We start from the raw sequence: 56101 nt of genomic DNA, 5'->3' as shown, positions 1-56101 counted from the left end.
CCCACACGTTTGCTTGCCTGATTGTTAAAGAGCGTTGGAAGCCTTGCTTCCCGACGACTTCCTGGCGTTGCCTCGTTTGGCGTGGCGCCGTGTCCGCCGTCGTTGTGGGGGCGCATTCTAGGGATTTCCGTCAGGGCGTCAACACCTTTTTCATCTCTTTTTTATCAAACGGTCACCTTTTAAGCGAACACCCTCTGAAACGTCTATTTTTTACTCCATGGCGCTGGTTTTTCAACCATTTTCGCCCTCCCGATCCCATCCGGGAAAAAGAAGGGGCGCCAATGGCGCCCCCTCGGAAATCCGGATTCGAGCCCGATCAGCTGTCCGATCGCTTGCGCAGTTGCCAGAGATTGAGCAACAGCCCCACCACCACATAGATCACCGCCACACTCAACAACACCAGCGGCGGATCCAGGAAAACGATGGCGAACGCGACGATGACCCCGAGCAGAACCTTGAACGGCACTCTCCCGATATGAAATTCCTTGAAAGAGTGATAGCGCACCGAAGACACCATCAGCAAGCCCGCCCCCGCAACCACCAGGGCCACGATCCAGGAGATGTCATTACCGTCCATGCCACGGCTCGCCCCCAGCCAGACCAGGGTCGCCACCAACCCGGCCCCGGTGGGGCTGGGCAGCCCGATGAAGAAACGCTTGTCCGTGCTTTCCGCCTGCACATTGAAGCGTGCCAGACGCAGCGCCGCACAGGCCACGTAGATGAACGCGGCCATCCAGCCGAACTTGCCCAGCTCCGACAACCCCCAGGAATAGGCCACCAGCCCCGGCGCCACGCCAAAGGCCACACAGTCGGACAGAGAGTCATATTCCGCCCCGAATTTGCTCTGGGTATTGGTCAGCCGCGCCACGCCGCCATCCATGCCATCCAGGATACCGGCGACGATAATGCCGACGGCGGCGTTCTCGAACAGGCCATTCATGGCGGCGACGATGGCGTAGAAGCCGGCGAACAGGGCCCCGGTGGTGAACAGGTTGGGGAGCAGATACACCCCCTTGTAGCGCGCCCCGGTGCGCTGTTCCGCTTCCACCACCTCGAAGGTTTCCGGCGTCCCGCTCTGCGGGGCGTCCTCTTGCTGCTTGGTCATGATGTTTCGCCGACTGAAAAGGTCCGCCTAGTCTAACGCAGCCGCCCCCAACAAAAAATTTCCTGGCGCCACCTCGCTCCGGCGCCCGGGACGCCAGGGTGCCCGCCACGAATCGCGGCCATAAAAAAACGCGCCCGAAGGCGCGTTTTCGTCAATCATGGACACAGAGCCGCTATCAGTTCTTGCTCTTGTCGACGATCTGGTTGGCCTGGATCCAGGGCATCATGCTACGCAGCTTCTCGCCCACCTGCTCGATCGGGTGCTCCGCATTCAGGCGACGCCGGGCGGTCATGCTTGGATAGTTCAGATCGCCTTCAGAAATGAACATTTTCGCATATTCGCCATTCTGGATGCGCTTCAGGGCATTGCGCATGGCTTCACGGGACTGGTCGTTGATCACTTCCTGACCGGTGGTGTATTCGCCAAACTCCGCGTTGTTGGAAATGGAGTAGTTCATGTTGGCGATGCCGCCTTCGTACATCAGGTCGACGATCAGCTTGAGCTCGTGCAGACACTCGAAGTAAGCCATCTCCGGCGCGTATCCGGCTTCCACCAGCGTTTCGAAGCCCGCTTTCACCAACTCCACGCAGCCACCGCAGAGTACCGCCTGCTCACCGAACAAGTCGGTTTCGGTCTCGTCCTTGAAGGTGGTCTCGATGATACCGGTGCGGCCACCGCCGATACCGCAAGCGTAGGACAGTGCCAGATCCTTGGCCTGACCGGACGCGTCCTGGAAGATCGCGATCAGATCCGGGATACCACCGCCCTTGGTGAACTCAGTGCGCACCGTGTGGCCCGGGGCCTTCGGCGCGATCATGATCACGTCCAGGTCCTTGCGCGGCACGATCTGGTTGTAATGGATGCAGAAACCGTGAGCGAATGCCAGGGTCGCGCCCTGCTTCAGGTTCGGCTCGATCTCGTTCTGATAGATAGCGGCCTGGTATTCATCCGGAGCCAGCACCATGACCACGTCAGCCTGCTTGACCGCTTCCGGAACGCTGGTGACCTTGAGGCCGGCGGCTTCCGCTTTGGCGGCGGAGGCGGAGCCCGGACGCAGCGCCACGGTTACGTCCACACCGGAATCCTTCAGGTTGTTGGCATGGGCATGGCCCTGGGAGCCGTAACCAACGATGGCCACTTTCTTGCCCTGGACCAGAGAGAGGTCACAGTCTTTGTCGTAATAGACTTGCATGGTCGTAATCCTGTTGTGCAATGAATGTGTGGAGTGAATGCGAAGCGGCCCGGCAGGCCAGCACTGGCTGGTCACGATAGGCTATCCGGGGCATTGCGTAAAATGATATATTTGCAACGCTGCATGCCGAATTTGGCAATACAAATCACCCCCATGGACCGCCGATGGATATCCGCGCTCTGGAATACTTCCTGACCCTGGCAGAGACTCTGCACTTCGGGCGAACCAGCCGTCTGTGCCACATCAGCCCTTCCGCTCTGAGCCGCGGCATCCGGCAACTGGAGCAGGAAGTAGGCACCACTCTGTTGTACCGGGACAATCGCCGGGTCAGCCTGACCCGCGAGGGGGAACGCTTCCGCGACTATGCCCGCCAAGCGGTGAGCGACTGGAACACGGTACGCCTGGCGCTGCAGGATGACCAGCGGGTGCTCCGTGGTGAGCTGAGCCTGTACTGTTCGGTCACCGCCAGCTACAGCTTTCTCCACGACATGCTCAGCAGCTTCCGCGCCAACTTTCCCCGCATCGAAATCAAATTGCACACTGGCGACCCGGCTCAGGCCGAGGAACGGGTCCTGGCCGGCACCGAGGACATCGCCGTCGGCGCCCGTCCGGTGCAGATGCCCAACGGCATCGCCTTTCACCCGGTAACCCGCTCCGCCTTGCTCTTCATCGCCCCCGCCAGCCAGCCGCAGTTGGCCGAGCGGCTGTCCGGCAAGGCCAGCGGTAACGCCTGGAGCGATGTGCCGATGATTCTGTCCGAGGAGGGCCTGGCCCGGGAGCGCACCGACCGCTGGTTTCGCGATCTGGGGCTACGCCCGCAGATCTATGCTCAGGTCAGCGGCAATGAAGCCATCGTCAGCATGGTCAGTCTGGGGTTCGGCATCGGCGTGGTGCCGCAGATCGTGCTCGACAACAGCCCCCTCGCCAACCGCATCCGTATTCTCGACGTGCAGCCACGGCTGGAAGCTTACGAAGTGGGCTTGTTCGCTCTGGAGAAGCGACTGGGAGAGCCGCTGATCGACGCTTTCTGGAATCAGCAGAATCCAGGCTGACGGCTCCCCCGCTTCCAATCACATACCGTAACGGGCCGGATCGACTTTCGAGAACACCTCGCGCCAATACAGCCGCGCCAACTGCTCCGGACTCTCAACACCGTCCACCAGGTCCTGCCAGCGCTGTAACAAAGGCCGGAAAGCATCAATCAGCTCAGCGGCATTCTCCACGCCATAGCGCTTGCGGTAGTTTTCCGCGATGGTTTCCACATCCTTATCGATGAAGGCCAGGGTAGCGGCCCGGAAGGCGTCACCGGCCTGATGCACAGTGATGCCGTTTTCCTTCGCGGCGGCCAGGTTCCGCGCACCCAGTTCGTCGTATCCCCAGGAGGCTTCCGCGGAAAATACCGCCGAGGCTTTCAATACCGCACGACGCTCGGCGTCACTCAGCCCCCGCCAGGTATCGCGGTTCATATTGTTGACACCGGAACCGCCGAACACGCCGCCCGGGACGCCCAGAGTGATATCCGTCACCACTTCGTCCAGTTTGAAGATCGACAGCTCCGTGGTGGTCTGCACGGTGCAATCCACCACTCCCTGGTTCAGCCCTTCGTAGATTTCATTCACCGACATGGTAATCGGCGTGGCCCCCATTTTTTCCACCCAGCGGGCCCATTGGGCACCGGAAGTTCGTACCCGTTTACCCGCCAGTTCCTTTGCTTCCCGGATCGGCGTGGTACACAGCAAGGGCAGCGTTGGAGTGGACCCGGATCCGAGAAAGACCTGATTCTGCGCGGCCAGTTCCTTTTGACAACCCGGGCAGGACTGGAACAGAAACTCGGAGAAGGCACCGGTGAATATCAGCCCCGCATGGGCGGGATCTTCACCACCGGCGTTGAGCAACATGGAGATCTCCGCCAGCATATTGATGCGCGGATATTCCCCCGGGAAATACGGGAACAGCACCACGGCCGCGTCCGCCATACCGTCACGCACACCAGCGGAGCTCTCCAGCAAATTAAGCAGCGTCAGCGAAAAAACCCGGGCGGTAAGCGCGCCGTCCGTCTCATCCTTCAAGACCTGCGTGTACTTCTGAGCGGCCTGTTCCGCCACCGAGTTAGGCGGGTAACCGGAAGCGAAACGCAGGGACTCGGCGTACCCCGGTCCCGACATGAAAGCGGCGGTGAGCGCCAACAGCGCCAGGTATCCTCTTGGTTTCATCATTATTCTCCTGATCAGGATCAGGCGACGTCATCACAAGGAAAAAGACGCCGTCTCATCATAGAGTTCTTTTTTGGACAGCTTGCCCACCGGCGTCTTCGGCAGTTCATCACGCAATTCCAAGGCACGTACCATCTCGTGCCTGCCAAGACGATTGGCGAGAAACGCCTGCAGTGTGTCCAGCGTCAAGGGCGCGGCGGATTGGCGCAGGCGAACAAACGCCATGGGAGACTGTCCCCGATAGCTGTCCTTTACGCCGATCACCGACACCTCTTCCACGTCCGGGTGCTCATAGATGGCTTCCTCGATCACTCGCGGATAGACGTTGTAGCCACTGCACAGAATCATGTCCTTGGTGCGATCGACGATATACACATAGCCGTGCTCGTCCAGGTAGCCCACATCGCCGGTGCGGAAGTAACCGTCCCCGGTGAACGAGGCCGCGGTGGCATCAGGGTTGTTCCAGTAGCGCGGCATGACATTAGGACCGGTGACGCAAATCTCGCCGCGCTCGCCCGGGGCCAGGGAGCCTTCCGCGTCCATGGGCGCGATCTTCATCGCCACACCGGGCACCAGGCAGCCGCAGGAACCTTGCGGTGGTCGCTTTCCGGTGAGCGGCGTGTAGGTGCCCACGGCGGTGGTCTCGGTCATCCCCCAGCCTTCACCGAGACGGCACCCGGTGAGTTCCTGGAAGCGCTGCCGCACCTCCACCGGCAAAGGAGCGCCGCCCGAGTTACACAATCGCAAGGAAGTAAGATCGTACTCCGCCACCTTCGGATGATGGATCAGCGCGATGAACATGGTCGGCACCGCCGGCAATACCGACAGGCGATGCTCATGCACCGCGTTGAGTACCGCATCGGGATCAAAGCGGCTATGCAAATAGAGCTCCGCCGCCAGACGGATACCAAACAGCAGGTTCACCGTCATCGAATAGATATGGAACGGGGGCAGCACCGCCAGCACTTTTTCCTCGCCCGGGCTCAGATCACCGGCCAGCGCCAACATCAACTGCTGACAACCACGGGTAAGATTACCGTGAGTCAGCTCCGCTCCTTTGGGAACCCCGGTGGTGCCACCGGTGTACTGAAGCACCGCCAGAGTGTTCTCCGGGTCCGCCACCGGATAGGGATGGAAGTCCCCCTCATTGTCGAGCAAGCCGGCGAAGCTGAGGACGGCCGCCTCTGGCTCGGCGCCGGTGGCGCCCTCCCCGGCGAAGTCCATGGTCGTACCCACCACCAGAGTCCGCAGACGGGAGGTCTCCAGAAAACCCCGGATCCGCGGCAGCAGCTCCGGCACATCCAGCGTCACCATGATGTCGCTATGGCTGTCTTCAATCTTGTGCGCCAGGGTACGTTCCGCATCCAGAGGGGAATAATTGACGACGGTACCACCGGCTCTCAACACACCAAGAAAAGCGATGGCGTAGTGAGGCGTATTGCCGAGAAACAGACCGACATGAACGCCGGGTTTCACACCCAGGTCCTGAAAGCCTCTGGCTGCCCGGTTTACCAAACGATGAAAATCGGCGTAGGAAAGCCGCACGCTTTCAAAATACAGAGCGGGATGTTGCGGAAAGCGGGCCGCGGTTTCTTCCAGTGCCTGATACACCGGCTCCGCCGCGAACACCGCCGCGTCCCTGACCTGGCCCGAGGCCTGGCTTGCAGTCATGGCAGCTCCTTGTTGTTGTCATGGGCTGAACGAATCGACCCTAGCCTAGGTGGGGCTGGCCCGACATGACCAATGAATGGTTTTCATGGAGCGCTATAAACAGGGAGAGGGGAGGCGCCAGGACGGCCATGGTGGAGAATGGATGGTTTTCAGTGTCCCCGCGGGGTAAGCACATCGACAGGATCGAGAAAGAACATCTTCTTCCAGCCCTGCGTCTCCGTTGTTATCCGCCACGGCAGCGGAATCAAGGACAGTACCGAATAATGCAAATGAGGAGGCTTCCCCCTGGCATTGCCGGAATCTCCGACCCCGCCTATCTGGCGCCCTTTCGCCACCCATAGTGGCACCGGAGTGGCCGGCTCATTCAGATGCGCGTAGTAGTGAAGGCGCCATTTCGGCCCCAGTACGATCACCACTTTCCCGCCCAGGCTGAGTTCCCCCTGATACAATCGGATACCAGGAACGGCGGAAACCACCGGCGTCCCCCGGACGGCAAAGATATCGATGCCTTTATGCACGCCGGAAGCGCCCCAGGGTTCAAACCAGAAGGATTTCGGGTGCCAATCACTGGCCGTGGCGCCTTGCACTGGAATGCGAGCATGTTCCGGGAGCAGTAAACCGGCCGCCACAACAACAAGCAAAGCCCATAGCCCCCTTTTGAGGCGAAATCCTTTCACCATGCCCTCTCGCACCTCCGCAGTATCGCCCTGGCACTCTACCTATCGGCAACCACCCGCTTCAACGTCCACTGATCGCCAGCTGCACGCCCAAACCGGCAAAGGCGGCGGCGAACCCTCTGCGCAAACCGTTCCGCACTCGCGGCGACGCCATGATCACCCGCCGGAAACCATGGGCCAGTTGCCCATAGCAGACAAACACGGCGAACGTCATCGCCATCAAAACACCGCTTAACAATAACAGCTGCGCAAAGGGAGACGGGCTGCCCGGCGGAATAAACTGAGGCAGGAACGCCAGGAAGAACAGACTGAGTTTCGGGTTAAGAACATTGACCAGAAAGGCACGGCCGATAACCACCAGAGGACGAATTCCGGCGGCGTCTCCGGACACCTGGAGCTGTAGCCCGTTTTTCCAGGTCATCCAGGCCAGATAGAGCAGATAAGCCACCCCGGCGAACTTCACCAGTTGAAACACCACCGCACTGGTGTGCATGATCGCCGCCAGCCCCAGCACTGTCGCCAGCAGATGAGGAATAATACCCAACGTGCAACCCAGCGCGGCGTAAAAGCCGGCCGCTCGGCCCTGGGCGAGCGCCGCCGCCACCGTGCACAGCACCCCAGCCCCGGGCATCAGCACCACGATCAGCGTGGTCAGCAAGAATTCGACGGTGATCATCAGGGTTACCTTTCTCGGGTTGCACTCAGACAGGTTCGTATTCCGCTGTTTACCACAGGGACGTTCCTTTTACCCGGAACTTGATACACCGTTCCAGGGTCCCGCGCAAAAACAACAAACCCCGCACCAGGCGGGGTTCGTTGTTTCCGGTCGAAAGCGCGAACCGTCACAGGCTCAACACTTTCTCCCCACGGGCAATGCCGGACACGCCGGAGCGCACCACTTCCAGCACCTGGGTTTCACCGATGGCGTTGATGAACGCCTCCAGCTTATCGGTGGTCCCGGTGAGCTGAACGGTGTAAACGGTAGCGGTCACATCCACGATCTGGCCACGGAAGATGTCCACGGTGCGCTTCACTTCCGCGCGCTGGGCACCGGTGGCCTTGATCTTCATGAGCATGATCTCACGTTCGATGTGAGCCCCTTCGGTGAGATCCACCAGCTTGACCACCTCGATCAGCTTGTTGAGGTGCTTGGTGATCTGCTCGATCTTGTATTCGTCACCGGTGGTGGTCATGGTCAGGCGCGACAGAGTCGGATCTTCCGTGGGCGCCACGGTGAGCGTCTCGATGTTGTAGCCTCGCTGGGAGAACAGAGCCACCACCCGGGACAGGGCGCCGGGTTCGTTTTCCATCAGAATCGAAATGATACGTCTCATCAGGTGCGCTCCGTCTTGCTCAGCCACATATCACGCATGGCGCCATCGGCGATGTGCATCGGGTACACGTGCTCGGTGGGATCCACGTAGATGTCCATGAAGACCAGCCGGTCCTTGAGCGCGAACGCTTCGTTCATGGCGCCCTCCAGGTCCTCGAATTTCTCCACCTTGATGCCCACATGACCGTAAGACTCGGCCAGTTTGACGAAGTCCGGCAGGGATTCCATATAGGACTGGCTGTGACGACCGCCATACTGCATGTCCTGCCACTGGCGCACCATGCCGAGGGCCTGGTTGTTGATGTTGATGATCTTCACCGGCAGACCATACTGCAGACAGGTGGACAGCTCCTGGATGTTCATCTGGATCGAGCCTTCACCAGTGACACAGGCAACCACCGCGTCCGGGAAGGCGAACTGCACGCCCATGGCCGCTGGCAGTCCGAAGCCCATGGTGCCGAGGCCGCCGGAGTTGATCCATTGGCGCGGGCTGTCGAACTTGTAGAACTGGGCGGCGAACATCTGATGTTGCCCCACGTCGGAGGTGACATAGGCCTTGCCTTCAGTCGCCTTGTACAGTGCCTCGACCACCTGCTGCGGCTTCATCGGGCCGCTTTCATTGGTCTCGTAGCGCAGGCCGTGGAACTCCCGCCAGCCGTCGATTTCCTGCCACCAGCGCTCCAGCGCCTTGTGGTCCGGCTCGTTGTCCTGCTCATCGAGCATGGACAGCATTTCATCCAGTACCTGCTGTACCGGACCGACGATGGGAATGTGCGCCGCCACGTTCTTGGAGATGCTGGCCGGATCGATATCGATGTGAATCAGCTTGGCCCCGGGGCAGAACTTCTTGGTGTTGTTGGTGACCCGGTCATCCAGCCGCGCACCGGCGGCCAGGATCACGTCGGCGCTGTGCATCGCCATGTTGGCTTCGTAGGTCCCGTGCATGCCGAGCATGCCGAGGAACTGACGATCGGTCCCCGGATAAGCACCCAACCCCATCAAAGTGTTGGTCACCGGGAAGTTGAGCTTACGGGCCAGTTTGGTCAGCGCTTCGCTGGCCTCGCCCTGAACCACGCCGCCACCGGAATAGATAACCGGGCGCTTGGCCTTGAGCAGTTCTTCCACCGCTTTGCGGATCTGACCGGAGTGTCCCCGGGTCACCGGCGCGTAGGAGCGCAACTTGACCTTCTTCGGGTATTCGTACGGGAAGGTCTTGTTGGGGGCGGTGTGATCCTTGGGAATATCGATCAGTACCGGGCCGGGACGGCCGGTGGTGGCGATGTAGAACGCCTTTTTAAAGATCTCCGGGATATCCTTGGGATCGCGAACCATGAAGCTGTGCTTCACCACCGGGCGGGAGACGCCGATCATGTCGGTCTCCTGGAAGGCGTCATCACCGATCCAGTCGGAGCGAACCTGGCCGGACAACACGATCATCGGAATCGAATCCATGAAGGCGGTGGCCAGGCCGGTAATGGCATTGGTGGCGCCGGGGCCGGAAGTCACCATCACCACGCCGGGCTTGCCGGTGGCGCGAGCGTAGCCGTCAGCGGCGTGAGTCGCCGCCTGCTCATGGCGCACCAGAATATGACTGACTTTGTCCTGCTTGAATAACGCGTCGTAGATGTGCAGAACGGACCCTCCGGGATACCCGAAGATGTACTCCACACCCTCTTCTTGCAGTGCGCGGACAACCATATCCGCGCCGGATAACATTTCCACGGTTGCTACCTCTAGTTCAGAACAATAGCGATCACCCCGCTGGAAGCGGAGGACAACGTTTACCTGTGGAATAGGGCGCCATACTTGAGCACCCCGAGGTCGGTCGCAGCGGTTGGCCGGCAACAGACACAGGCAGAGGGACCTGGAGGAATCGTGCCCGCGACGGGGTGAGAAACCTCCGGAGGTTCCCACAGCGGGACGAGAATGCAGTCATACTGCTGACACCGGACGCCGCGGTAACGACGCCCCGAATCCCGGCCACACAGCCACCGGTAAGTGGTTGCGGGTCCCGAACTCCGGAAAGGTCTTAATATTGTCAGAAATGCGGGCGATTTCAAAGCCCTAATGACCACGGTGTCTTGCCTGGCCGGCGGGTTCGTTGGCATGCTTGGGCGGCTAATACTTTTTTCGGAGGGAATCCCGGATCACGTTTCCGGGCCGGATCACTATGAAACCATTACTCATTGTCGCCCTACTCATCGCCAGCTCGTATGTTCCGGCCGCCACCTACTACAAATGGGTGGACGACCAGGGTGTCACCCACTATGACGCGCAACCCCCGGAGGGCCAGGAAGCCCAATCCGTGCGCACCCGCCGCTCCGCCAGCTCGGACCAGGCCGACGCCCTGGAAAGGCTGGAACAGGACCGCGCCCGGCGCGCCCGCCCAGGCGAGCAAAAAAGCACCACCGCAGCGGACGGCGCCGTAAGCGAGGAAACCCGGGCCGCCTGCGACCAGCACCGGCGGAATCTGGCGGCCCTGACGGAAAAACCACTGGTGCGCCGCGAGAACCCGGAGACTGGCGAAATGGAGGTTCTGGACCAGGAAAAGCGGGCCGGGATTCTGAAACAGACCCGCGCCGCGGTATCATTCTGCGATAGCCGGGGGGCCTGACGTGGTTTGTTACCATTGGAAGCGGGTTCCCTCACCCGCTTTCAGGCTTAAAATACTTCCCGTCCCCGTTACTGAACTCCCTATATTGACATAGGGGCTCCGGCGCTGCGGATGCTATCATCCCTATCACGCCGCCGGCCCGGTGCTCACCCAAGGACAGCCCAACATGACGGATTATTTGAGAGAACGCTTCGAAGACGTGGACCTGACACCCGGTCAGGGCAAGATCAGCGCCACCATCGCCGTCGGCCTCGGCCTGCTTTCCCTGCTCGGCGGTTTCTGTTTTCTGTTCCCGAACTTGCTCACCACGCCGGAATTTCGTGCTTTCTATAGCGCCGATGTGCTGCGCATGGTGCTGTTCGCCGGTATCGCCATCGCCTTCTGTGCCGGCTTTATCAGTGTCTGGCGCCACCAGGATCCACGCTATGGCCTGGCCGGCATGATCATGGCCTGCATGGCCGCCCTGCTCGGTTCCGGCAGAATCGACGTGCCACCGGTGGACGGCCGCAGCCTCTACGCCGGGCTGGACTATTTCATCCTCACCCTGCTGGTGCTGGCCCTGGTGTTCATCCCGATGGAGCGGATCTATCCGAAGGACCCCGAGCAACGAGTGTTGCGCCGGGGTTGGATCACGGACATGAAGTACTTCCTGTTCAGCCATGTCGGCCTGCAGTTAATCAGCTTCTTCACCGTGATCCCGATTCAGGTGTTCCTGCACGACAAAGTTGATATCGGCTTCCAGCAGGCCATCGCCAGCCAACCACTGTGGCTGCAGTTCATCGAAATCCTGATTGTGGTGGATCTGGGCAGCTACTGGATTCACCGGGCATTCCATGAAGTACCCTGGTTGTGGAAGTTTCACGCCGTGCACCATTCCACCCAGCAAATGGACTGGCTGGCCTCATCACGGCTGCATCTGGTGGAAATCGTCACCAACCGCTTCGTCGGTTATTTACCGATCTTTGTTCTTGGTTTCTCGCCCTCGGCGGTGTACGCCTATCTGGTATTTATTTCCTTCCACGCGATTTTCATCCACGCCAATGTGCGTTTCCGTTTTCCGCTGCTGCGCTGGGTCATCGCCACCCCGGAATTCCACCACTGGCATCACTCCTCAGAGGACGAGGCAGTGGACAAGAACTATGCCGCCTTCCTGCCGCTCTACGACAAACTGTTCGGCACACTGCACATGCCCGACAAACTGGCGGCGCGGTACGGCACCCGCGCCAGCACCCAGGTACCGGAAGGCGTGGTGCAACAGTTCACCTTCCCGTTCCGGCGTTCCTCCTGAGGGGGCTCAATACAAATCGCGGTCCTTTCCTTCACGGAAGAGGGCCGCCGCTGCCCCACAATTCGCCAGCACGCTTACACGCAACACGCCAGCACGCCGAACCCAACAATCAGAAAACATCATGCCGGATCGGCGTACCGACGTGGTGCGTGCCAGCGCTCAAGGCTCACCCCTTGGCGAAGGTGAACTTGCCGTCCGCCACATCCACGTTGATGGCATCACCCTGCACGAACTCGCCTTTGAGCAGCGCCTGGGCCAGCGGATTCTCCAACTGGTTCTGGATCGCCCGCTTCAGCGGCCGGGCGCCATAGACCGGGTCGAAGCCCGCTTCCACCAGCTTGTCCAACGCCGCGTCGGACAGCGTCAGGGACATTTCCCGCTCCACCAGCCGCTTGCGCAGATAGTCGAGCTGGATGCCGGCGATGCCTTTCAACTGCGCCTGCCCCAACGGGTGGAATACCACCGTCTCGTCCACCCGGTTGATGAACTCCGGACGGAAATGCTGGCCGACCACTTCCATTACCGCGGCTTTCATTGCCTCATAATCGCCTTCGCCGGCCATGCGCTGGATCAGGTCCGACCCCAGGTTCGAGGTCATCACCACCACCGTGTTGCGGAAGTCCACGGTGCGGCCCTGGCCATCGGTAAGGCGGCCGTCTTCCAGCACTTGCAGCAGCACGTTGAAGACATCCGGATGCGCTTTTTCCACTTCGTCCAGCAACACCACGGAATACGGCTTACGACGCACCGCTTCGGTGAGATAACCGCCTTCCTCATAACCGACATAACCCGGAGGCGCGCCGATCAGCCGGGCCACGGAATGCTTCTCCATGAACTCGGACATATCGATACGTACCATGGCTTCCTCGGTATCAAACAGGAAGCCGGCCAGCGCTTTGCACAGTTCCGTTTTACCCACACCAGTGGGGCCGAGGAACAGGAAGCTGCCATTCGGGCGGTTCGGGTCCGACAGCCCGGCGCGGGAACGACGCACCGCGTTGGCTACCGCTTCCACCGCCTCTTCCTGGCCCACCACGCGATGATGCAGCGCCTCTTCCATGCGCAACAGTTTCTCACGCTCGCCCTCGAGCATCTTGGACACCGGGATCCCGGTCCATTTGGAAACCACTTCCGCCACTTCCTCATCGGTGACCTTGTTGCGTAGCAACTGGGTTTCCACCTGAGCGGCTTCCTCGCGTTCCTGAGCTTGCTGAACCTTCTTCTCCAATTCCGGAATCACCCCGTACTGCAGCTCGGACATGCGGTTCAGGTCGCCAGCGCGACGTGCCTGTTCCATATCCACCCGGGCTTGTTCCAGTTCCGCCTTGTATTGTTGAGCGCCCTGCAACGCGGCTTTCTCCGCGTTCCAGATCTCTTCCAGATCAGCGTATTCCTTCTCCAGCGCCGCGATGTCGGCTTCCAGTTTTTCCAGCCGTTTCCTGCTTGCCTCGTCCTCTTCCTTGCGCAGAGCTTCCCGCTCCATTTTCAACTGGATCAGACGGCGATCGAGGCGGTCCATTTCCTCCGGCATGGAATCGATTTCCATACGGATACGGCTGGCCGCTTCGTCGATCAGATCGATGGCCTTGTCCGGCAACTGGCGGTCAGTGATGTAGCGATGGCTCAGTTTGGCGGCGGCGATGATGGCGCCGTCGGTGATGTCGACACCGTGGTGAACCTCATAACGTTCCTTCAGACCGCGCAGAATGGCGATGGTGTCTTCCACCGAGGGCTCGTCCACCAGCACTTTCTGGAAGCGACGTTCCAGAGCGGCGTCCTTTTCGATGTATTGACGATACTCGTTCAGCGTGGTGGCACCGACACAATGCAGCTCGCCGCGCGCCAGCGCCGGCTTGAGCATGTTGCCCGCGTCCATGGCGCCATCGGCCTTGCCGGCGCCGACCATGGTGTGCAGCTCATCGATGAACAGGATCACCCGCCCTTCCTGCTTGGACAGTTCGTTGAGCACCGCCTTCAAGCGCTCCTCGAACTCACCACGGTATTTGGCGCCGGCGATCAGAGCCGCCATATCCAGGGACAGAACCCGCTTTTCCTTGAGCCCTTCCGGCACTTCGCCGTTGACGATGCGTTGCGCCAGCCCCTCGACGATGGCGGTTTTACCGACACCCGGTTCACCGATCAGCACCGGATTGTTCTTGGTCCGGCGCTGTAGCACCTGAATGGTACGGCGGATTTCATCATCCCGGCCGATCACCGGGTCCAGTTTGCCGCTTTCAGCGCGTTCGGTGAGGTCCGTGGTGTACTTCTTAAGGGACTCCATACGGTCCTCGGCGTTGGGGTCATCCACCGATTCACCACCGCGGACCTCCTGGATTTTCTCCGCCAGCACCGCCTTGCGAATACCGGCGTTCTTGATCAACTTGCCGACCTCGCCGTTATCATCACAGGCCGCCAGCAACACCGCCTCGGTGGAGATGTATTGATCCCCGCGCTGTTGCGCTTCCCGGTCCGCCAGATTCAACAAGCGCCCCAGATTCTGGGACAGCTGAACGTCTCCGGTGAACTGTCCAACGGTGGGCAGCTTGTCCATGGCCATCTTCAGAGCGGTGATCACATCCGCCGGGTTGGCACCGGTTTTTTCCAGCAACGGCGCGGCGACACCGCCACGCTGCTGCAATAAAGCCAGCAGCAGGTGCACCGGTTCGATGGCGTTGTGGCTTTGCCCCACCGCCAGTGACTGGGCTTCGCCCAGAGCTTCCTGAAGACGAGCGGTCAATTTGTCCATTCGCATGAATGACTTCTCCTGGTTGCGCGTAAATTCCGGCCCTCAACCACAAGGTTTCAATGGCACCGGACTTTACCGACTGTTCAAAATCTGACCTATAAATGCGGGCGGAGCCATGGAATTCAAGCAACCCCAGCCGGAAAAAACGCCCGATATTGATCCAGATTAAGAAAACGGAGATGGCGGGCCCGGCCCCGATCAGGGCTCAAGCCAAATCAGAGAAGCAAAGCGACCGGTCTGGCCTTCCTTGCGGTAGGAATAGAAGTGGGTGAGGTCATCGGCGGTGCAATGCTCCCCTCCGGATACGTCTTCCACACCGGCCTGATGCAATACCAGGGTGGCGGCATGGGTAAGCGAAAAACGCCAATGGCCGGGAGTCGCGTCACGGGTGAAAGCGGGTTCAAACAGCTGCGAGGATTCCATGAAGGCACGGCGTACTTCTTCCCCAACCTGATAGACACGTCCGGAAATCGCCGGCCCCAACCACGCGGACAGCGCCTCCCCTTCCGGCGCCAGGATCGATACCGCCCGTTGCACGATGCCCGCATGCAGCCCACGCCAGCCGGCGTGCACCGCGGCCACCGCGCTGCCATCCCCCCGTGCCAATAAAACCGGCAGGCAGTCAGCGGTGAGCACCACGCAGGGCCAACCGCTTTCGTCGGTCCAGACCCCATCCGCGCGGTTGTCCGCATCACCGGCGCGAATTACCCGCTCCCCATGAACCTGCTGCAGCCAGGCCGGTGGGTGATCCACTTGCAGCAACCGGTGCACATGACGGCGGGCGGCTTCCACCCGGGAGGGCTCGTCACCGCAATTGGCGCCAAGATTGAACCCGGCCCATGGGGGAGGTGAGTGACTCCCCAGGCGAGTGGTGACCACCGACCGCACCCGGGGATGCGGGTGCCATTCCGGCCAGAGCCACTGATTGACGTCCGGCAGCGTCATTGCGCCTCCCGGTCCTCCTCGAGGACCCGAATCAGAGTCTGCAGGTCTTCCGGCAACGGCGTTTCGAATTCCAGATACTTACCGCTAACCGGGTGCACCAAACCGAGGCGACGGGCGTGCAGAGCCTGCCGGGGGAACCGGCGCAGCGCCTCGCGTAACGCCTCGGTGGCACCAGCGGGGAACTTCAGGCGACCACCGTACAACGGATCTCCCACCAGAGGATAGTGACGGTGGGCCATGTGAACGCGAATCTGATGAGTGCGTCCGGTTTCCAACCGGACCTGGATCCGGGTATGGGCCCGGTAGCGGTCCATCACGCGGAAATGGGTCACCGCCGGCTTGCCGCCTTGCGCCACCACGGCCTGACGCTTGCGATCCACCGGATGGCGTCCTATGGGCGCATCCACGGTGCCGCCGCCAGTCATTACCCCAACGGCGATGGCTTCGTACTCACGATGCAGGCTCTTGTCCTGCAACTGCGCCACCAACCCGCTGTGCGCTTCCAGGGACCGGGCCACCACCATCAAGCCGGTGGTATCCCGGTCCAGGCGATGGACGATGCCGGCACGGGGAAGACTTGAGAGACGCTCATCCAAATGAAGCAGTCCGTTGAGCAAGGTCCCATCCGCATGCCCCGCCGCCGGATGCACCACCAGCCCCGCCGGCTTGTTGATAACGATCAGGTCCTCATCCTCATACACCACCGGCAAGCTGATCGCCTCGGGCTGGTCCTCCAGCTCCGGCGCCAGCTCCGCCTCCAGGGTCAGGCTCTCGCCGCCCACCAGCTTGTCCTTGGGGCGCGCCTTGCGACCATTGACGGTCAGAGCCCCCTGTTTGATCCAGGTTTGCAGTCGTGAACGGGAGAATCCCTCGAACAGCTCCGCCGCCACCTGGTCCAAGCGGGCGCCGGCGTGATCCACGCTCACCTGCTCGGTACGTTGAATTTTCTCCCCGCCGAGATGTCCCATATCGCAACCTGTGATTAAATAGCGCTCCATTGTAGCGCGTCGAACCGAGGAAAAAATGCCACGTCTGTTTTGGCCCCTGATTATCGCCGTGATGGTGAGCGCCTGTTCCAGCAAGCCCGTCGAGAGCCCGGAACGCACCGAGGCCGAGCAATATAAGCAGGCGCGGGAGTCGCTGGAAGCGAAAAATTACCTGACCGCCATCGATAGCCTGAAGGAACTGGAAGCCCGTTTCCCCTACGGCCCCTACGCCGAGCAGGCACAACTGGACCTGATCTATGCCCAGTTCATGTCCCAGGATTACCCTGCCGCGGTGGTCGCCGCCCAGCGCTTCATCCGCTCCTACCCGGCCCACCCCAGCCTGGACTACGCCCTCTACATGCACGGGCTGTCCAACTATTACCTGGAGCGCGGCCTGTTCGACAACATCATGAGCACCGACAAGTCCGCCCGCGACCTGAGTGCCGCCCGCAACGCCTTCGAGGATTTCGAACGGCTGGTGAACCGCTTCCCGGACAGCGACTATGCCCCGGACGCGCGCTCACGCATGGTGTTCATCCGCAATCAGTTCGCCGCCCAGGAACTGCATGCCGCCCGCTACTATGCCCGGCGCGGCGCCTATATCGCGGCCATCAACCGGGCCCAGTACGTAGTGCGTCACTATCAGGGCACGCCTTCGGTACCGGAAGCACTGGCGATCATGGCCAAGGGCTACGAGCGTATCAATCAGCCGGAACTGGCCGACAAGAGCCGCCGGGTACTGGCGCAGAACTGGCCGGATTCCGACTATATGAACGACGACAGGGTTACCCTGTCCTGGTGGCCGGACAAGGCCAACGGCATCCTCAGCCTGCTGACCTTCGATTTGCTGTAAGCGGACGACGAGGCCGCTGCAGGAGAACCCCGCGGCGGCTTTGATACCCTTCTCAGTCCCCCGGGCGCCAGCCATTGGTAATCGGATAGCGCCGGTCCTTGCCAAAAGCCCTGCGGCTGACTCTCGGCCCCACCGCCGACTGACGGCGCTTGTACTCATTGCGATCGGTCAGGCGCACCACCCGGTACACCACGTCCCGATCGAAGCCGGCGCGGATCACCGCTTCGGCACTCATGTCCTGTTCCACATAGTGCTCCAGAATAGCGTCCAACTCGTCGTAGTCGGGTAGCGAATCCGAATCCACCTGATCCGGCGCCAATTCCGCGGACGGTGGCCGGTCGATCACCCGTTGTGGAATGATCTCGGTGCCGGCTTTCTGATTGCGCCAGCGGGCAACACGGAACACCCAGGTCTTGAACACATCCTTGAGCACAGAGAAACCGCCGGCCATATCGCCATAGAGAGTGGCATAACCCACCGCCATCTCGCTCTTGTTGCCGGTGGTAAGCACCACGGAGCCGCCTTTGTTGGAGAGCGCCATCAGCAGAACGCCCCGGCAGCGGGCCTGGAGATTCTCCTCGGTGGTGTCGGTGTCGAGCCCCGCGAACGGTTCCGCCAGGATCTCCATGAAGCCGTTGAAGGCCGGCTCAATCGGCAATACCCGGTATTTCACCCGCAACGCCCGGGCCTGCTTCTCGGCGTCCTCGATGCTCATGGCGGAGGTATAACGGAACGGCATCATCACCGCCTCCACCCGTTCCGGACCCAGGGCGTCCACCGCTACCGCCAATGTCAAAGCGGAATCGATGCCGCCGGACAGTCCCAGCAAGGCACCTTTGAAGCCGTTTTTGTTGACGTAATCCCGCACCGCCAATACCAGCGCCCGATACATGCTCTCCTCGCCCGCCGGCACCGGCAATACTTCGCCTCTGACGGCCAGCACTGCCCCTTCGCCGCTCAGATCCACCGGCACCAGTCCTTCCTCGAAGCTGGCGCCCTGTAGGCACAGATGGCCGGCACCGTCCACAGCGAAGGAAGCGCCGTCAAACACCAGCTCATCCTGGCCGCCCACCATGTTGCAATAGAGCACCGGCAGACCGGTTTCCCGGGCACGGGCGGCCACCTGTTCGAAACGCTCCTCCGGCTTGCCGGCACGGAATGGTGAGGCGTTCAGATTGATAATGGCGTCGGCGCCAGCTTCCGCCGCCGCGGCGGCCGGACCGGCATACCAGATATCCTCGCAAATGGTGATGCCCAGTTGCAGGCCCTGGAACTCGAACACCACCGCGCTGTTACCGGGTTGAAAATAGCGTTTCTCGTCAAACACGCGGTAATTGGGCAAGCATTGCTTGAAGTACTCGTGGCGCGGGCCCTCGTCGCCGGGATAAAGCACCCCGGCGGCGTTGCGACGCACTCCGTTGCGTACCGCCGGATAGCCAACGATCACCGGCACCTCCACGGCGGCACCGATAGTGGCCAGAGCATCATCGATACGCCGGTTGAGGCTGGGCCTCAGTAACAGATCCTCCGGCGGGTAACCGGTCAGCATCAGTTCCGGAAAGACCACCAGTTCCGCCCCCAACAGGGTACGGGCCTCACGGGCGGCATCGATCACCGCCCGCGCATTGCCTTCGATATCGCCCACCAGCGGATTACGCTGGGCCATCACTATTCGCATAGGAACCATGCCTTCATCATGTCCAGGCCCCGGCGACCACTCTGCCCGCCGCCTCGGGCCGATCTCTTTCCTCTCGGCTGCGCTGATTGTACTCTGTAGCCGGCCGGGTTACATAAGAGCCTGCCAAAGGCCCGCGGAAAGTTTCCTTGGCATCGCGCCAGGACACATTTTCCTTACTGCATCCGGCCCTCTCCGGCATCCAGGTTAGCGGTTTTCGGCACCTGGTGATGCGGTCGGCGGCACCTGAGCGTATAACAGGTTTCAGCGCACCTTCGTAAGCCTGGGAATCAGGGCCGGAGTCAAGCAAAGGTTCACCCGGACGACAAGTGGGTGAGTGATTTACGGGGAGAAAGAAATGGGGCTGATCAAGCTGGTGATACTGGCCGCGCTGATTTACGTGGTCTGGCGGGTGGTGAAAGGCGTCTCCGCCAACCAGGCCGCCCGGGGACGCGATCCACGCCGCTCCTCCCGCACCATCGACAGCGAGCGCATGGTCAAATGCCACCTGTGCGGGGTGCATGTACCGGAAGCCGAGGCCTTCCGTCATCAGTCGCTGGACTTCTGCTCCCGCGAACACCGCCGTGAATACCTGGAACACCAGGAAAGCGACGATTGACCCGGCCAAGACGCCCATCATGACCACGCCCCGCGATCAGGCCGGCCTTCCCTGGCCACCACCCGGCCAGCGCTGGACCCCGGTGCGCATTTACAATGTCTACCGCATCGCCATCGCCTCGGTCTTGTTGATTCTTCACTACACCCACCAGCAGCCCTACCTGGGCCAACACTTGCCGTTACTGTTCGAATTCACCGTGATGGCCTATCTGGCCCTGATTCTGGTGTCCACGGTGCTCGAATACAGCGAGCGTCTGCCGCCCCCCGGTTGGGCTCAGTCGTTCGCCCTGATTGTCGACGTTATCGCCCTGGGCCTGGTGGTACACGCCAATGGTGGTCTCGAGGGAGGGCTGGCGGTACTGCTGCTGATCACCGTGGCGGCGGGCAATATTCTGCTGCGCGGTCGCATGGGGTTTCTGGTCGCCGCCCTGGCGACACTGACGGTGATGTACGAGCAATTCTACTTCGCTACCCAATCCGGCGAGCGGGATCCATTCTCGCTGACCGAGTCCGGTCTGCTTGGCATCGCTTTTTTCATGGTCTCGGTGATCATCCAGCAGATTGCCTCGCGGCTGGAGCGCAGCGAGAGCATCGCCGCCGACCAGCAGGTAGCCCTGGACCGGCTGGAAGCCCTGAACGAACAAATCGTCCGGCGCATGCGTACCGGAATCCTGGTGTTCGACCGTCACGGGCGTATTCTGCAGTCCAACCCTTCGGCGGATAATGCGTTCGCCACCGCCATGAGCGGCCAGTCATTACCGGAGCCACTACGGGAACGATACCAGGCCTGGCGCCAGGCGCCCCACATCCTGCCGCCCCCCTTGCGCGCCTCGAAGCAGTCGCCGGAGCTGTCCGCGCGCTTCGCGCCCCTGGATACCAGCCACGAGCAGTTGACCCTGGTGTTTCTAGAGGACACCGCGCGTATCGCTCAGGAGGCGCAGCAGTTGAATCTGGCCTCCCTTGGCCGGCTCTCCGCCACCCTGGCCCACGAAATCCGCAATCCATTGAGCGCGATCAATCATGCCACGGAACTGCTGCGCGAGGATGCCGGCGACGACAGTGACCGCCGTCTGCTCGATATGGTGCGAACCCACGTACAACGAGTGGACGGCATCATCTCCGATGTGTTGGACTTGTCACGGCGACCCAAAGGCCAGGCGCAAAGACTGGCCTTCAAGGAGGTTCTCGTGGAGGTCGCCGCGCATTGCCATGAAGACCGCAAGGCGCGTCTGCAAATGGACTTTGCCACCGATACCGAGCTGCGTTTCGATCGCGGCCAGCTGATTCAGATTCTCGACAATCTGATCGGTAATGCTTTTCGACATGGGGGGGAACAGGTCCGGGTACGCGTAACCCACGGAGTGCATTCAAAAACCCGATTGCCCTGGATCGCGGTCAGCGATGATGGCCCGGGCATCGGCGAGGAACAGGCACGGCATTTGTTCGAGCCCTTCTTCACCACGCACGCCAAGGGAAACGGTCTCGGTCTGTTCGTGTGCCAACAACTGTGCCAGGCCAATCAAGCCAGTCTCAGCCATGAACCGGCTGATCGGGGCGCTTGTTTCATGATTACCTGCGCACATCCGGATAGACAGTTCCAATAACGATGAATGACATAACTCCGCGTGTTTTGGTTGTGGACGACGAGTCGGACTTACGGGAACTTCTGGTCATCACCCTGGGGCGGATGAAACTGGAAGCAACGGCCGCGGACTCCCTGGCCGCCGCCCAGCGTCTGCTGGATCGCGACACCTTTCATCTGTGCCTGACCGATATGAACCTCGGCGACGGTACCGGTTTACAGTTGATCCGCTACGCGGCGGAGAAGGCGCCGGACCTGCCCATCGCGGTACTCACCGCGTTCGGCAATATGGAAACCGCCACCGAAGCGATGAAACTGGGGGCCTATGATTTCATCGCCAAGCCGGTAACGCTGGACCGGCTGCGGCAGTTGATCCAGGACGGCCTTGGCATCAGCCGCCATGGCGCCGCCGAAAGTGGCGAGGACGACGGGTTGATTGGCCAGTCGCCGGCCATGCAGCATTTACGGCGGCAAATCCGCAAGCTCGCCCGCAGCCAGGCGCCGATCTACATCAGCGGCGAGTCCGGCAGCGGCAAGGAAAAAGTGGCGCGGCTGATTCATACGCTGGGACCGCGCGGCGATCACCCCTTCGTCGCGGTGAACTGCGGTGCCATCCCCTCCGAATTGATGGAAAGTGAATTCTTTGGCCACCGCAAAGGCAGCTTCACCGGTGCCGTGGAAGACCGCAAAGGCCTGTTCCGGGAGGCGGACGGGGGCACTCTGTTTCTCGATGAGGTGGCGGATTTGCCGCTGCACATGCAGGTGAAGCTGCTGCGCGCGATTCAGGAAAAGACCGTGCGCCCGGTGGGCGAGTCACGGGAGTTCAGCGTCAATCTGCGCATTCTGTGCGCTACCCACAAGGATCTCAGCGAGGAAATGCAGGCCGGCCGCTTCCGCCAGGATCTTTACTACCGGTTGAATGTCATCGAGGCGCACGTACCGCCGCTGCGCGAACGTCTGGACGACGTTCCGGCGCTGGTTGACCACATCCTCTCGCGACTCGGCATCGCCTGGGACACCACGCCGCCCACGCTCAGTGACGGTACTTTGGCGGCGCTGCGCGGGTATCCGTTTCCCGGCAACGTGCGGGAGCTCGAGAACGTCCTGGAGCGGGCCATGACCCTGTGTGATGGCAACATCATTGAACCCTCCCATCTGCGTTTACCAAGCCAGACCGGCGCGGATACCCCCAGCCTGGGCGGCAGCCGAGATCCGGCGTTGCCGCTGGAGGACTATCTGCAGGACATCGAGCGGCAGGAAATTCTCAAGGCTCTGGACGCCACCCACTGGAACCGCACCGCCGCCGCGAAAAAGCTGGGCATGACGTTTCGCTCACTGCGGTACCGCTTGAAAAAACTGGCCCTGGATCAGGAAGAGGAAGAAGGCAGCGCGTAAAGTGCCGGGTCCAGATGCGGGCGCTCGCCACTCATCAGCGCCGCCAGCAACGCGGCGCTGGCCGGTGCCGACACCAGACCATTACGGTAGTGCCCCAGCGCGGCGTAGACCCCGGGCACGCCGGGCACCTCGCCCAGATACGGCCAGTCCCGGCCACAGCCGGGACGCACGCCGGCCCAATGGCTTACCGGCCTTTCCTCGGCCAGAGCCGGTAACAGCGCCGCCGCCATCCTCTCCAATGCCCAGCGCCCCGGCACCGTGGGATAATGGCTGTCATCACCGTCCTTCAACGTTGAGCCCGCCAGCACGGCACCGTCGGCACGGGGAATCAGATAGCCCTGCTCGGTCAGCAACACGGTCGGCACCCGCCCCGGCACCAACTGATAGAGCAGCATTTCTCCCTTGGAAGGAAACAACGGCAAATTGAGCCCGAGCGGACTGAGCAACCGCGAGCCCCACATACCGGCACTGACCAGCACACGAGCCGCCTGCCATTGCCGTCCGTCGGCCAGCGCCACCGACGCCCCACCCACGGCGCGCGGAGATAGTGATACCGCCGGTGTTGCTTCGAATCGCACACCCTGGGCCGAGAGATGAGCCCGCAGTGCCTTGAGAATACGGGGATTACGTAAATTGCCCAGAGTTGGAAACCACACCCCTTCCCGGTCGGTGGCTTCCGGCATTCGCTGGGACAGGCGTTCCGCCACGCAGGACAGCCGCCAACGGCGTGCCCAGGCCATGGCGTCGGCACGTTCCTTCTCGGTTTCCACCGCCACCCAAAGTCCGCTGTCGTTGAGGTCCTCGTCCACGAGTCCGGCCCGCCCACGCAGCCGTGTAATCAGGCCGCGATAGCGCTCCGGCGCATCCACCGTCAGCAAGTTCATGGCATCGGGATAGCGCCAGGCGTACAGCGGCGACAGGATGCCACCGCCGGCCCAGGACGCCGGCGGAAAGCGGGTCGGCGCGTCGATGACGGCAACCCGGCAACCCCGGTCGGTGAGTTCCAAAGCGCTTAACAATCCGACGATACCGCCGCCGACGACGAGCAAATCAGCCATAGCAATCAGGGAATATGGACTACAGAAAGAAGAGCAACAGTAGCACAAAGGCCACCTTGCCGGGACGGTAAACTGGCCTCTGGTTGCCACACATCAAAGGCCAGGACGGCCATGGGAGGGACAAGGACGTGCGCGGATTCACACTGGTGGAACTACTGGTCACCATGACCCTGCTGGCGCTGCTGTTGGGCGCCGGCTTTCACTGGCAAAAAGAGGCGCTGCCCCGGCACAGGGTGATATCAGCCAGCAACCAGGTTCTGGGCCTGATTCAGTATGCCCGGGCCGAGGCACTGACGCGGGGACCGATCTATTTATGCGACGGCAACAGCCATTGCGACCGCTTCCAGGTAACGTCCTCATTGCTTTTGGCTCAGGCCCGGGATGGCGTTGCCGCTATCACCAATGATGACGTGTTCCACCGCCTTGATCTGCCCGAGGGCACCACCCTTACCTGGCGCCGCTTTCGCGGCAGCGCGCTACGCTATGAACGACGTGGCAATTTGTATTACCAGAACGGCAGTTTCCTGATCTGCAACCAGGGACAGGGACGCCGCGTCATCATGTCGGTGATGGGCACCGCCCGCATCGAGCCGATCAGCGGCGGCGATTGCCTCTAGAGAGCACGATCCCGTCGCCGTCTCCTCACCGCTCCCAACTGGACGTGGCGCTGGGCGTGCAATCGCCGCCTTTCACCCAGCAAGTCTGCCCTTCGCTGTTGAGTTTGAGATTGCCATCCCCCGCCATGCCCGCGCCGGAGTGGGGCGTGGCGGTGATCAGATAGCTCTGATGATCATTGCTGGTGGCCACCTGGACGTTGTAATAGGCGTCTCCGGCCAGGCCGCCGGCTGTCGCGCCCTCATAGGAAAAATGGCGGGCCCGGTAGGTTTCCAGCGATGCCGCCAGGTCCATCAGCTTGCCCTGGTATTCGGCCCGACGGGTACTTTTTACTTGCTCGGTGTAGCTCGGGTAGGCGATGGCGGCGAGGATCGCCACCACCACCACCACGATCATCAGTTCGATCAGCGTGAAGCCGGCCATGGGATTCCGGGTCATCCGGTTCATGGTGCCGTCCCCCCTTGCTCAGGTGGGAAATAGGCGTTGGCGTCGTTCTTTTCCATGGGATACCAGCGGCGTTTGCGGAACAGGTTGTAGTTCATGCCGTCATCGCCGATAAACTCCAGTCCCACGTTAAAGGACACGCCACTGCCGCCCTCATCGTCATCACCGCCGCCATCACCATCACCGGGCGTGCCACCGTCGGTGATCACCGGCACCACGCCCGGCGGGATCGCGGAGGTAATCAGCTTGGTGCCGTCCCAGGAAGCCTCGCCATCGTTGGTGAAGGACGCCAGCTCCCCGGTGATCATGTCCGCTCGATAGGCATAAGCCTCACCGTAACGCACCACACAGGGATCATCGTCCTGGTCCGCATTGGTGGGCACGTAAGTGGTGAACATCACCGAATTCTGATAGATGCTCGGGGAAGACAATACCTTTTCACCGGAACGCAAGAAGGTCACGTACCACCCCTTCGAGGACGCGGACGGGTCACTGCTACGGGCATTGCGCAGCTCGCTCATGGTAATCACGTCGGGTTGATTGGTATTTTTAAAGGTGCCGTCGGCGAACATGAAGAAGCCTTCCTCCGTGTCCTCGTCCAGAGGGTGGGCCCGGTAGCCTGAGCCGACGGCCACATACAGCGTCTCCCGCAAGCCATCGCGCACATAACCGATGGCGGGCGCTTCATAAAAGCGGCGGTGCTCGCTGTCACCGAAATTGGCCAACCGAACCACGCCCTTCACCAGCGAACCGGCACCGTCGTTGTTATTGTCAAGATTGACGCGGAACACCTGCCCACCAAGGTCGGCGAAGTAGAGGTGGTCCGCCAGACCATCCAATCGGCCATTCTTCAGGTCCACCACGGCGATGCCTCCCGGCACCGACCATTTCATGCTTTCCACCGTTGTATGGGCGACGCCGGCATTGGCGTCGGCACCGGCGGACCAAATCAATTCACCGGTTTCCGCGTCGACCATGTAGATGCCATTGCCGACACTGTCCTTCGCCGCTCTTTGGCCAGCGGTATCATGATGTTCGGCGTCGTAACCACCGCCAAACACCAGTACCGTTTTCACTTCACCGTCGATACGTACCCGGGTGATGGTCGGCGTGGACCAGGTCTGCCCCAGTCGCTCGAATCCGCTACTGGCATTGGCGCCGCTCTCATCCTTGCCCTGGATCCGCCACATCAGCTCCGGGCTGCTTATGGACGACACATCCAGACCGTAATAGGCGTTCCCGCCCCGGCGCATGCCTCCGAAAATCCACACCTTGTCGGCGTCGCCGTTCTCCTTGGCGGTGCGATAGGCCACCCACGAACCGTCCATACCGTAGGGATCGCGGGTATTGTCCTCCCGCAAATCGGGGGAGCGGACAAAATCATATGCTTTCCTAAGCATGCGGTCCGGCATGAACGTGAATTTCTCACGGCCGTCATCGGTATCGATGGCGTGCAACATGCCGCCATTGGTGGATACGAAGAGATAGTTCTCCTGGCCGTCCACGTCATTGGCGTTAGCCCCCAGTTCATAGTTCACCAGCAGCGGCACACTATGCATGGGATCCGCCCAGAGTGTGTTCAAGGCATTGTAGACTTTCAGCTTGGTATCAAACTCCGGCACCGGATTGTTGTCCGGAATTCCCATTTGCGCGGGTTGAAGAATCGTTTCCACCCGATTTTCGGTGAGCCAGTCGCCGCCGCCGTTATCACTGTTATTGCCCACATAGATCTTGCGGTCCTGATATTGATCGTTTCTGCCACGAGCACCACCTTTGGTGACATCCGGGCCATCAGCTTCCGTGGGCGTCCAATAACTCCAGGCCGAATCGCGAAAATAGCCGGTGCTGGCATCCACCGCGGAGGCACCATTCTTATCCACGACTTCACTGCCGTCCTTGCGATAACGTTTCAAATTGCCGGGCCAGACCGAACTTTTAGAGGGCTTGAAAACGGCATAATAAAGCTGATTCAGATGCTCCAGCCGATTGTTCTGGTTTACCGCCACACCCGGCGAAGTAATGGTTTGGGAGTCTTCCGCTATCAGATTGAGGATGTCATTGAACTCGGCGGCCAGTTCTTCGGCATCGTTGGCAAGACGAACCCTCTCCGTGCCACCGGCAACCGCCACCGAAGTCATGTTCCTTACCTGGGATGAAGTCGCGCTGACACCAAAGGCCACCTGCCAGGTCTTTACCGCACGCTCCTGACCATTGTTCTCGCTCGCCAACCACCCGGCCAGTTGTTCCTGACAACTGTATGAACCGTTGCAATACCCTCCGGCGATATTTCTCACCGAATCGTAGTCGCTGTCCCGAGTCGGGTCCCCATCGGTCATGACGATGATGTGGTTGCTTTCACACTGATTATTGATGTTCATCGGCGATTGATAACTATCATCGCTGACCCAGTCCCATTGGCGACAACTACCGTTGGATCGATAGCGCACACATTGATAGTGCATGTTCACCGCCACCTGGGGTTTGTCCTGGGAGGCTTCCCCATACACGGCGTAAGTGGTCGGACTCATCCCCATCATGTAGCGAGCCATCTCTGAATACGCCTCCATGGTGGGCGTATTCGAGGTGCCCGAAAGGCCGTTCACCAAAGACTTGACCTCGCCGCGAGCGGTGCTGTCCATGTCACTGACCGGATAGAAGACATAGCCGCCGTAACCATTGCTGTCGTACCCGCCATTGAACTTGCCAACGCCCACGCGGACCCCTTCGCCCAGGCCGTCGATAACCTCGGTGAAGGCGGTTTTCAACTGCGACATCTTGGTCGGACTACCCTGCTCCATACTCCCCGAGGTATCGATCAGGAACAGTACATTGGCGATCTGTTCGTTCTCGTCATTGCCGACACCGGCGCGGGAGAAATAGATTTCCGTATCGTCCGCGTAAAGCGGCGTCGGCGCCAACGACAAGGCAACCAGTAACAGGCCTGACTTGAAAATATTCTCGAGCATGACTCCCCCCCGCTCGTGCTTATTCGTGCTTAGTTTTCCGTGTCCACGTTAAAGTCGGACGATGACACCATCCCGCGTTTCAAGGCTTCCAACATGTGATGGTTGCCCATTGAAAAGTCATCAATCTCCGCCTCACCGAGAATCTCGAAGGTGAAGTCAACCACCAGAGTGTTGTTGCCGGACATGCTCAGTTGCCCTCCGGATACCGCCCTCATCCCCTCCTGGCGAATCCGTGACCCCGCTCGTACCAGCCCTCTTGAATCCATACTGTCCGTGCTGGTGCAGGCCCTGGTCGCCGCCGTCGTGGCGCCACCCACCAGGCAGCGTTGTCCCACCGTCCCGGCCAGGAACGGCTGCAGTTGCGCACTGCTCATGCCATACAGGGCGCTGAAAGCTTCATTCACTGCCGACTCGGCTCCTTCAAAAGCCATCGCATCCACCTGAGTGCCAGTGGCGATCTTGCTGCTGAACATGCTGGTTTTCATGGCGGTGATACCCAGGATCGAGACGATCACGAGAATCATCAGGGCGACCAGAAGAGCGGCCCCACGCTGCGATTGATAGTGTGTTATCGGCATCATCAGATCACATCCCAGGGATAATTCCGGATAGCGACGGTGGAAAAGAACTGACGGCGTAGCGTTCTACCCGCGCTGACGTCGACCTCCCGATCCAGTATGTAAAAGGTCTGATCCTGCTCGCCGCCGCCAAGCACCGGCAGATCGGCTTCCATCAGCAGGCCGATCTTCACCGCCACGATCCGGCTTTGATCCACATCGGCGCTGGCCAGCACTTCGTCGGCGCTCAGGTACTGAGAGGCGAAGGCAATGCCGTCGGTGGTCTGATCCACGCCATAGAGCACCTGGAAGCTCTTTATCCCCCGCAACAGGACGACTCCGTTTGAAGCACCACTCTGGTTCCCACGGCAATAAAGCTCGTCATCGTTATCGCCCCCCACCCAGTAGGTGTTGACGATTTCCGTCATAACGCCCGCTCCATTGCCCTGGCAATCCAACTCGCCATGGTAGGCAAGGGTGAGGCGATCGCTGTCGGCACCGCCGTCGCTCCCCGGCGGAATGGCGGACCCACCGGTTACCGCGCTGCTGGCATCCAGAATGATGCCTGGCATGAAAGTGGCACTGACAGCGTCGCTCATATTGCCCGCCAGGCGCACATCCTGGTTGATAAAACGCATGGCCAGATCACCCTGCTCCTGTATCCGGGCCATGTTCTGTTGCAGTGAGAACGTCCGTTGGTTGGTGGAAAACAGAGAAATCGCGGCGCCGGTAATGATCAGTCCCAGCACCATGGCCACCATGAGTTCCACCAGGCTGAAACCGGTCTGTTGTTGATGTGTGCCAAACAGCCTCATCGTGTCACCTCCATCACCACGCACTTGGCGCTGTCATCGGTATTAATGTTGCCGCCGTCGACACAGCCGCCGAGAGCCTGGTCTCCCCAGGCCACCACCACGCAACTGGTCAGGGTGGTGCCACTATCGCAGGGCTGTACCCGGATCTTGCCGGCGGGCAACAAGTTTCCCGCCTGCCAGCGCAGGGTATTGCGGTCCCAGGCCGACATCTGATCACTGTCACACGAGCTTGCCATGCAGTTCGGATTGGAAGGCGGCGCCTCGCCCAGGGCACCGGCCCCCGTATCCCAGCTGTTTTGCTGAAGATAGGTGGAGCGGGCTTGCGGATTGGCAACGATGCGTTCCAATGCGTCCCGTGCCAACGCCGTGGCCTGGGAACGAATATTGGCGTCCTCGGTGCTCTTCAAGGCATTGAGCTGCAGTCCGGCATAGCCAAGCACGCCGATGGCCAGTACCAACAACGCCACCAGGATCTCCACCATGCCGACGCCGCTTTGCCGTTCTCGGGAAATGTGCATGGCGCCCCCCTAGCTGCAGGTCAGCGGTTTGTTTTGAAGATCGCCGAAGCGCCCCAGGGAGATCTCCCGGCCGGTCTCGCCGGTACGGTCATCGCACACCTCGAAGGTCGCGTCGTTGTCCACCCGGCCGGAGCGGTCGAACACCAGTTCTGTCACACCGCTGTTTTCCGTGACACTGACGCCTTCTCCGGCGGAAAAGGTCTGGTTCTGCTCAACCGCGCCAACGCCATAATCCAGCTCCCAGCCGTTGCTCCAGTCCGCCGGCGATCCCAACGGTTTGAGCTTCACGTCACGACGGGCACTCACCGCCTGGGAACGGGCGGTATTGAGCGCGGTGATCAGATCCGAAGTAGTGGAGCGCAGCGCATTGCTGGCGATGACGTTCTGAAATGACGGCACGGCGATGGCCAGCAGAATGCCCGCGACCATGATCCCCAACATCAGTTCGATAATGGTGAAACCGCCGTTGTCCCCACGAGTGCCGGCCACGTCTTCCCCCAAATAAGTGAACTCGGTGTCGACACTCTAGCGATTGCAAAACAGGCGACAAGCACGCTCGGACAAGCGGTAGCCCGCCTGTACCGAACGGCTCGAACACTTGAGGGAGCGGGGGTTTTATATGTGATTAAATTCACACAAAAAAAGCGCAAATCTCATTTCAGGCATACCTGTCCTGAGTGTCCGTCAAAGCATCCATGACAGGTTTAAAAAGAGGGTGTCAGGCGCGCAACGCCTTGGGCATGGAAAAGCTGATGTTCTCCTCGCGGCCGGGGATTTCCTCCGCGCTTTCCCCTCCCAGTTCGCGCAACCGGCTGACCACCTGATGCACCAGCTCTTCCGGAGCGCTGGCGCCGGCGGTGACGCCAACCGCTTTCTTGCCTTGCAGCCAGGCGGCATCAATCATGGCCGGATCATCCAGAAGATACGCTTCGGTACCGCAACGTTCCGCCAGTTCCTTCAGACGGTTGGAGTTGGAGCTGTTCACCGAGCCCACCACCAGAACCAGATCGCATTCCAGCGCTAACTGACGCACCGCGTCCTGGCGGTTGGTGGTGGCGTAGCAGATATCCTCGCGCTTGGGGCCGAGGATATTGGGGAAACGTGCCCGCAAGGCATCAATGATGCGGGCGGTGTCGTCCACGCTGAGCGTGGTCTGGGTGACGAACGCCAGATAGTCCGGGTTGGTGACTTCCAGCGTGGCCACGTCGTCTTCGCTTTCCACCAGGTACATACGCCCTCCCTTGGAGGTGTCGTACTGCCCCATGGTGCCTTCCACCTCGGGATGGCCGGCGTGGCCGATCAGCACCGCTTCCCGCCCCTCGCGGGCATAACGGATCACTTCCATATGCACTTTGGTAACCAGCGGACAAGTGGCGTCGAACACCTTCAGGGCCCGCTGCTCGGCCTCTTCCTGTACCACCCGGGAGACACCGTGGGCACTGAAAATAACGATGGCGTCGTCCGGCACCTCATGCAGTTCCTCGACGAAGACCGCGCCCCGATCACGCAATCCATCCACCACGAAACGGTTGTGGACCACTTCATGGCGCACGTAAACCGGCGGCCCGAACACGTCCAGGGCACGGTTGACGATGGCGATGGCGCGATCGACGCCAGCACAGAAACCACGGGGATTGGCGAGACGAATATCCATAGAGGCCAGTTTATAGTGAACAGTGAACAGTGAACAGCGTGGGTGGTCTTTAGCCGCTGTGGGAGCTTGCCGGCAGGCGCCTACAGAAAATGTCGGCCTTTTTTCGCTGTTAACTATTCACTATTAACTATTAATTGAGTTTCACCGTTTGTTCCGGAGCATCGTGCTCGACACGGACGATCTCGACCTCAAAGGTCAGTTCGCGACCGGCCAGGGGATGGTTGAAATCCACCGTCACCCATTGCTCATCCAGGGCGCTGACCACGCCGGGCAGTTCGGCGCCGGCGGCGTCGGCGAAGTTCATCACCGTGCCCACCTCCATGCCATCGGGAGCGGCGAAGGTGTCACGGCGGAAATGCTGCACGTTCTGCTCGTTGTACTCACCAAATCCCGATTCGGCATCGATGAAAACGCTGCGTCGATCACCGGCCTTAAGGCCAAGGATGGCGCGTTCGAAACCAGGCAGCAAGGAGCCATCTCCCCAGACGAAAGAGGCCGGCTCGCCGGCGAAAGTGCTGTCCAGCTCCGTGCCATCCATCAGGCGCACGGCGAAATGCAAAGTGATGCGGGTTTGCGGCCCGATGCGTAGCTCATCGCTCATGGCGGCCACGCCCTCCCACGATCATGTCGAGAATAATCAGACCGGCACCGATGGTGATGGCGGTGTCGGCCAGGTTGAACGCCGGGAAGTGCCAGCCGGCCCAGTGGAAGTCGAGAAAATCCACCACATGGCCGAGCACGATCCGGTCATACAGGTTACCCAGGGCTCCGGCCAGAATCAGGGCCAGCCCCGCGCCTTGCAAACGCTCATCGCGAAGCCGCGCCAGCCAGACCAGGATCAACACGGACGCGCCCAGCGCCACCAACGTGAAGAACCAGCGCTGCCAGCCACCGGCCTCGGCCAGAAAGCTGAAGGCGGCGCCGGTATTGTAGGCCAGGGTGAGATTAAAGAACGGCAGCACTTCCAACCGTTCGAACAAATCGAAACGAGCCACGACCATGTGCTTGGTGATCTGGTCCAGGACGATCGCCAGAGCGCTCAGCCAGAGCCAGCCGAGCTGGCCCGGCAGTCCCCTGGTGCTGGCTTTCGTCATGCTCGCGCTATTCGTATCGCGCCCGCCGCCGGCCTCATGCATAGCAACGCTCCTCGCCGGAACCATCCACGTTGCTGATGCAACGGCCACACAGTTCCGGATGTTCGGCGTGGCTGCCCACATCCTCACGGTGATGCCAGCAACGGGCGCATTTACTGTGGGCGGACGCCACCACCTGTACTTTGAGCCCCTCCACCGCACTGGCCTCGAGCCCTTCCGGCGCTTCCGACAGGGGCTTGAGGGTGGCGGTGGAGGTGATGGTGACGAAGCGCAGCTCTTCGCCCAGTTGCTCCAGCAATGCCCGCAGTTCCGGAGTGACGAACAGCGTGGCTTCGGCGGCCAGGTTGGCGCGCAGTTCCTTGCGGTTGCGCGCCTCCTCAATGGCTTTGTTCACCGCCTGTTTGACCGCCTGGACCTGTTCCCAGAACGCCATGCCCATGGCCTCGTCGCCGGCCAGGGGGAACAGTCCCTCGAACCAGGTGGTGAGGAATACGGATTCGGGACGCCCCTCGCCGGGCAGGTGCTCGAAAATCTCCTCGGCGGTGAAGCTGAGGATCGGTGCCATCCAACGCACCAGCGCCTGGGCGATCAGATAAAGCGCGCTCTGGCAGGAGCGGCGCGCCACCGAATCTTCCCGGGTGGTGTATTGGCGGTCCTTGATGATATCCAGATAAAAACCGCCCAGTTCCAGCGCGCAGAAATGATGCAGACGCTGATAGACCAGGTGGAATTGGTAGCTTTCGTACAGTTCACGCAGTTCATCCTGCAGCTGCGCGGTGCGGGCCACGGCCCAGCGGTCCAGCGCCAGCATGTCCTCCGCCGCCACTTGATGCCGGGACGGGTCGAAACCGTTCAGGTTGGAGAGCAGGAACCTCGCAGTATTGCGAATCCGCCGGTAGCTGTCCGCCACTTGCTTGAAGATGGTTTTGGAGACCGTCATCTCACCGCGATAATCGGTGGAGGCGATCCACAAGCGCAGGATGTCAGCGCCCAGATCATTCCAGACCTCCTGGGGCGCGATCACGTTGCCCAGGGACTTGGACATTTTCCGACCCTGCTCGTCCACGGTGAAGCCGTGGGTAAGCACGCCCTTGTAGGGGGCCTTGCCACGCATGGCGACACCAGTGAGCAGCGAGGACTGGAACCAGCCGCGATGCTGATCCGAGCCTTCCAGGTACAGGTCCGCCGGCACCGTCAGTTCCGGGCGCTGCTCCAGCACCGAGAAATGGGTGGTGCCGGAATCGAACCAGACGTCCAGGACGTCGGTGACCTTGGTATAACGTTCAGCGTCCTCACCGAGCAACTCCGCCGGGTCCAGCTCGAACCACGCCTCGATACCGCGCTGTTCCACCCGCTTCGCTACCTCTTCGATCAGACGCGGCGTTTCCGGATGTGGCTCCGAGGTATCGCGATCCACGAACAAGGCGATCGGCACCCCCCAGGTCCGTTGCCGGGAAATGCACCAATCCGGGCGGTCACGCAGCATGCCCTCGATGCGGGCCTTGCCCCAGTCAGGGATCCACTGCACCCGATCCACCTCGGCACGGGCCTGCTCCAGCAGATCGCCTTTTTCCATGGCGATGAACCATTGCGCGGTACTGCGGAAAATGATCGGCGTCTTGTGGCGCCAGCAATGCGGGTAGCTGTGCGTAATGGTCTGCAAGGCCATTAATGCATCGGCGGCTTCCAGCGCCTCGATCACCGGACCGTTGGCCTTGTTCACATGCATACCGCCAACCACCGGCAGATCGGCGCGGAACACGCCGTTGTCCTGCACTGGAGAGTCCACTTCCAGGCCATAACGCTGGCCCACCAGGAAGTCGTCCTCACCGTGTCCTGGCGCGGTATGCACACAGCCGGTACCGGCGTCGGTGGTGACGTGCTCGCCGAGCACCACCGGCACCTGGCGGTCCAGGAACGGATGCGCCAGCACCAGGTTTTCCAGCACTTGTCCCTGGAACACCGCGGAGCGGATCACATCCTGCAAATCAAAGCGTTCGATCACCGCGTCGGCCAGAGCCTCGGCCACCACCAACTGACGGTGTTTGCCATTCTGGGTGCCGTCCAGCAACACGTATTCCAGCTCCGGATGCACCGCCACCGCCTGGTTGGCGGGCAACGTCCAGGGCGTGGTGGTCCAGATCACCAGAGCCGGTTGCTCCGCCGGTACACCAGAGCGGGCGGTGAAGTCCGCCGGGTCCACCACGGCGAAGGCGACGTCGATGGCCGGAGACTTTTTGTCCTGGTATTCCACTTCCGCTTCCGCCAACGCGGAAGCGCAGTCCAGACACCAGTGCACCGGCTTGAAGCCCTTGGTAAGCAGTCCCTTGTCGACGATCTTGCCGAGCGCGCGAATGATGTTCGCCTCGGTGCCGTAGTTCATGGTCAGATAGGGATGTTCCCAGTCCCCGAACACACCAAGACGGATGAAATCCGCTTTCTGCAGTTCCAGTTGCTCGGCGGCGTAGGCCCGGCATTCCTCACGGAAGGTGCGCGCGTCCACCTTATGGCCGGCCTTGCCCACCTTCTGCTCCACCTTGTGTTCGATGGGCAGCCCGTGGCAGTCCCAGCCCGGCACATAGGGCGCGTCGAAGCCCTCGAAACCGCGCGCCTTGACGATGATGTCCTTGAGCACCTTGTTGATGGAGTGGCCGATATGAATCACGCCATTGGCGTAGGGAGGACCATCATGCAACACGAACTTGGGCCGGCCTGCGGCGGCGGCCCGCATCTTGCGATACAGGTTAATTCGACCCCACTGCTCCAGTCGCCGGGGTTCGCGCTGGGCCAGACCCGCCTTCATGGGGAAGTCGGTGTGGGGAAGATTCAGTGTCGCCTTGTAGTCGGTCATGATGTCCCTTGGAAATAGGTTTCGACTTGTTGCACATCCCGCTGAATCGCGGCTTTCAGTTCATCCAGACTGGCGAACCTCTCCTCCGGGCGCACGAAGTGGTGAAAGTGCACCGTCAGGTGAGCGCCATACAGATCCCCCTGGAAATCCAGCAGATGGACCTCCAGGCGGTTTTCCACGCCGTTGACCGTGGGCCGGGTCCCCACGTTGGCCGCTCCGGTCTGCCCCTCGAGACCCGCCCCGTCCACCGTCACGGCATAAATGCCCTGCACTGGCGGAACCTGCCGCTTGAGCGCCAGATTCACCGTGGGCAGTTGCAGCGTCCGGCCGATCTTGTCGCCGTGGCGGACCCGGCCGCTGATATCGTAGGGGCGACCCAGCAGTTGCTCCACCAGGGCGAAGTCGCCGGCCGCCAGCGCCGATCGCACCCGGGTGCTGGAGACCCGCTCACCGGTCATCTGGCAGGTGGCGGTGTCGCGGACCTGGAAGCCAAAGCGTTCGCCGGCCTGTTCCAGATAGGCGAAGTCCCCCAGCCGGCCACGGCCGAAGCGAAAATCATCCCCGACCACCAGATACTCGACGGCGAGGCCGTCGACCAGGATGTCACGGACGAATTGTTCAGCTTCCAGGTTACGGAAGGCGTCATTGAAACGCACGCACAGCACCTGATCGACGCCGTAACGGGCCAGGGTAATCAGCTTGTCCCGCAGGTTCATCAGACGGGCCGGGGCCTGGTCACCGAGGAAAAACTCCTGCGGCTGCGGCTCGAACAACATCACCGTGGCCAGGGCGCCACGGGCCCGGGCCTCGGCCACCACTTTATCCAGGATGCGCTGATGCCCACGGTGCACACCATCGAAATTGCCGATAGTGGCCACACAGCCACGATGGGCCGGCCTTAAATTGTGCACGCCACGAATCAGTCGCATTCGGTCCTCACTGCCCGCCCCCGCCGGCGGCCCATCGGCCATGCCCCAGAGGTAAAAGAGGGCAGATTATAGGAATCATCGGCGCAAGTGGCGAGGCCTGAGGCCAAGAACCAGCAGCACCAGGCCATAAACCGCCAACCCGGCCACCACCACCAGCGCCAGCCAGCCCGCTCTTTCACCAACCCCACCGACCAGCCAGACGCCGGCGTGCCGCGCCAGCAGCCCGGTCACCGCCGCCATGGCCAGCCCCGCCACCAGCATCCGCACCCAGTGCCACCCCCACCCCTTGCCGGGGCGGTACACGCCGGAGCGGCGCAGCCCGAAGTACAGCAGGCCGGCATTCAGCCAGGCGGACAGCGCCGTGGCCAGGGCCAGACCGGCATGCTGCAAGTGCCAGACCAGCGCCAGATTGAAGACCATGTTGGCGATCATGGCGATGATGCCAATCTTGACCGGGGTGCGGGTATCCTGCCGGGCGAAATAACCCGGTGCCAGAATTTTGATCAACATGAAGGCCGCCAATCCCAGACTGTAGGCGCGCAACGACCGCGCCGCCATCTCCACGTCCCGAACACCGAATTCACCGTGCCGGAACAGGGTGGACAACAGCGGCTCGGCCAGCACCGCCAAGGCCAGGGCCGCCGGGACACCCACCAGCAGCACCAGGCGCAACGCCCAATCCAGAGTGCGTGAAAAGGCCTCGGAGGAGGCGGAAGCATGCTTGGCGGACAGACTGGGCAGAATCACAGTGCCAATGGCGATGGCCAGCACTCCCAGCGGCAGTTCCACCAGCCGGTCGGAGTAATACAGCCAGGTCACCGAACCGGTCTGCAGCAATGACGCCAGCACCGTATCCAGCAGCAGGTTGATCTGGCTGACCGACACTCCGAACAGGGCGGGCGCCATCAGCGCCAGGATGCGTCGCACTCCGGGATCACGCCAACCCATGCGCGGCACCGGCAGCAAGTGCAGCCGGGCCAGGAAAGGCAGTTGGAATAACAGTTGGACGACCCCGGCGGCCAGCACGCCCCAGGCCAGCGCCACCGCCATCCGCCCCTCGGCGAAATGAGGCGCTAGGAACAGGGCACTGCCGATCAGACACAGATTCAACAATACCGGAGTAAAGGCCGGCACCGCGAACCGGCTCCAGGTGTTCAGCAAGGCCCCGGCAAAGGCGGTGAGTGCGATAAAGAACAAGTACGGGAAAGTCAGCCGCAGCATCTCCACCGCCAGCGCCCGCTTGTGGGGGTCGTCGCCGAAACCCGGGGCGAACAGCCAGATCAGCAGCGGCGCCCCCACCACCCCGATCAACGTCACCAACGCCAGGGTGCCGCCGAGAGTACCGGCCACCCGATCGATCAGCGCTTTGGTGGCGGCGGCGCTGCCACGCTCTTTATATTCGCTGAGCACGGGCACGAAAGCCTGATTGAAGGCCCCTTCGGCGAACAGCCGGCGCAGGAAATTGGGAATCCGGAAGGCCACGAAAAACGCGTCGGTGCCAGCGGAGGAACCCAGCAGACGGGCCAGCACCACGTCCCGAACCAGCCCCAGCACCCGGGAGAGCATGGTCATGGCGCTGACCACCACGGTGGACGCCAGCAAACCGCCCTGTTTGCCCGGTTCAGGCGCGCCGGTTTCGCCTTGATCCGCCCGTTGCTCCATTCATGGTCTCCCCATTCGCTGGCACGCTCACACGCCGATTCACTGCCAAGGCAGCTTCCCACAGCCTCTTCGTAGCTCCCGCCGCGGGAAGATGTCCAGGGAAGCGGTCAGGACATCCCGGCCTCTCAAAGCCGGGCAAGCGTAGCGAATGCACCGCCGGGGCGCCAGTTCCCATTGACAAGCGCGTTTCGGATAGGCATAGTTGCGCGTCTTTAAAACCCATGGCCGCTTGCAGCCACGGGCAGTACCGAATACAGACTGAATACAGACTACCGATTTTATAGGAGCAGGACCTTGGCTAACTCACCGCAAGCACGCAAGCGTGCGCGTCAGGCGGAAAAGCGTCGTCAGCATAACGCAGCGATGCGTTCCATGGTGCGCACCTACCTGAAAAAGGTGAACGCGGCCATTGCCTCCGGCGACCAAGGCGCCGCTCAGGAAGCTTACAAAACGGCGACCTCCGTGCTGGACAAGGCCACCCGCAAGGGTAAGTTTCACGCCAACAAGGCCGCTCGCCACAAGAGCCGCCTGAACGCCAAGATCAAGGCCATGTCCGCCGCCTGAATCTAGCGTTCCACGAAAAAACCGGCTTCGGCCGGTTTTTTTATGTCCGCCATCCAGGACTGCCACCCCGCGAGCCGTTACAGAGCGCAGCGCCCGCCCCTATAAGGCCAACATGGCCACGCCCCCTATCCGAACACCACCATATTATCCCTGTGCACCAGCTCTTCTTCGTTCATATAGCCGAGCACCCCGGCGATTTCCGAGCTTTTCTTGCGACAAATCCGGCGCGCGTCGGCGGCATCATAGTTGACCAGCCCGCAAGCCACCCGCTCCCCCTGCTCATTCTCGCAGACCACCATCTCACCACGGGAAAACTGCCCGAATACATCCACCACTCCCACCGGCAGTAAACTCGACCCCGCCTGCCGCAGGCGGCGCACGGCGCCCTCGTCGAGCACCAGCCGCCCACGCATGCGCAAGTGCCCGGCCAGCCACTGTTTGCGGGCATTCAACGGCGAGGTATCCGGCATCAGCGTGGTACCGGGTGCCTGCCCGGCCCCCAGTTCCCCAATCACATCAGGACTGCGCCCGGAAGCGATGGTGGTAATGGTGCCAGAGCGGGCCGCCAGTCGCGCCGCCCGCACCTTGGTGGCCATGCCGCCCCGCCCCAGCCCGGAACCGCCGCCGCCCGCCATACCAACAATGGCAGGGTCCGAGGCGCGGGCCTCGCGGATCAGTTTGGCATCCGGTTTTTGCCTGGGGTCGGCGTCATAAAGGCCCTCCTGGTCAGTGAGGATCACCAGGCGCTCCGCCTCCACCAGATTGGCCACCAGCGCCGCCAGGGTGTCATTGTCACCAAAGCGGAATTCGTCGGTGACCACGGTATCGTTCTCATTCACCACCGGCACCACCGACAGCCCCAGCAGGGTCAGCAGAGTGGCGCGAGCATTCAGGTAACGCTTGCGATCGGACAAATCATCATGAGTTAGCAGCACCTGGGCGGTATGCCAGTCATGGCGGCGAAAACAGGCCTCCCAAGCCCGCACCAGCCCCATCTGACCCACCGCGGCGGCGGCCTGCAACTCATGAATGGACTCGGGCCGGCGCTGCCAGCCCAGCCGGGTCATTCCTTCGGCGACGGCACCGGAGGACACCACCACCAGGTCGACCTCCTGCTGGTCCATGAGCCGCACCAGGCGATCCACCCACTGCTGCATCAGCTGCCGGTCCAGGCCCTTGCCATCATTGGTCAGCAGGGCGCTGCCGATTTTCACTACCCAACGTGCGCGTCGCGCCATGGTGCACCGTCTTCCTTTAAGAGCCTGCTTACGAGGTCGCGGCCCTATTGCTCGTAGATGATCTCCACATCGTGATCATCGTCATCGTCGTCATCATTGTCGTCACGGCGGCGCCGGTTTTCCCGCTTGATCTCCTGAACCCGTTCGCGCGCCTCCTGCTCCAGGCGCGAACGCAGCTCACGCTGCCCGGCGGCATACTCCGGGTCCTCTTCCTCAAGCCGCCGACGGTCTTCCAAGGCGTTCATCAGTGCGTACACCAATTCCTCGCAGCCGACCCCGGCGGCGGCGGAAATCATGTGCACCGGCCCTTCCCAGCCCAATTCCTCGACGATGGCATCAGCCCGCTCACGGGCCTCGTCATCGGCCAGCAGATCAATCTTGTTAAACACCAACCAGCGCTCCTGCTCGGCCAGTGCCGGGGAGAAGCGGTCCAGCTCATCGGCGATGGCATCGACGTGATCAGCCGGGTCACCATCCATCGGAGCGATGTCCACCACATGCAGCAGCAGCCGGGTACGCGCCAAATGTTTGAGGAAACGGATACCGAGACCCGCCCCCTCCGCCGCGCCTTCGATCAGCCCCGGGATATCCGCCACCACGAAGCTGCGATAGCGATCCACCTTCACCACACCCAGATTCGGCACCAGGGTCGTGAACGGGTAATCCGCCACCTTGGGCTTGGCCGCGGAAATGGCGCGAATAAGGGTGCTCTTGCCGGCGTTCGGCATGCCCAGCAGCCCCACATCCGCCAGCACTTTCAGCTCCAATCGCAGGCGCCGGGACTCCCCCGGGGTGCCCTTGGTGGTCTTACGTGGCGCCTGGTTGGTGCTGCTCTTGAAGTGCACGTTGCCAAGACCGCCACGGCCGCCACGCACCACCATCGCCTGGTCGCCGTCTCCGGCCAGATCCGCCAGCACCTCGTCGGTATCCACGTCGATGATGGTGGTCCCCACCGGCACGGTGAGAACCACATGATCCGCGGATTTGCCGGTCATCTGGCGCCCTTTCCCTGGCTCACCGTTACGCGCCTTGAAAATGCGCTCGTAGCGATAATCCACCAGGGTGTTGAGATTATTGTCGGCCCGCACGAACACGTGCCCGCCAGCACCACCGTCGCCGCCATCGGGGCCACCGAATTCCACATATTTTTCACGACGGAAACTCAGGCAGCCATCGCCGCCCTTGCCCGCATGGACATCAATGATGGCTTCGTCGACGAATTGCATGGTGAAGGACTCTTGAAAAGCGTAAGGGATAGTTTAGCGCGAGGCGCGGGGTAAGTTCACCGCTGCGACGGTCCGCAAGGTGATATCCATGGACGGCGGGTAACAAAAACTCGTCGGGAACGATTTTGACATTACGATAGCAATGGCCCAAAGGATGGCCGCCATGGACGGTACTCACAAAAAACCCCGCGGGAGTGAACCTCGCGGGGTTTTTCAGGCCGATCCGCGGGGATCAGGCGACCGGTTCGATCACCACATATTTGCGGTTATTCGGGCCTTTCACCTGAAACTTAACGCGGCCTTCGGCCTTCGCGAAGATGGTGTGATCTTTACCGATACCGGCGTTCACACCAGCATGAAAGCGGGTGCCACGCTGACGAACGATGATTTCGCCCGCCTGAACCAGCTGGCCACCATAGCGCTTCACGCCAAGGCGTTTGCTTTCGGAATCGCGACCGTTACGAGTACTACCACCGGCTTTTTTATGTGCCATGTCTCAATCCTCCTGCCTTGACCAGAATCAGCCTTGGATCCCGGTAATTTTCACCGCCGTGTACCACTGACGATGACCCTGCTGCTTGCGATGATGCTTGCGGCGGCGGAACTTGACCACATGGATCTTCTTGTGGCGGCCCTGCTCGACCACTTCGGCGCTGACCTTGGCGCCTTCCACCAGCGGCTGACCTACTTTAATGTCGTCGCCATCGGCAACCAGCAGAACCTGGTCGAAATCGATGGTTTCACCGGTGCCTACTTCAATTTTCTCCACGCGGAGGATATCACCCTCCTCCACACGGTACTGTTTGCCACCGGTTTTGATGACTGCGTACATCCGTCTTGCTCCAGATGATCCTCGCGGGCGGACCTGCCTGTCTTGTCCCTGCAAACCAGGAGACGGGGGTCGCTTTGGGGGCCCGTTGGACGATGACTAAAAAGGGCCGCGAAGTGTACGCCAAAGCAAGCCGCGACTCAAGCCCGGGGCGCCGAATGGCGGGCATCGGCTGCCCGCTGGCGGCTTTTCTTGACTGCCCGCCGCCCCCTGCTAGCATTGCCCGCTGTTCGCGCCCATTCTGCTGGATTGCTGCCCCATGGATTTTAAGGCCATCAGTTCCAACGTCGCCGACGATTTCGAGGCGGTCAACCGCTTCATCCAACACCACCTGGATACGGATGTGCCGCTGATCCGCGAGGTCGGTGAGTACATCATCCAATCGGGCGGCAAGCGTCTGCGCCCCCTGGTGTGCCTGCTCTGCGCCCGTGCCGCCGGCTATTCCGGCGACAAGCACGTCAACGTCGCCGCGGTCATCGAATTGTTGCATACCGCCACGCTGCTCCACGATGATGTGGTGGACGAATCCGGTTTGCGCCGCGGCCGCCCCACCGTCAACGCGGTATGGGGTAACGCCGCCAGCGTGCTGGTGGGCGACTTCCTGATCTCGCGCTCGTTCCAGTTGATGGTGGCACTGGAGGACCAGCGGCTGCTGGAAATCCTGTCCCTGAGCACCAATACCATCTCCGAGGGCGAGGTCCTGCAGTTGATCAACTGCCGTGATCCGGACACCAGCGAAGAAAGCTATATGCGGGTGATCCACCACAAGACCGCGAAGATGTTCGAGTCCGCCGCGGAAACCGGGGCCGTGCTGGGCGCCACCGAGGAGCGCGATCAGGCGGAGGCCTTCGCCACCTTCGGCCGCCACCTCGGCATCGCCTTCCAATTGGTGGATGACGTGCTCGACTATCAGGGCGATGTGGAAGAACTGGGCAAAAACGTGGGTGACGACCTGGCCGAGGGCAAACCCACCCTGCCACTGATCCACACCATTCGCAGCGGCTCCCAGGAGCAGGCCAAACTGATCAAGGACGCCATTCGTACCGGCGGGCTGGATCGTCTGCAGGACATCATCAGCATCGTGCGGGATTCCGGTGGCCTCAGCCACACCGTGGCGGTGGCGGAGGAACAGACCCGGCTTGCCCTGGCGGCACTGGAGACGGTACCCGAGTCCCGTTATAAAGAAGCTCTGCGAACCCTGGCGTTGGAATCCCTGAAACGGACCCATTAGAACCTGTTCATAGAGCCCCGAACCGAGACAGATGAGGAAAGACTCATGCGTTCCCTACTGACCGTTCTGATTGCCGCCCTGGTTGTAAGCGGCTGTGCCCTGAGCCCGCAGCGCATTGAGGTCGACCCGCAAGTGCAGGTCAAGGCCTCCAATGTCGGCCATAACCGTTCGGTGCAGGTCATTGGTGTCGATTCCCGCGGCAAGAATGAGTTTGGCAGCCGCGGCGGTGTTTACGACGAAACCGCCCTGCTGATCCCCAGTAACGACATCAAGGCGGCGATCGCCGACACCGTCCGCAACGGCCTGCAAAGCCTGGGCTTCAACGCCTTCAACCCCACCGACGACACCACGACGCTGGAAGTGCGTCTGGAACAGCTGGACTATGTTCCAGAGCCGGGTTCCGTGGTGAACCGGGTCGATCTGAGTCTGGTACTGCAGGCGGAAGCCCGTCGCGGCCCGACCACGCACACCGGCACCTACAAAAGCAGCGTGGAACATAAAACGCCATTCACTCCCTCTCTGGCGCAAAACCGGCAGATGATCAACAACATCCTGGCCAAAGCCATCGAGCGTCTGCTGCAGGACCCGGAAATGCTGGCCTTCCTGGCCGGCGCCGACTTCCCCGGCGATAGCGAGTAAGCGGTTTCGTGGCTGGCCAGGTGAGCATTCACTACTGCCGCCAATGCAACTGGCTACTGCGCTCCGCCTGGTATGCCCAGGAGCTGCTCTCCACGTTTTCGGAAGAACTGGAGGGCGTCACGCTGCGACCAGGCACCGGCGGAGTATTTAAGATCAGCGTGGATGGCACGCTGATCTGGGACCGGGCCGAAGACGGCGGCTTTCCGGAGATCACTGAGCTGAAGCGCCGGGTGCGCGATATCGCCTGCCCTGACCGCGCCCTCGGCCACATCGACCGCCACCCGCCGCAATAATCCGCCACAATCCGCCACACTGGCGGCGTCAGTCGTTTTCCGGGCGGACACTGACTTCGGGAAACTCCGGCTCCGCCAGCACCACCGTCAGCACCAACGGCTGGCAACAGACGTGGCAGTCTTCCACATACTCCTGATCGCCCTGAGAGGGATCGACCAGAGCCTCGAAGTACTGCCAGCAATGGGGACATTGCACCGATACCGGTATCAGCGTGTCCATGCCCCCTCCGGCAAGGCCAACCGCGCCAGCCACCGCGGTGCTTCTTCCACCGGGCGAGGCGTTCCCTGCCCCCATACAGGCCCCGGCCAGCAAGGGTCGTCGCGGAAGCGAGCGATCACATGGACGTGCAATTGAGGCACCAGATTGCCCAAGGCACCGATGTTGGTTTTGTCGGCACCAGTAACCCGTTCCAATTCCGCCGCCAGCCCGTTGACCACGCTTAGCAGCCGGTGCTGCTCCGGTTCCGCCAGTTGATGCCACTCACGGATTCCCGCCCTGCGCGGGACCACCACCAGCCAGGGAAAACGGCCGTCGCGCAACCAGCGAATCCAGCAAAACTCATCCTCGGCCACGGCGCCGGTGTCCGCCGCCAACCGTTCATGCAATACCACCGCGGTCATAACCTCTCCGTTTAATCCAGGGCACTTCTCGCCATGCCACGCCATCCAGGCTAGCATGATACGCCAAAATTATTAGAGCCTATCAAGGCTGTGCCGCCATTGGCGGCGTCACATGCTTTTCTGTCTGGGGGGACGGTTATGGAATGGGTGGCCATCGTCACGGTGCTTGCCTTGCTGCAATGCGCCCTGTTCAGCTTCCTGGTGGGACGGGCCCGGGTCAAATACCAGATCCGCGCGCCATCCGTGACCGGACATGAGTTATTTGAACGCAGCCACCGAATCCATGCCAACACCGTGGAACAGCTGGTGCTGTTCCTGCCGGCGCTGTGGCTATGCGGCTGGTACCTGGAGCCGCGCGCGGCGGCGGTGGTGGGCGGCCTGTTCCTGATCGGCCGCCAGCTCTATTTCAATCATTACCTGGAACAGCCCCGGGATCGCGGCACCGGCTTCCTGCTTGGCTTCCTGGTGACGCTGACGCTGTTGCTGGGCGCGCTTGGCGGTGCCGTCAGTTCACTGATCCTTCATTGAGCACGGCCGGTTCCGCCACGCTCTCCACGGGACAGGGCGTCCACGGGGAGTCCTAGCCGCGATAGTCCGACGGGCTCTTGCCAGTCCAGCGGCGGAACGCACGGGCAAAGTTGGAGGCATCGGAATAACCCAGCGCGGCGGCGATGTCGTCCACCGAGCGCCGACTTTGTGACAGGTATTCCACCGCCAGCCCCTTTCGCAGATCATCGAGCAGCGTCTGATAGCTGGTGCCCAACTGCTGCAGCTTGCGTTTGAGCGTTCGGGAGGACATGTGCAGCTCACTGGCCACTTCCTCGACGCCCGGGAACCGGCCCGAGCGCGCCAGAATGATTCTGCGCACCTGGCCCAACAGTGGCGGCGGCGCCTTGATATGGGCCAGTTCCTGCTCGCATTGCACTTCCGCCAGACGCGCCAGACGTGGATCCGCGAAGCGCAGCCGGTATTGCAAACGCTCCGCCGGAAAGCGCATCTGACTATAGGCGCAATCAAAATATACCGGCACCGGTATCAGCGGCCTGAGCCGTTGAAAATAATCCGGCTCCGGATAGGAAAAGCGCAGCTCACCGAACAGCTCCACCTCCGGCAACATCTGCAGCCCCATGAAGTGGAAACTGGAAAACAGGCTCTCCGTCAGCAACGGCGCCAGATCACCAAGAGACAGCATTTCATTGACCTGCAGCACCGCCCAGTCGCCCTCGACAAAGGACTCGAGCTGAATCAGGGTGCTGCGGATGCGGAAGAACTTCACCGCCAGTTCGATGGCGTCGCCCAGGGTTTCACTGCTCATCGCCGCGTAGCCGAGAAAACCATGGGAAGACAGGGGCGTCGCCGCTCCCAGCTCCCATCCGAGCCAGGGCTCGTTGGTCAGCATCACCGCGCGGCGGGCCACCCGCCGCAGCAGCGTCGCGGAGACCCGCGATTTCGCCTCGCGCCAGCATCCCCGGCGGACACCGGTTCCATCCAGCAACTGCTCCTCGCTGAATCCACGCTTCTTCATCACTTCCATGAAGGGAATCAGGTACTCCGCGGACACTGCGTATTCTTCGGGATTCATTTTTAGAATTGTCATCTTGCCGTTCCCGTCTTGATCTCTCGCATTGGCCTGAAATGACAGACCTGCACACCATACCCAGCCCCCTCCCCGACCGGCATTGCCCCTGAAGCCCGTCGACCGGGCACCTGCGGTCAACCGCCCCCCCTCTTCCCTCCTCTCCAGCGGCCGGCGTACTCTGTAAAACTCCCCCGGCACACATTAAAGGAGAGCATCATGTCGACACTGAGCGGCAAGACCCTGTTCATCACCGGCGCCAGCCGTGGCATCGGCAAGGCCATCGGCCTGCGCGCCGCCCGCGACGGTGCCAACATCGTGTTGTTTTCAAAAACCGCCGAACCCCACCCCAAGCTGCCGGGCACGCTTTATACCGCGGCCGAGGAAATGCAGGAGGCCGGCGGGAAAACGCTGGTGTGCGTGGGGGACATTCGTCACGAGGAAGACGTGGCGGACGCGGTGCAACAGGCGGAGGAAACCTTTGGCGGCCTGGACATTCTGGTCAACAACGCCAGCGCCATCTCACTGACTTCCACCGAAAGCACCGGCATGAAGTCCTATGATCTGATGCATCAGGTCAACGCCCGCGGCACTTTCCTGGCCAGCCGGTTGTGCCTGCCGCTGCTGCGCCGGGCGGAAAACCCTCACATCCTGATGCTGTCGCCACCACTGAATCTGAATCCAGCCTGGTTCGGGCGCCACCTGGCCTACACCATGGCCAAGTACGGCATGAGCATGTGCGTATTGGGCCTGGCGGATGAATACCGGAACCGGGTGGGCGTCAACGCGCTGTGGCCACGGACCGCCATCAATACCTCCGCGGTACGCAATCTCCTGGGCGGCGAACAGTCGGTGCAGGCATCGCGCCAGCCCGAAATCATGGCCGACGCCGCCCATGTCATCCTGACCCGGCCGGCGGCCCGGTGCAGCGGCAACTTCTTTATTGATGATGAGGTTCTGGCGGCGGAAGGCGTGGATCTGGACCGCTACAAAGTGGATCCGTCACTGAGCGATGATCAGTTGCTGCCGGACTTTTTCCTGGACACCTGACCGCCGCGCCCCAGGCGCCGGTGACTGGCAAAAACCGTCACATCCTGCCGCAAGGCGCGGCGCCGAATCGTCAGGCTCACGAAAAAGAAATTGTATCTCATTGATTTTTAATCAAATATAAAAAGCCGCAGGCTGGCACGGTTCTCGCTAACCAAGGGGGAAGACGATCAGGTGAGACATCATGAGCAAAGTCATGCGCCTCGAAGAGCACGACCCCGAAACCGCCCTGGAAAATCTGAACCGGCTTACCGGTCTGGACTTCCATTGCTGGCCTGAGTCATTACTGGAACAAGACCGCAAGCCGCCCCGGCCCCGCCAGCCGCGAGAGGCCGGCAGCAAGTCCCGCCGCACCGCGGGCGGCGCGGCTTGAGGCGCTTGGAGCCTGTTCAAAGTCTTTACACCACCGCACCCGGAGTTCCCTTCTCACCTGATAGAACGTGGGCTCGGCCCTTCGGGTTTTGCGCAGGCTCTTAGTAGTTGGAGATCAACTTGTCCTGAGGATCCAAGGCCATGCCTCTGCGCTGCATATACAGCTCTTCCACGACATAACGCATGGCGGAGTCGGACAGGCCCAGGGTTACCTGGATCTGCTCCACACTGTCACTGAGCCTGAGCTTGACCACTCCGGACAACAACGCGCTCCCCTCCCCCTGAACTTCGGCGCAGTCGACCACCACCGCCTGCTCGCCCTTTTCATCCAGGCAACACACGCGCAACTCCACCCGGCCCCGAGCCCCGGTCACCCGTACCCAGGAGGCCACGTTGAATTCCGCTTCCCATTGCCGGGCCCGAGCCGGCCTTCCCCCCGCCCAGATGCGCTCCGGCACCTTGGCAATAAACGCTTCACTCATGGAATCCATCTCGACATTTATTCTTCAGGCAGTGTACGGACGCCCTGAAATCTCTGCCACGGGCAATTTGGCGGGCCCAGGTTGATACGCATCACAAGGCCGACCAACGGACGTTGTTTTATTGTCCGACAATCAAAACCGTGTCCCGTCACGACACCCCGTACTCTGGGCGCCACACTTTGGCGAATCGTTCCCGCCAAACCCTTTTCTCCGGCGACGCCATGGCGCTTGCCGATCCCCAAACGACCCGCTGACGAGAGGCGATCCATGGGCGAGTTGAAAGAACTGCGTGAAGAACGGGCCAATCTGGTCAACCGTGCCAAAAGCCTGGCCAACACCCTGTACCTGGCCGGACTGGGCGCTTACAGCAAGGCCAATGAGAAATCCGAGGAGCTCTACGGACACTACCTGTCCACCGGAGCCCAAGACTACGGCGACGAGGCCGAGGGCAAATCAAAACTGGCTCTGGCCAGCCGCGGCCTGTTTCTCAGCGCCCGCCAGCTGGTCGACGAGGCGCCGCGGAAACGCCAGGAGCTTTACGAAAACCTGGTTGCCGCCGGCAAGGAAGAGCGCGGCGAAAAAGCGGAAAGTAGCAACGAGTTCGTGCTGGCGGGTGTGGGCGCCGTTTCCACCGTGCGCCAACAAGGCCAGAAACTGCTGGATGAGCTGGTCAGCGCCGGCGAGAAAGAGCGCGCCTGATTCTGATTTCTGTCACTTCTCTCCTTACTTGGGGCCCTTATCGGCCCCTTTTTTTGGTTCACGATGATTCCAGCGCGGTAGTCCGCCGCTCGGCGCCGCAGCTCGATACAGCAGGTTTATCAATAAATTACCCGCGCCCATCATAATGTTGTTCGGCCAGCCCGTTTTGGGATCAGGCCTGCAAGGCCTGACCGATCACTTCGACGATCTGAACACCTTCCGGTGTCGACCAGTCCCCCGCCAAACCTGCCAGCAACTGGTTCGTGCCCAACAGCGTGGCACCCGCACGTTGCATCCGGTCAAGCGACAGATCATCGGCCGTCTTACCGGGTGAACCTCCAGCATCGGCCACGACCAGCACTTCATAGCCAGCCTCCAACAGGGTCAGCACTGGATACACCGTACACACGTCATTCGTGACCCCGGCGACGATCAACGTTCTGCGCCCGGTCGCCTTTACGGCCGCAGCGAACTGGTCGTCAAACATGGCATTGACGATGCCCGCGCGCTGGATGCGCGACTGGAACTGCTGGGGCAGTATCTCCGCGAGTTCACTCAACAGCGGACCTTGGGCATGGTCTTCCATGCTTGATGTCAGTACCACAGGCAATCTCAGGATGCGGGCAGTTTTGGCGAGCATTAGCGCGTTGCGCTTCATTTCCTCGAAAGGGATCGATTTCACCCAGCTCATCGTACCGACCTGATGGTCGATGAGCAGGACAGCGGCGTCACGCCAGAAGGCACGGTTGTCTGTCATTGCAGTTCTCCGGATACGCAAGGTGGACTCCGGGGCGCCACCCAGCCGTGATCACACTATCCAGCGAACCATATTTGGTGTAAATACGGAAAATCTCATTTATGAATCCCATTTTTGGCACAATGAAAGCAAACCACACCACAGACCATTTGCGAGACATGAGTCTGTTCGTCGAAGTGGCGCGAGCCAAGAGCTTTCGCCGCGCGGCAGAGGCACTGGGCATGCCAAGCTCGACGCTGTCACGCCGGATACAGGCATTGGAGAGGGCGATCGGCTTGCGCCTGCTGCACCGCACAACACGCCACATCGAGCTAACCGAAGCCGGACAACTCTATTTCGAGCGCAGCCGAGGCATCGTCGAGGAAGCCCGTCTGGCACACGAACAGCTCGGCGAGCTTGTGTCGCAGCCACGCGGCGTGCTTCGCGTCTCCCTGCCGGTGGACTTCGCCATCGTATTCCTCGCCCCACACCTGCCAGAGTTCTGCCGCCGCTATCCTGGTATCGCGCTCGAGTTCGATCTGACGCCGCGCCGCGTCGATCTCGTCGCCGAACCTTTCGATGTAGCGATCCGCATGGGGATACTGACGGATTCGCACCTTGTCGGCCACAAGATCGCCCATGTGCAGCGCTGTCTCTATGCATCGCCGTCCTATCTGGATGCACATGGCGAACCAGCAACGCCAGACGAGCTATCGCAACACGAATGTCTTCTTTTTCCGAACGAAACTCATTGGACACTGCTGCGTGACAGCTCTAAGCGCCAAGTCGCCGTGAACGGCAGGTTTCATCTTAACAACGTCGGCATGATGCAGCGCCTGGCCACGTATGGCCTGGGCATCGCACTGCTCGCCCGGTCCAGCGTGTCAGATACCACGGGGGTGAGCACCCAGCGCCTCCAGCAGGTATTGCCCGACTGGCAGGCAACGCCCATTGAAGTGCATGCGCTCACTGAAACCCGCCTGCTGCCAGCGAAGGCCCAGCGCTTCATCGAGTATCTGAAAGAGCACTTGGCACAGTAGGCGGCACGAGCCGCGCCCGCTTCGAAACGACCCACCGGGAATTAGCGGCAGAAATACGGGCGGGAACGATTGCCTTCCCAAACGTGCGATGATCACCAATCCGATTCGCCAACCGCGCCGTTCAATGCGCGCGCTCACAGCAGTTGTAGAGAGAACGGACTCGGATCTGCGGATAAGCGTGCGGTCCTTGGCGATCGTCACCACTACAGCGCGATCCGGCTTGCTTTCTCAAGGCTCTTATGTGGCTCCCAGCCCACAACGCCGCGCTTTCAGCCATCCATAGCTAACTGATTACGCTGCATACGCTTTCAAGCCTTGCCTAATCTGCGCAAAAGGCGTTGTGTCGGCCCTTTGTCTGTGGCCACGGCGCACCTCTTTTCTGGCCAGTCGTCCATGAAGTGACTCACCATCGCCTTCCTTGCCGGATTAGAGCACCATGGGAATTCCGATAGTGATGCCGTGGAGGATACCCGTGGCCAAACGAATCCGTAACCCGCTTGCCGGCGGCGGGCGCCTGCTCAAGCTGACGGGCATGACCACCTCCATCGCCACTCGCGTGGCCACGCATCAGGTCAAGAGCTGGTTCCAGGATGACGCTCTGCGCGAAACCAACCGCGAAGCCCTGATGCGCCATATCGGAAAGGAAGTCGCGGCCACACTGGGGGAGATGAAAGGCGCGGTGATGAAAGTGGGGCAGATCGCCTCGCAGATGCAGGACATCCTGCCCAAGGAAATCAGTGAACAACTGGCGGTACTGCAGAATGCTTCCGCGCCGATGCCATTCCACGTTATCCGCCGGCAGTTGGAAACCCATCTGGGCGGCAAGCTCGCCGACCATTTCAGCGAGTTTTCCGAAACACCGTTCGCGGCGGCATCCATCGGCCAGGTCCATGACGCGGTTACCCGGGACGGAGAGTCTGTGGTGGTCAAGGTGCAGTATCCAGCGGTGCGCCGTTCCATCGATTCGGACATGCGCCACCTTAAACGCATCCTTAAGCTCGGCAGCCTTCTGAAAGTCAATGAAGCCGCACTGGATGCGGTGTTTCAGGAGATCCGCTCACGCCTCGACGAAGAGCTGGACTACCATCAGGAAGCGCGCAATTTGAATCGCTTGCGCGATTTTCATCGTGAGCACCCCTGGCTGGTGATTCCCCGTGTTCATGAGTCCCTGTCCGGTGAAGCGGTTCTCACCCTGAGCCGCGAAGACGGCGTCCCCCTGCATCAGGTCAACGACGAGAACGGCTTCGACCAGCCTTTACGGAACCAGTTGGGCGAGCGCCTGTTCGACGCCCTTGCGGCGGAGATATTCCAGTTAGGCACCGTCCATTGCGACCCCCATCCGGGAAATTTCGCCTTCCGTCGGGACGGCAGCATCGTAATGTACGATTTTGGCGCGGTGAAACATCTCAGCGGAGAGGATATCGAACTGTTCGGCGAGGTGATCAACGCCGCCACCCGTGGCGACTGGCAACGCCTTGACGCTGGCCTGATCGAACTGGGGGCGCGCCGCCCCGACAGCCATCCACCACCGGGATTCTACGATCGTTGGGTACCGCTGATACTGAGCGGATTCTCTTCCGAGCCGGTCAATTTCACCGACGCTCGGGTTCACCTGGATATGGTGGAAACGGTGCGCAAAACGCCTTTATCAGCACTGCTGACATTTCAGCCTTCATCGCGGACATTATTGGTGGAGAGAGTGGTGAGCGGGCACTATTGGACCATGAAGGCCCTGGGGGTTCGTTCTGCGTTTTTGCCGCGCCTGCAGTCCAGCATGGCGGCGACGAAAGCGGGGTAGGACCTTTTCTGCTCAACCCCCTTGCCCCGCCGTTTCAGATTGCCGAAACACACTGGCTCAGAACGCCGAGCGCAAACCGACACTGATACCAGAGATTTCCTCTTCGTCCTTGTCAAAATAACGCATGTATTCAAGGTTCATGCCGAGGGTATCAGTAAGGTTCACATCGATACCCGCGCCGTAGGATTGATCCTCGAAACGGCGACTGTCGTCCACCTGATAATTGACTCCCGCCAGGGTCCCTTCAGCCTTCACCGTGCCTTTCATTTTGGTGTAGCCGCCGATGATATAAGGATGCACCGATTCCGCCAGCGGCGCGGACAATTTCACATAAGCGCCGTACATATTGTCCATTTCAAAGTCCACGATCCCTCTGGAATCTTCATCAAATCCCAAGCCGCCGCGGATCTCCATTCCGAGATAATCATTGAACTCATAGCCAGCACGAAAAACGGCGGAGTCAATTTTCAGCGTATCGCTGTCGTACTCCTCGTTATCGTATTGCATTTGAGTGTAGTTGCCGCCGATAAAGGGACCAGCCGCGTAGGCCCCGCCCGCGGTGAGCGAGAAAGTGACGGCTACTGCTGTCGCGAATTTCCGGGTCAACATAAATCACTCCTTTCTAGCAAGTTGAACCACTCGGGTTACAACGGTGTGACTTATGCTATCCGGGGGAGTTCAGGAGCGGGGTTAAATGGCGTTAAAAGCGGGCGACGCAGTTCGCATTTTTCGCGGGGATTTTTCTTTCGTCTTTTCGTCACCAGGCATGGCGATAACGAAAAATTTTCACTTGGACCCTGTTCATGATCCTAAAGCTACTGCGAATTGTTTAACGCCCGCAGCAGGTAATCAGCGAAACGACTGAGGTCATTCAGGCTGGAGCAACGACGGGCGGCACGACAGTAAGGTTCATACTTGGCCATGATGGCATCACCGCTGTTCCAGCGCGACGGATGCTCCGGGTTCAACCAAAACACCTGACGGGCACGGCGCGAAATTTCCGCCAGATACTCTTCCCCCGCCGGAAGATCGTTATTACGCGCGTCCCCGAGAATGATCACCGTGCTGCGCCGATCTATCTCTCGGCCACAGGCTTGCTGAAAAGACTCGAACATATAGCCGTAGTCGGTACCACTGCCGGAAACCCGGTCAAGAATACGCCCTACCGCCACATCGGGATTGTACTGACGAAAGTCGTCGGTGACTTCGTCAAAGCGGGCGGCGAAGGCGAAACTGCGTACCTGAGGCAGAACATCATTCATGGCATAGAGGAACTGCAACAGAAACCGGGCCGCCTCACGCACCGATCCGGAAACATCGCAAATCACATACACTTTACTCTTTAACTTACGACGCTCACGCCAGTGCAGCTGAACCGGCACCGCGTTGTAGCGCAGGCTGGACACCAGAGTCCGGCGGGCATCCATGGCGCCGCGTTTGGCGCGTTTTTGCCGGCGTTGATGCAAAGCGGCGAGACGGCGCGCCATGCGTCGCACCAGATCCTGGATTTGATGATATTCGCGCAGCTCACGGAACGGCGCCGCCCGCATGGAGTGCTCCCGGAGCGCACGGCCATGGGCCCGGCCGTGCAGTTCAAACTGCCGCCGCACATACTGGCTGGCCCGCTCCCGCACCTGCTGCCGCCAGTCTCGCAACTGCTCCGCCCGATTCTGATCCCGCCGGCGTGGCGACGCCGCCAGACGCAGAATATCGTCGTCCACCGATCCCATGCCCATGTTCATTACCAGCTCCCGGGCGAACAATCCCTGTTGGGTGATCACCTGCATGGCGGTGAAATCCTGCTGGGCGGCGGCTTCGGCAAGGGTCTGGGTCAATTGCTCCGGCGACTGGGCAATGAGATTGACGGTGGTTTCCGACAGGTCTCCGACGTCCATATCGGTGGTATCCGGCAAAGCGCCGCCGGCGTCTTCTTCACCGCCGTCCGCTTCCATCGACTCGAACCGGAAAAAATCATCGAAGCACTGATCGAAGCAGGCCCGGTCCACCTGGGCCTTGACCAAAGTCTGCGCCAGCGTTTCCCGGAACTGTTCGCGCGGGTGGTAGCCGATCAGAGCCGCGGCCCGCATGGCCTCTTCCGCTTCCACCGGAGAAATACGAATCCGCGCCCCCCGCAGGGCGCGGACAAACTCATGCAGACGACGATCAACCATGGCGGACTCTCAAAGCGCGCGTTGCTTGCTGAACCAGTGCGGCAGCAAACCCCGCGCCAACGTCACATCCTGCTCATTCTTGAGGATCAGAGTCAGCGTCTGTTCGACCAGATCAGGCTCGAGGCTGTCCGCATGCAGCAATACCAGAGCCCGGGCCCAGTCCAGGGTTTCGGAAATGGCCGGCAGTTTCTTCATGTCCTGCTCGCGCAGGTGCTGAATGAAACCCACCAGTTGCTCACGCAAGCGGTCGCCAAGCTCCGGCACCCGCTCGGCGACAATGCGACGCTCCAGATCCGGTTCCGGATAGGGGATGTAGAGATGCAGGCAGCGGCGCTTGAGAGCGTCGGACAGTTCACGCTGATCATTACTGGTGAGAAAAACCAGGGGACGATGGCGGGCACGCACCGTACCCAGTTCCGGAATGGATATCTGAAAATCGGAGAGTAGCTCCAGCAGGAAAGCCTCGAATTCCTGATCCGCCTTATCGATCTCGTCGATCAGCAGGACTACCGGCTCGTCCGCGCGCAACGCCCGCAGCAGCGGACGGGGCTCCAGAAACGTATCGCTGTAGAAGGCATCGCCAAGATCCCCGAGACGCGCCATTCCCTGCTCCAGACTCTCCGCATCCGACAGCAGGGAACTGAGCTTGTCGCGCAACAATTGCGTATAGAGCAACTGCTTACCGTACTTCCACTCGTAGAGGGCGCGGCTCTCATCCAGCCCTTCATAACATTGCAGGCGGATCAGCGGCGCTTCCAGAAAAGCGGCGGCGGATTTGGCCAGCTCGGTTTTGCCCACTCCTGGCGGACCTTCCACCAGGATCGGCTTTTGTAACTGAGCGGCCAGGTATACCGCCAGCGCGGTGCGTTGATCACATATATAGCCCTGGCGGGCGAAACTGGCGATCACGTCATCCACGGAATCGATACGGGTCTTCATGAGCGTTTGTTCTCGGTTATCCACATCCGGCTCCCCAGTGTAGGGGATTCACCGGCAGGGTCTCAGGAAGGAATGGACGCCGCCATGGCCGAAACCGACATACGGCGTCAATGCAGGACGGTATCGTCTCCCAACACCACGTCAAAACGTGGCGGCGCTTCCTCGATCTCCTCCTCGTCCTCACCGGTGACGTCGAAGCGCAACGAATGCACCTCGCCATCAATCATATCCGGGATACGGTCGAGAAAATCATCCAGATGATCGGAATCGAAATGACGCTCCAGGGCATCCAGATTACGCCACTGTTGCCATAACATGATGACCCGGGGGGAATCCGCCTGTACGTAGACTTCGTATGAAACGCAGCCTTCTTCCAGACGTGCCTCGCTGGCCAGAGTCTGGATCAGTGCCAAGGCGTCATCCCGCAGATCATCCCGCACTGGAATGAGCCCTTTGACGATTACCATTGTGCTCCAGGAAATAGATTGGGAAAGACGGCTATTGTAGCACAAAGGGCGCGGGCCCGCTGGCGGCCTGGTTCCCA

The 56101-nt window shown here is 61.0% G+C and carries 56 protein-coding genes; 18 read left to right on the top strand and 38 right to left on the bottom strand.

Annotation, left to right across the window (positions count from 1 at the left end; translation table 11 throughout):
- Nucleotides 1-316: 316 nt before the first annotated feature.
- Together pssA and ilvC are read right to left on the bottom strand one after the other, a co-directional pair.
- Nucleotides 317-1105 (bottom strand): CDP-diacylglycerol--serine O-phosphatidyltransferase, encoded by a 789-nt coding sequence (gene pssA, locus A6D6_RS14360; protein ID WP_133492829.1) that lies wholly within the window; start codon nucleotides 1103-1105, stop codon nucleotides 317-319.
- Between the two features lie 175 nt (nucleotides 1106-1280).
- Complete coding sequence (gene ilvC, locus A6D6_RS14355) at nucleotides 1281-2306, bottom strand: ketol-acid reductoisomerase (RefSeq protein ID WP_342352132.1); 1026 nt, start codon at nucleotides 2304-2306, stop codon at nucleotides 1281-1283.
- A gap of 155 nt (nucleotides 2307-2461) precedes the next feature.
- Between ilvC and ilvY the strand changes: the two genes are divergently transcribed.
- Nucleotides 2462-3349: an HTH-type transcriptional activator IlvY gene (ilvY, locus tag A6D6_RS14350; protein ID WP_133492830.1), complete on the top strand. Its 888-nt coding sequence runs from the start codon at nucleotides 2462-2464 to the stop codon at nucleotides 3347-3349.
- 18 nt (nucleotides 3350-3367) lie between these two features.
- Here the strand turns inward: ilvY and A6D6_RS14345 are convergent, their stop codons facing one another.
- The 6 genes from A6D6_RS14345 to A6D6_RS14320 form a co-directional block, all read right to left on the bottom strand.
- A complete protein-coding gene (locus tag A6D6_RS14345) occupies nucleotides 3368-4513 on the bottom strand; it encodes a C4-dicarboxylate TRAP transporter substrate-binding protein (RefSeq protein ID WP_159661109.1) in 1146 nt (381 codons plus the stop codon).
- Nucleotides 4514-4543: 30 nt separating this feature from the next.
- A complete protein-coding gene (locus tag A6D6_RS14340; protein WP_159661108.1) occupies nucleotides 4544-6181 on the bottom strand; it encodes a long-chain-fatty-acid--CoA ligase in 1638 nt (545 codons plus the stop codon).
- 149 nt (nucleotides 6182-6330) lie between these two features.
- Entirely contained in the window at nucleotides 6331-6861 is a 531-nt protein-coding gene (locus A6D6_RS14335) for a M23 family metallopeptidase (protein ID WP_159661107.1), read from the bottom strand.
- A 58-nt stretch (nucleotides 6862-6919) separates the two neighbouring features.
- Nucleotides 6920-7534 carry a LysE family translocator gene (locus tag A6D6_RS14330; protein ID WP_133492834.1) on the bottom strand — a complete coding sequence of 205 codons (615 nt, stop codon included), beginning with the start codon at nucleotides 7532-7534 and terminating at the stop codon, nucleotides 6920-6922.
- A gap of 166 nt (nucleotides 7535-7700) precedes the next feature.
- Nucleotides 7701-8192, bottom strand: coding sequence for an acetolactate synthase small subunit (ilvN, locus tag A6D6_RS14325; protein ID WP_014996018.1), 492 nt, complete (start codon nucleotides 8190-8192; stop codon nucleotides 7701-7703).
- On the bottom strand, nucleotides 8192-9913 hold the full coding sequence (locus A6D6_RS14320; RefSeq protein ID WP_097058755.1) for an acetolactate synthase 3 large subunit: 1722 nt from the start codon (nucleotides 9911-9913) through the stop codon (nucleotides 8192-8194). The genes ilvN and A6D6_RS14320 overlap by 1 nt, the downstream gene beginning before the upstream one ends.
- Before the next feature lie 448 nt (nucleotides 9914-10361).
- On the opposite strand from A6D6_RS14320, the gene A6D6_RS14315 reads away from it, so the two are divergent.
- Together A6D6_RS14315 and A6D6_RS14310 are read left to right on the top strand one after the other, a co-directional pair.
- A complete protein-coding gene (locus A6D6_RS14315; RefSeq protein WP_133492835.1) occupies nucleotides 10362-10805 on the top strand; it encodes a DUF4124 domain-containing protein in 444 nt (147 codons plus the stop codon).
- A 166-nt stretch (nucleotides 10806-10971) separates the two neighbouring features.
- Entirely contained in the window at nucleotides 10972-12093 is a 1122-nt protein-coding gene (locus A6D6_RS14310) for a sterol desaturase family protein (protein ID WP_159661106.1), read from the top strand.
- Nucleotides 12094-12259: 166 nt separating this feature from the next.
- On the opposite strand, the gene clpB is transcribed toward A6D6_RS14310, so the two are convergent.
- The 3 genes from clpB to rluD all read right to left on the bottom strand — a co-directional run bounded on the left by clpB (nucleotide 12260) and on the right by rluD (nucleotide 16752).
- On the bottom strand, nucleotides 12260-14845 hold the full coding sequence (gene clpB / locus A6D6_RS14305; RefSeq protein ID WP_133492837.1) for an ATP-dependent chaperone ClpB: 2586 nt from the start codon (nucleotides 14843-14845) through the stop codon (nucleotides 12260-12262).
- A 192-nt stretch (nucleotides 14846-15037) separates the two neighbouring features.
- Nucleotides 15038-15784: a peptidoglycan editing factor PgeF gene (pgeF, locus tag A6D6_RS14300; protein WP_159661105.1), complete on the bottom strand. Its 747-nt coding sequence runs from the start codon at nucleotides 15782-15784 to the stop codon at nucleotides 15038-15040.
- The gene (gene rluD / locus A6D6_RS14295) at nucleotides 15781-16752 is read right to left on the bottom strand and encodes a 23S rRNA pseudouridine(1911/1915/1917) synthase RluD (protein ID WP_133492839.1); all 972 of its coding nucleotides are present in this window, start codon (nucleotides 16750-16752) and stop codon (nucleotides 15781-15783) included. The genes pgeF and rluD overlap by 4 nt, the downstream gene beginning before the upstream one ends.
- A 55-nt stretch (nucleotides 16753-16807) precedes the next feature.
- Between rluD and A6D6_RS14290 the strand changes: the two genes are divergently transcribed.
- The gene (locus A6D6_RS14290; RefSeq protein ID WP_133492840.1) at nucleotides 16808-17623 is read left to right on the top strand and encodes an outer membrane protein assembly factor BamD; all 816 of its coding nucleotides are present in this window, start codon (nucleotides 16808-16810) and stop codon (nucleotides 17621-17623) included.
- A 52-nt stretch (nucleotides 17624-17675) separates the two neighbouring features.
- Here A6D6_RS14290 and A6D6_RS14285 read toward each other — a convergent pair whose 3' ends face one another.
- On the bottom strand, nucleotides 17676-19301 hold the full coding sequence (locus A6D6_RS14285; RefSeq protein ID WP_159661104.1) for an NAD+ synthase: 1626 nt from the start codon (nucleotides 19299-19301) through the stop codon (nucleotides 17676-17678).
- A 355-nt stretch (nucleotides 19302-19656) separates the two neighbouring features.
- Here A6D6_RS14285 and A6D6_RS14280 point away from each other — a divergent pair, with 355 nt between their 5' ends.
- From A6D6_RS14280 to A6D6_RS14270, 3 genes are read left to right on the top strand one after another with little or no spacing between them, the layout of a single operon-like run.
- Complete coding sequence (locus tag A6D6_RS14280; protein ID WP_133492842.1) at nucleotides 19657-19917, top strand: PP0621 family protein; 261 nt, start codon at nucleotides 19657-19659, stop codon at nucleotides 19915-19917.
- A gap of 19 nt (nucleotides 19918-19936) precedes the next feature.
- Complete coding sequence (locus A6D6_RS14275) at nucleotides 19937-21520, top strand: ATP-binding protein (RefSeq protein ID WP_133492843.1); 1584 nt, start codon at nucleotides 19937-19939, stop codon at nucleotides 21518-21520.
- 2 nt (nucleotides 21521-21522) lie between these two features.
- Nucleotides 21523-22893 (top strand): sigma-54-dependent transcriptional regulator, encoded by a 1371-nt coding sequence (locus tag A6D6_RS14270; RefSeq protein ID WP_133492844.1) that lies wholly within the window; start codon nucleotides 21523-21525, stop codon nucleotides 22891-22893.
- On the opposite strand, the gene A6D6_RS14265 is transcribed toward A6D6_RS14270, so the two are convergent.
- Nucleotides 22866-23951, bottom strand: coding sequence for an NAD(P)/FAD-dependent oxidoreductase (locus A6D6_RS14265; RefSeq protein ID WP_159661103.1), 1086 nt, complete (start codon nucleotides 23949-23951; stop codon nucleotides 22866-22868). The two genes, A6D6_RS14270 and A6D6_RS14265, sit on opposite strands and share 28 nt — an antisense overlap.
- Before the next feature lie 128 nt (nucleotides 23952-24079).
- Between A6D6_RS14265 and A6D6_RS14260 the strand changes: the two genes are divergently transcribed.
- Nucleotides 24080-24568: a GspH/FimT family protein gene (locus A6D6_RS14260; RefSeq protein WP_159661102.1), complete on the top strand. Its 489-nt coding sequence runs from the start codon at nucleotides 24080-24082 to the stop codon at nucleotides 24566-24568.
- A gap of 25 nt (nucleotides 24569-24593) precedes the next feature.
- Here A6D6_RS14260 and A6D6_RS14255 read toward each other — a convergent pair whose 3' ends face one another.
- The 12 genes from A6D6_RS14255 to murJ all read right to left on the bottom strand — a co-directional run bounded on the left by A6D6_RS14255 (nucleotide 24594) and on the right by murJ (nucleotide 38056).
- The gene (locus A6D6_RS14255) at nucleotides 24594-25013 is read right to left on the bottom strand and encodes a type IV pilin protein (RefSeq protein WP_159661101.1); all 420 of its coding nucleotides are present in this window, start codon (nucleotides 25011-25013) and stop codon (nucleotides 24594-24596) included.
- Nucleotides 25010-27976 (bottom strand): PilC/PilY family type IV pilus protein, encoded by a 2967-nt coding sequence (locus A6D6_RS14250; RefSeq protein WP_159661100.1) that lies wholly within the window; start codon nucleotides 27974-27976, stop codon nucleotides 25010-25012. The genes A6D6_RS14255 and A6D6_RS14250 overlap by 4 nt, the downstream gene beginning before the upstream one ends.
- Nucleotides 27977-28005: 29 nt before the next feature.
- Nucleotides 28006-28557 carry a pilus assembly PilX family protein gene (locus tag A6D6_RS14245; RefSeq protein ID WP_133492848.1) on the bottom strand — a complete coding sequence of 184 codons (552 nt, stop codon included), beginning with the start codon at nucleotides 28555-28557 and terminating at the stop codon, nucleotides 28006-28008.
- Nucleotides 28557-29348 (bottom strand): PilW family protein, encoded by a 792-nt coding sequence (locus A6D6_RS14240; protein ID WP_133492849.1) that lies wholly within the window; start codon nucleotides 29346-29348, stop codon nucleotides 28557-28559. Before A6D6_RS14240 ends, A6D6_RS14245 begins: the two co-directional genes overlap by 1 nt.
- A complete protein-coding gene (gene pilV, locus A6D6_RS14235) occupies nucleotides 29345-29866 on the bottom strand; it encodes a type IV pilus modification protein PilV (RefSeq protein ID WP_133492850.1) in 522 nt (173 codons plus the stop codon). The genes A6D6_RS14240 and pilV overlap by 4 nt, the downstream gene beginning before the upstream one ends.
- 9 nt (nucleotides 29867-29875) lie before the next feature.
- Nucleotides 29876-30355 carry a GspH/FimT family pseudopilin gene (locus tag A6D6_RS14230; protein ID WP_236564112.1) on the bottom strand — a complete coding sequence of 160 codons (480 nt, stop codon included), beginning with the start codon at nucleotides 30353-30355 and terminating at the stop codon, nucleotides 29876-29878.
- A 229-nt stretch (nucleotides 30356-30584) separates the two neighbouring features.
- On the bottom strand, nucleotides 30585-31520 hold the full coding sequence (gene ispH, locus A6D6_RS14225) for a 4-hydroxy-3-methylbut-2-enyl diphosphate reductase (protein ID WP_022996670.1): 936 nt from the start codon (nucleotides 31518-31520) through the stop codon (nucleotides 30585-30587).
- Between the two features lie 130 nt (nucleotides 31521-31650).
- Nucleotides 31651-32121 (bottom strand): FKBP-type peptidyl-prolyl cis-trans isomerase, encoded by a 471-nt coding sequence (fkpB, locus tag A6D6_RS14220; protein WP_159661099.1) that lies wholly within the window; start codon nucleotides 32119-32121, stop codon nucleotides 31651-31653.
- Nucleotides 32111-32614 (bottom strand): signal peptidase II, encoded by a 504-nt coding sequence (gene lspA, locus A6D6_RS14215; RefSeq protein ID WP_159661098.1) that lies wholly within the window; start codon nucleotides 32612-32614, stop codon nucleotides 32111-32113. Before lspA ends, fkpB begins: the two co-directional genes overlap by 11 nt.
- A gap of 34 nt (nucleotides 32615-32648) precedes the next feature.
- Nucleotides 32649-35465: an isoleucine--tRNA ligase gene (gene ileS / locus A6D6_RS14210; RefSeq protein ID WP_159661097.1), complete on the bottom strand. Its 2817-nt coding sequence runs from the start codon at nucleotides 35463-35465 to the stop codon at nucleotides 32649-32651.
- Nucleotides 35462-36394, bottom strand: a complete 933-nt coding sequence (gene ribF, locus A6D6_RS14205; RefSeq protein ID WP_133492854.1) for a bifunctional riboflavin kinase/FAD synthetase — start codon at nucleotides 36392-36394, stop codon at nucleotides 35462-35464. The genes ileS and ribF overlap by 4 nt, the downstream gene beginning before the upstream one ends.
- Nucleotides 36395-36469: 75 nt before the next feature.
- Entirely contained in the window at nucleotides 36470-38056 is a 1587-nt protein-coding gene (gene murJ / locus A6D6_RS14200; protein WP_159661096.1) for a murein biosynthesis integral membrane protein MurJ, read from the bottom strand.
- Nucleotides 38057-38350: 294 nt separating this feature from the next.
- On the opposite strand from murJ, the gene rpsT reads away from it, so the two are divergent.
- On the top strand, nucleotides 38351-38620 hold the full coding sequence (rpsT, locus tag A6D6_RS14195; RefSeq protein ID WP_026949548.1) for a 30S ribosomal protein S20: 270 nt from the start codon (nucleotides 38351-38353) through the stop codon (nucleotides 38618-38620).
- A 125-nt stretch (nucleotides 38621-38745) separates the two neighbouring features.
- On the opposite strand, the gene proB is transcribed toward rpsT, so the two are convergent.
- The 4 genes from proB to rplU form a co-directional block, all read right to left on the bottom strand.
- On the bottom strand, nucleotides 38746-39858 hold the full coding sequence (proB, locus tag A6D6_RS14190; protein WP_133492856.1) for a glutamate 5-kinase: 1113 nt from the start codon (nucleotides 39856-39858) through the stop codon (nucleotides 38746-38748).
- A 44-nt stretch (nucleotides 39859-39902) separates the two neighbouring features.
- Nucleotides 39903-41084, bottom strand: coding sequence for an Obg family GTPase CgtA (gene cgtA, locus A6D6_RS14185; RefSeq protein ID WP_133492857.1), 1182 nt, complete (start codon nucleotides 41082-41084; stop codon nucleotides 39903-39905).
- Nucleotides 41085-41316: 232 nt separating this feature from the next.
- Entirely contained in the window at nucleotides 41317-41577 is a 261-nt protein-coding gene (gene rpmA / locus A6D6_RS14180) for a 50S ribosomal protein L27 (protein ID WP_133492858.1), read from the bottom strand.
- Nucleotides 41578-41604: 27 nt separating this feature from the next.
- Nucleotides 41605-41916, bottom strand: coding sequence for a 50S ribosomal protein L21 (rplU, locus tag A6D6_RS14175; RefSeq protein WP_133492859.1), 312 nt, complete (start codon nucleotides 41914-41916; stop codon nucleotides 41605-41607).
- A gap of 256 nt (nucleotides 41917-42172) precedes the next feature.
- Here rplU and A6D6_RS14170 point away from each other — a divergent pair, with 256 nt between their 5' ends.
- The 3 genes from A6D6_RS14170 to A6D6_RS14160 are packed head-to-tail and all read left to right on the top strand — an operon-like array spanning nucleotide 42173 to nucleotide 44076.
- On the top strand, nucleotides 42173-43144 hold the full coding sequence (locus A6D6_RS14170; protein WP_159661095.1) for a polyprenyl synthetase family protein: 972 nt from the start codon (nucleotides 42173-42175) through the stop codon (nucleotides 43142-43144).
- A gap of 45 nt (nucleotides 43145-43189) precedes the next feature.
- Nucleotides 43190-43783, top strand: coding sequence for a YajG family lipoprotein (locus A6D6_RS14165; RefSeq protein WP_133492861.1), 594 nt, complete (start codon nucleotides 43190-43192; stop codon nucleotides 43781-43783).
- Nucleotides 43784-43791: 8 nt separating this feature from the next.
- Nucleotides 43792-44076: an Rdx family protein gene (locus A6D6_RS14160; protein WP_133492862.1), complete on the top strand. Its 285-nt coding sequence runs from the start codon at nucleotides 43792-43794 to the stop codon at nucleotides 44074-44076.
- Nucleotides 44077-44104: 28 nt separating this feature from the next.
- Here A6D6_RS14160 and A6D6_RS14155 read toward each other — a convergent pair whose 3' ends face one another.
- A complete protein-coding gene (locus tag A6D6_RS14155) occupies nucleotides 44105-44296 on the bottom strand; it encodes a CPXCG motif-containing cysteine-rich protein (protein WP_133492863.1) in 192 nt (63 codons plus the stop codon).
- Complete coding sequence (locus tag A6D6_RS14150) at nucleotides 44284-44697, bottom strand: HIT family protein (protein WP_133492864.1); 414 nt, start codon at nucleotides 44695-44697, stop codon at nucleotides 44284-44286. The genes A6D6_RS14155 and A6D6_RS14150 overlap by 13 nt, the downstream gene beginning before the upstream one ends.
- 138 nt (nucleotides 44698-44835) lie before the next feature.
- On the opposite strand from A6D6_RS14150, the gene A6D6_RS14145 reads away from it, so the two are divergent.
- The gene (locus A6D6_RS14145) at nucleotides 44836-45225 is read left to right on the top strand and encodes an MAPEG family protein (protein WP_133492865.1); all 390 of its coding nucleotides are present in this window, start codon (nucleotides 44836-44838) and stop codon (nucleotides 45223-45225) included.
- A 52-nt stretch (nucleotides 45226-45277) separates the two neighbouring features.
- Here A6D6_RS14145 and A6D6_RS14140 read toward each other — a convergent pair whose 3' ends face one another.
- A complete protein-coding gene (locus tag A6D6_RS14140) occupies nucleotides 45278-46294 on the bottom strand; it encodes an AraC family transcriptional regulator (protein WP_133492866.1) in 1017 nt (338 codons plus the stop codon).
- 198 nt (nucleotides 46295-46492) lie between these two features.
- On the opposite strand from A6D6_RS14140, the gene A6D6_RS14135 reads away from it, so the two are divergent.
- Both A6D6_RS14135 and A6D6_RS14130 read left to right on the top strand, forming a co-directional pair.
- On the top strand, nucleotides 46493-47323 hold the full coding sequence (locus A6D6_RS14135) for an SDR family oxidoreductase (protein WP_133492867.1): 831 nt from the start codon (nucleotides 46493-46495) through the stop codon (nucleotides 47321-47323).
- Nucleotides 47324-47504: 181 nt separating this feature from the next.
- Nucleotides 47505-47693 carry a hypothetical protein gene (locus tag A6D6_RS14130; protein WP_133492868.1) on the top strand — a complete coding sequence of 63 codons (189 nt, stop codon included), beginning with the start codon at nucleotides 47505-47507 and terminating at the stop codon, nucleotides 47691-47693.
- A gap of 100 nt (nucleotides 47694-47793) precedes the next feature.
- On the opposite strand, the gene A6D6_RS14125 is transcribed toward A6D6_RS14130, so the two are convergent.
- Nucleotides 47794-48174: a hypothetical protein gene (locus A6D6_RS14125; protein ID WP_133492869.1), complete on the bottom strand. Its 381-nt coding sequence runs from the start codon at nucleotides 48172-48174 to the stop codon at nucleotides 47794-47796.
- A 267-nt stretch (nucleotides 48175-48441) separates the two neighbouring features.
- Here A6D6_RS14125 and A6D6_RS14120 point away from each other — a divergent pair, with 267 nt between their 5' ends.
- Nucleotides 48442-48873 carry a hypothetical protein gene (locus A6D6_RS14120; protein WP_133492870.1) on the top strand — a complete coding sequence of 144 codons (432 nt, stop codon included), beginning with the start codon at nucleotides 48442-48444 and terminating at the stop codon, nucleotides 48871-48873.
- 172 nt (nucleotides 48874-49045) lie between these two features.
- Here A6D6_RS14120 and A6D6_RS14115 read toward each other — a convergent pair whose 3' ends face one another.
- The gene (locus A6D6_RS14115; protein WP_133492871.1) at nucleotides 49046-49630 is read right to left on the bottom strand and encodes an isochorismatase family protein; all 585 of its coding nucleotides are present in this window, start codon (nucleotides 49628-49630) and stop codon (nucleotides 49046-49048) included.
- A gap of 101 nt (nucleotides 49631-49731) precedes the next feature.
- Between A6D6_RS14115 and A6D6_RS14110 the strand changes: the two genes are divergently transcribed.
- Nucleotides 49732-50649, top strand: a complete 918-nt coding sequence (locus A6D6_RS14110) for a LysR family transcriptional regulator (protein ID WP_236564111.1) — start codon at nucleotides 49732-49734, stop codon at nucleotides 50647-50649.
- Between the two features lie 472 nt (nucleotides 50650-51121).
- Nucleotides 51122-52447, top strand: coding sequence for an ABC1 kinase family protein (locus A6D6_RS14105; protein WP_159661094.1), 1326 nt, complete (start codon nucleotides 51122-51124; stop codon nucleotides 52445-52447).
- A gap of 57 nt (nucleotides 52448-52504) precedes the next feature.
- On the opposite strand, the gene A6D6_RS14100 is transcribed toward A6D6_RS14105, so the two are convergent.
- The 4 genes from A6D6_RS14100 to A6D6_RS14085 form a co-directional block, all read right to left on the bottom strand.
- Nucleotides 52505-53056, bottom strand: coding sequence for a porin family protein (locus A6D6_RS14100; protein ID WP_133492873.1), 552 nt, complete (start codon nucleotides 53054-53056; stop codon nucleotides 52505-52507).
- Between the two features lie 206 nt (nucleotides 53057-53262).
- A complete protein-coding gene (locus A6D6_RS14095) occupies nucleotides 53263-54618 on the bottom strand; it encodes a VWA domain-containing protein (protein ID WP_159661093.1) in 1356 nt (451 codons plus the stop codon).
- A 9-nt stretch (nucleotides 54619-54627) separates the two neighbouring features.
- Nucleotides 54628-55557 (bottom strand): AAA family ATPase, encoded by a 930-nt coding sequence (locus tag A6D6_RS14090; protein ID WP_133492919.1) that lies wholly within the window; start codon nucleotides 55555-55557, stop codon nucleotides 54628-54630.
- A gap of 107 nt (nucleotides 55558-55664) precedes the next feature.
- A complete protein-coding gene (locus A6D6_RS14085; protein ID WP_159661092.1) occupies nucleotides 55665-56024 on the bottom strand; it encodes a putative quinol monooxygenase in 360 nt (119 codons plus the stop codon).
- Nucleotides 56025-56101: the final 77 nt, after the last annotated feature.

Origin of the sequence: Alcanivorax xiamenensis (genome assembly GCF_009846745.1) — a bacterium.
Taxonomy (GTDB): domain Bacteria; phylum Pseudomonadota; class Gammaproteobacteria; order Pseudomonadales; family Alcanivoracaceae; genus Alloalcanivorax; species Alloalcanivorax xiamenensis.
Note: the sequence above shows the minus strand (reverse complement) of the source record. Positions and strands in the feature narration are given on the sequence as shown.

What these genes read in the sequence shown, in the direction of transcription:
- A6D6_RS14240 (WP_133492849.1), bottom strand. Translation starts at nt 29,348, where the DNA reads ATGAGGCTGTTTGGCACACATCAACAACAGACCGGTTTCAGCCTGGTG.
- rpmA (WP_133492858.1), bottom strand. Translation starts at nt 41,577, where the DNA reads ATGGCACATAAAAAAGCCGGTGGTAGTACTCGTAACGGTCGCGATTCC.
- A6D6_RS14085 (WP_159661092.1), bottom strand. Translation starts at nt 56,024, where the DNA reads ATGGTAATCGTCAAAGGGCTCATTCCAGTGCGGGATGATCTGCGGGAT.
- A6D6_RS14250 (WP_159661100.1), bottom strand. Translation starts at nt 27,976, where the DNA reads ATGCTCGAGAATATTTTCAAGTCAGGCCTGTTACTGGTTGCCTTGTCG.
- A6D6_RS14265 (WP_159661103.1), bottom strand. Translation starts at nt 23,951, where the DNA reads ATGGCTGATTTGCTCGTCGTCGGCGGCGGTATCGTCGGATTGTTAAGC.
- A6D6_RS14315 (WP_133492835.1), top strand. Translation starts at nt 10,362, where the DNA reads ATGAAACCATTACTCATTGTCGCCCTACTCATCGCCAGCTCGTATGTT.
- A6D6_RS14095 (WP_159661093.1), bottom strand. Translation starts at nt 54,618, where the DNA reads ATGGTTGATCGTCGTCTGCATGAGTTTGTCCGCGCCCTGCGGGGGGCG.
- A6D6_RS14275 (WP_133492843.1), top strand. Translation starts at nt 19,937, where the DNA reads ATGACCACGCCCCGCGATCAGGCCGGCCTTCCCTGGCCACCACCCGGC.
- A6D6_RS14090 (WP_133492919.1), bottom strand. Translation starts at nt 55,557, where the DNA reads ATGAAGACCCGTATCGATTCCGTGGATGACGTGATCGCCAGTTTCGCC.
- A6D6_RS14110 (WP_236564111.1), top strand. Translation starts at nt 49,732, where the DNA reads ATGAATCCCATTTTTGGCACAATGAAAGCAAACCACACCACAGACCAT.
- rplU (WP_133492859.1), bottom strand. Translation starts at nt 41,916, where the DNA reads ATGTACGCAGTCATCAAAACCGGTGGCAAACAGTACCGTGTGGAGGAG.
- A6D6_RS14140 (WP_133492866.1), bottom strand. Translation starts at nt 46,294, where the DNA reads ATGACAATTCTAAAAATGAATCCCGAAGAATACGCAGTGTCCGCGGAG.
- A6D6_RS14245 (WP_133492848.1), bottom strand. Translation starts at nt 28,557, where the DNA reads ATGATGCCGATAACACACTATCAATCGCAGCGTGGGGCCGCTCTTCTG.
- rluD (WP_133492839.1), bottom strand. Translation starts at nt 16,752, where the DNA reads ATGGGACATCTCGGCGGGGAGAAAATTCAACGTACCGAGCAGGTGAGC.
- A6D6_RS14150 (WP_133492864.1), bottom strand. Translation starts at nt 44,697, where the DNA reads ATGACCGCGGTGGTATTGCATGAACGGTTGGCGGCGGACACCGGCGCC.
- A6D6_RS14120 (WP_133492870.1), top strand. Translation starts at nt 48,442, where the DNA reads ATGGGCGAGTTGAAAGAACTGCGTGAAGAACGGGCCAATCTGGTCAAC.
- ribF (WP_133492854.1), bottom strand. Translation starts at nt 36,394, where the DNA reads ATGCGACTGATTCGTGGCGTGCACAATTTAAGGCCGGCCCATCGTGGC.
- ilvY (WP_133492830.1), top strand. Translation starts at nt 2,462, where the DNA reads ATGGATATCCGCGCTCTGGAATACTTCCTGACCCTGGCAGAGACTCTG.
- A6D6_RS14330 (WP_133492834.1), bottom strand. Translation starts at nt 7,534, where the DNA reads ATGATCACCGTCGAATTCTTGCTGACCACGCTGATCGTGGTGCTGATG.
- A6D6_RS14125 (WP_133492869.1), bottom strand. Translation starts at nt 48,174, where the DNA reads ATGAGTGAAGCGTTTATTGCCAAGGTGCCGGAGCGCATCTGGGCGGGG.
- proB (WP_133492856.1), bottom strand. Translation starts at nt 39,858, where the DNA reads ATGGCGCGACGCGCACGTTGGGTAGTGAAAATCGGCAGCGCCCTGCTG.
- A6D6_RS14285 (WP_159661104.1), bottom strand. Translation starts at nt 19,301, where the DNA reads ATGCGAATAGTGATGGCCCAGCGTAATCCGCTGGTGGGCGATATCGAA.
- A6D6_RS14290 (WP_133492840.1), top strand. Translation starts at nt 16,808, where the DNA reads ATGCCACGTCTGTTTTGGCCCCTGATTATCGCCGTGATGGTGAGCGCC.
- A6D6_RS14280 (WP_133492842.1), top strand. Translation starts at nt 19,657, where the DNA reads ATGGGGCTGATCAAGCTGGTGATACTGGCCGCGCTGATTTACGTGGTC.
- ileS (WP_159661097.1), bottom strand. Translation starts at nt 35,465, where the DNA reads ATGACCGACTACAAGGCGACACTGAATCTTCCCCACACCGACTTCCCC.
- A6D6_RS14340 (WP_159661108.1), bottom strand. Translation starts at nt 6,181, where the DNA reads ATGACTGCAAGCCAGGCCTCGGGCCAGGTCAGGGACGCGGCGGTGTTC.
- A6D6_RS14145 (WP_133492865.1), top strand. Translation starts at nt 44,836, where the DNA reads ATGGAATGGGTGGCCATCGTCACGGTGCTTGCCTTGCTGCAATGCGCC.
- A6D6_RS14310 (WP_159661106.1), top strand. Translation starts at nt 10,972, where the DNA reads ATGACGGATTATTTGAGAGAACGCTTCGAAGACGTGGACCTGACACCC.
- ispH (WP_022996670.1), bottom strand. Translation starts at nt 31,520, where the DNA reads ATGGATATTCGTCTCGCCAATCCCCGTGGTTTCTGTGCTGGCGTCGAT.
- A6D6_RS14255 (WP_159661101.1), bottom strand. Translation starts at nt 25,013, where the DNA reads ATGAACCGGATGACCCGGAATCCCATGGCCGGCTTCACGCTGATCGAA.
- murJ (WP_159661096.1), bottom strand. Translation starts at nt 38,056, where the DNA reads ATGGAGCAACGGGCGGATCAAGGCGAAACCGGCGCGCCTGAACCGGGC.
- A6D6_RS14345 (WP_159661109.1), bottom strand. Translation starts at nt 4,513, where the DNA reads ATGATGAAACCAAGAGGATACCTGGCGCTGTTGGCGCTCACCGCCGCT.
- A6D6_RS14170 (WP_159661095.1), top strand. Translation starts at nt 42,173, where the DNA reads ATGGATTTTAAGGCCATCAGTTCCAACGTCGCCGACGATTTCGAGGCG.
- pilV (WP_133492850.1), bottom strand. Translation starts at nt 29,866, where the DNA reads ATGCACATTTCCCGAGAACGGCAAAGCGGCGTCGGCATGGTGGAGATC.
- pssA (WP_133492829.1), bottom strand. Translation starts at nt 1,105, where the DNA reads ATGACCAAGCAGCAAGAGGACGCCCCGCAGAGCGGGACGCCGGAAACC.
- fkpB (WP_159661099.1), bottom strand. Translation starts at nt 32,121, where the DNA reads ATGAGCGATGAGCTACGCATCGGGCCGCAAACCCGCATCACTTTGCAT.
- A6D6_RS14135 (WP_133492867.1), top strand. Translation starts at nt 46,493, where the DNA reads ATGTCGACACTGAGCGGCAAGACCCTGTTCATCACCGGCGCCAGCCGT.
- lspA (WP_159661098.1), bottom strand. Translation starts at nt 32,614, where the DNA reads ATGACGAAAGCCAGCACCAGGGGACTGCCGGGCCAGCTCGGCTGGCTC.
- A6D6_RS14155 (WP_133492863.1), bottom strand. Translation starts at nt 44,296, where the DNA reads ATGGACACGCTGATACCGGTATCGGTGCAATGTCCCCATTGCTGGCAG.
- A6D6_RS14165 (WP_133492861.1), top strand. Translation starts at nt 43,190, where the DNA reads ATGCGTTCCCTACTGACCGTTCTGATTGCCGCCCTGGTTGTAAGCGGC.
- cgtA (WP_133492857.1), bottom strand. Translation starts at nt 41,084, where the DNA reads ATGCAATTCGTCGACGAAGCCATCATTGATGTCCATGCGGGCAAGGGC.
- pgeF (WP_159661105.1), bottom strand. Translation starts at nt 15,784, where the DNA reads ATGACGCTGCCGGACGTCAATCAGTGGCTCTGGCCGGAATGGCACCCG.
- clpB (WP_133492837.1), bottom strand. Translation starts at nt 14,845, where the DNA reads ATGCGAATGGACAAATTGACCGCTCGTCTTCAGGAAGCTCTGGGCGAA.
- A6D6_RS14115 (WP_133492871.1), bottom strand. Translation starts at nt 49,630, where the DNA reads ATGACAGACAACCGTGCCTTCTGGCGTGACGCCGCTGTCCTGCTCATC.
- ilvN (WP_014996018.1), bottom strand. Translation starts at nt 8,192, where the DNA reads ATGAGACGTATCATTTCGATTCTGATGGAAAACGAACCCGGCGCCCTG.
- A6D6_RS14100 (WP_133492873.1), bottom strand. Translation starts at nt 53,056, where the DNA reads ATGTTGACCCGGAAATTCGCGACAGCAGTAGCCGTCACTTTCTCGCTC.
- A6D6_RS14270 (WP_133492844.1), top strand. Translation starts at nt 21,523, where the DNA reads ATGAATGACATAACTCCGCGTGTTTTGGTTGTGGACGACGAGTCGGAC.
- A6D6_RS14335 (WP_159661107.1), bottom strand. Translation starts at nt 6,861, where the DNA reads ATGGTGAAAGGATTTCGCCTCAAAAGGGGGCTATGGGCTTTGCTTGTT.
- A6D6_RS14130 (WP_133492868.1), top strand. Translation starts at nt 47,505, where the DNA reads ATGAGCAAAGTCATGCGCCTCGAAGAGCACGACCCCGAAACCGCCCTG.